This is a genomic window from Bacillus cereus group sp. BfR-BA-01383, from assembly GCF_022663495.1.
GTDB lineage: Bacteria > Bacillota > Bacilli > Bacillales > Bacillaceae_G > Bacillus_A > Bacillus_A cereus_AU.
The window spans coordinates 115,344-173,014 of record NZ_JAKUFP010000004.1 but is presented as its reverse complement, the minus strand read 5'-3'; the positions used below and the strand labels follow the sequence as shown (position 1 = coordinate 173,014).

The window sequence follows — 57,671 nt, the reverse complement described above, 5'->3', positions numbered from 1 at the left end:
AGCCAGACATTCCGGATGCGTTTAATAACCAAATGTATACAACGCCGTCACCGAATAAAGAAGCAATGAAAGCGACACTACCGACAATCGATGTTACGATTAATGCGTTAACAGGTACGCCACGGCTATCCAATTTACCTAAGAACTTTGGTGCTTTTCCTTGGCGAGCTAAATCCCAAAGCATACGAGTTGATGCATACATACCAGAGTTACCAGCAGATAAAACGGCCGTTAAAATAACAGCGTTCATAACAGAAGCAGCGAAGGCAACGCCCGCTTTTTCAAAAATAAGTGTAAATGGACTTACTGTTACATCACTTGCGGCAAGGCTTTCAGTTGTGTAAGGAATTAATAAACCGATAACGAGAATCGCAAGGATATAGAATAAAAGAATACGCCAAAAGATCGAACGAATTGCTTTTGGAATATTACGCTCTGGATCAGCAGTTTCACCAGCAGCTACTCCTAATAATTCAGTTCCTTGGAATGAGAAACCAGCGGCCATAAATACACCGATAATTGCCATAATACCGCCGTTAAATGGTGCATCTGCAACAGTGAAATTTTTAAATCCAACAAATTCGCCGCCCATAATACCGAAAATCATCATAAAACCGACAATTAAAAAGATAATAATAGTAACTACTTTAATAAGTGCGAACCAATATTCAGATTCACCAAAACCTTTAACAGATAAATAGTTTAAGAGAAAAATAATAGCTAAACAAAGGCCACTCCAAACGAGTGAAGGTGTATCTGGAAACCAAAATTTCATAATTAACGATACAGCTGCGAGTTCAGCCGCTATCGTAATTGCCCAGTTATACCAATAGTTCCATCCAAGTGCGAAACCAAGTGATGGATCAACAAATTTTGTTGCATACGTGCTAAAAGAGCCAGTAACAGGCATGTATGCTGCGAGTTCAGCTAAGCTTGTCATTAAGAAATAAACCATAATACCAATTGCGGCGTATGCAACTAGTGCACCACCGGGTCCAGCTGAGTGGATGACGCCACCGCTGGCAAGAAATAATCCGGTACCAATTGTACCACCGAGAGAAATCATTGTAAGGTGTCTTGATTTTAAACTACGTTTTAATTCACCTTTTCCTTGTGTAGTTTGCGTTTTAGAGGTAGTTTGATTCGTTGCGCTATTCATGTTCAACACTCCTTTTCTTGTAAGATAGGAAGGAGCGGGGGGAGAAAAGTACAAAAAACCGCCAAAGGAATTTGGCGGAACGTTTCACAAATAACCACCCCATCATACCCTTCCGTTAAGATAGCACCCCACGTTTACACGGTAATTTTGTAAACGTGACAGTTCTGTTCCTTTCGGAGACAGCCCCAGCTTATAGTTCCAGAGAAGAAATATAAACTTCGGCAACTTTTCCTTTCAAACGGAGTCGGTGACATTCTCTGTGTCTCGTCCATTTTACTTTTAAAAGTCGCAACCTCTACCTCATCGGACTGATGAGGATTTATATATTGCTAAGATTTTTAATATATCGCAATTGTAATCACTTTCTGAATATATTGCAAGGAATTTTGTTAGGAAAAGTCAAAAAATATCGGTTATTGTTTAGGAAACGCTTGCAAAACTCCACCCGAACCTACTGTTATGTAACAAAAAAATAAATAAAGAAATTGTTATACAAATGTTTCGCAAAAAATAATGAAAAATCCTCTAAAATTAAAAGAAAATTCGGAAAATATAATTCGACATTCATAATGTGGTCATATTTTTTGTTATAATGAGATAAACGTTTAAAGGAAAAGGGGAAATCATTGTGAAATTAGAAACGGAAAGGCTCTATATAGTACCATGTACAGAAGAGATGTTTCGTGTTGCTGAAAAACAATGGTATAACAGTGGTCCGCATATTATAGGCCATGTAGAACATGTAAAAGAAGATACGGCTTTATTACCTTGGGGCGCATGGTATGTCATTCGAAAAGAAGATGACATCGTACTAGGGGATATAGGGTTTAAAGGGAAACCAAGCGAGAATAGTACAGTAGAAGTTGGTTACGGTTTTATTGAGAAATATTGGAATAAAGGATATGCTACAGAATCTGTAGCTGAATTAATAAAGTGGGCTTTTCAGACAGGAAAAGTAGAAACGGTTATTGCAGAGACACTTCTAGATAATTATGGTTCAATCCGTGTATTAGAAAAATTACATATGAAGAGAGTAGAAGCTACAGAAACGATGATCAATTGGAAAATAGAAAAATACCGCTCGAAATAAATCGGGCGGTATTTTTGTAATTAAGGTAGTATTTGTTTTTGATCTGTCGGGTATCCAATTGTCGAATGTTTCGAATGATTACGGACAGCAATAAAAATAGATATAATAACGACAAGACCAACTGCCACGTAAGAAAGTGAAATAATAGTTGGATCCACTTTAAATGTTGTAAGTAGTGTACGTATATTCGTAAAAATAATAAGGCCACCAACTAATACGCCAAGTAAATGAGATGGAACGATGCGTACTAACCATGCTGCAATTGGAGCTGCGACAATACCGCCAAGCATTAAGGAGAATACCCAAACCCAGCTTACTTGTTCCCAGCCAAGTGAGATGAAGAAGCCGATTGTTGCAGCGAGTGAAACAGGAAATTCACTCGTATCTACAGATCCAATCACTTTTCTAGCTTCATTTCCTCTTGCAAGTAGCACAGGTGTCGTAATTGGACCCCAGCCACCACCGCCAGTTGAATCGACGAATCCAGCGAATAAACCGAGCGGTACAAGTTGTTTGGCAGACATGCGTTTTTTTGAAGTGGCAATTTGCTTTTGAATAAGAAATCGTAATAAAATATAAACCCCTAAAGTGAATAAAAATATTGAAATGTACGGTTTAATCACATTGCCAGGTAAATTACTTAAAAAACATGCCCCAATAAATGCACCAATTGCTCCTGGTAATGTAAGCCTGGAAACGGTATATTTATCCACGTTTCCAAATTTAATGTGAGATGCACCAGAAGCAGCAGTTGTAACGACTTCAGCTAAGTGAACAGAAGCGGAAGCTACAGCCGGTGCGATACCAAACATTAATAATAGAGAAGTAGAGGTTACCCCATACGCCATTCCGAGTGCTCCATCAATCAATTGAGCGAAAAATCCAATAATAGCAAATACAATTAATTTCTGCATAAATATTCCCCCTGTAATAAATAAATGAAAAAGGCACTTTTCCCATATGAGAAAAGTGCCTTTGGTTTTTCCAATCAGCAATATTGAAATTTGTTTTATTATAATACATATTAATCGTATAAAACAACTGGGTTTTAAAGTTTTTTGAATTGAATGAAAGAAAAATAAAATATACAATAAAAGGATGGAGAGAAAGGGGAGAAGGACATGTTAGTATTTGATCATCTCGTTCACGCAGTGCATTGCACACCGGAGGAAGCAGCAAAACAAATGCAGGAGCGTGGATTTCATACTGCATTAGGCGGACGACATACAAACTGGGGTACTTGGAATAGTTTATGTTATTTTGACTTATCATATATAGAATTTTTAGCAGTTCAGCATGGAGAAAAAGCGAAAGAAGCAGAAAATCCATTAGTGCAGGAAACGGTCGTGAAATTACAAACTGGAGAAGGAATGCTACAAATCGCAATTCGAACAGATGCAATTGAAGAATTAACAGTTAAGTTCAGAAAGCATGGCATACAAACGATTGGACCATTTGAAGGGAAACGCATGAGAAAAGATGGCCGTCTTTTAGAATGGAAAATGTTATTTGTAAAGCAGGAAGAGAACGGACCGAAATTACCCTTCTTTATACAGTGGAATGAAACGGACGAAGAAAGAAGAATCGATTTACATAAAACAGGGACGATTGCTGAACATAAAAACAAAGTACAACAAATTGAAACGATTCATTATGCGGTGAAAAATGTTCGAGAAACGGTGCGGAAATGGAAAGAAGTAATGGGGTTAGCTGCAAGTTCAGTCGTAAAAAATGAAGAGTGGAATGCTGAGTGTCAAAGTGTATCGTTTGGTGATATTCATGTACAGTTTTGTGAACCGCTTGGAGAAGGGTTAGTGCAAGAACGCCTGAAGAACCAGGGCGAAAATCCATTTGCAGTAGAGTTTAAAGGGGAAAGTAAACAAGTGCATGAAGTGTTAGGGAGTTTGTACATATATTAATAGAGAGATTGAACCGAATTATAGAAGATCATAATCATTCTTCATCCTATATTCCAAGCTGGTATCAATCACATCATATGGATATGATAAACAATAGATAATGGAGGGATTCATTTGGATAAAATAGCGGTAATTTCAGATATTCATGGTAATATTCCGGCATTAGAATCTGTGCTGAAAGATATTAAATTAAGAGGGATAGAGCGTATTATTTGTCTTGGCGATTTAGTAGGAAAAGGCCCTCATTCAAGCGAAGTAATTGAAATCGTTCGTAAAGAATGTGAGGAAGTCGTAATGGGGAACTGGGATGATTTCATTACAAAACCGACTGAATTTGAAGCGTTAAAATGGCATCAAAAACAACTGTCAGAAGAACAAAATGAGTACTTAAGAAGTTTACCATTTTCAATCGAGTTTTATATGAGCGGGAAACTCATTCGTATGTTCCACGCTTCACCGAGAAGTTTATATGAAAGAATTCAACCACATGCCGCAATAGAAGAACGTGTTAGTATGTTCGAAAATAGTGACCTCACAGAGAATAAAGAAGGAGAAAGAAAACCAGATGTCGTTTGCTACGGTGACGTTCACCAAGCATTCGTTCAAAATTTCAGAGGCAAAACGTTATGTAATGCTGGTAGTGTAGGAAATCCTCTTGAAATTACACAAGCATCCTATTTAATTTTTGAAGGAACTTACAATGAAAAAGAAGCAACGAGTTTTTCCATCCAGCTCGTACGTGTACCGTACGATATTGAATTAGCCATCCGATTAGCAGAAGAACTCGATATGCCAGAAATTGAGGAATATAAGCAAGAGTTACGAACTGCTTTGTATCGGGGGTTTAAGGGGAAGTAAGGAAGATATCTATCGTAACTAAAAATATATCAACGATTCGACAAAGGATATCGACTTACCGACAAATAGTGACACGTTTTGTTACTTGTAATTATATTATGTAAACTAATTACAGGAGGAGATATCATGAACCGAAAACAAATCATTAAAGAAATTACAGATCATATTTTAACGTTAAACTTAACGCATCCAATAAGAGTTGGAGTAAGTGGTATTACAGCATCAGGAAAGACAACATTTGCAAACGAACTTGCAGAAGAAATAAAGAAACGAGGAGTACCAGTAACACGCGCCAGCATTGATGATTTTCATAACCCGAGAGCGATTCGCTATACGCAAGGAAAAGAATCTGCAAGAGGATATTATGAAGATGCACACGATTATATAGCTTTTAAAGAAAGGTTATTAAAGCCTTTAGGACCTAACGGGAATTTACATTATGAAACGATTTCTCATAACTTAATAACGGACATCCCTGTACATAATGAACCACTAGTGGCCTCGCCAAATATGGTGCTAATAGTAGATGGAACATTTCTATTGAAAAAAGACGTAGAGTATTTATTTGATTACAAAATTTTTGTAGATACAGATTTTGAGATTGCGAGAAAACGTGGTGCGAAGCGGGAGACTGAAGCTTTTGGAAGTTATGAAGAAGCAGAGAAAATGTTTTTGAACAGATATCATGCAGCTTGTAAGATGTATATAGACGAGCATAATCCGAAAGAATGTGCGAATGTTGTATTTCAGAATAGTGATTTAGAAAATCCAGAAGTTATATTTCATGAAAGAGAGTAAATGCGTAATCATAAATATATGTATAACCTTATATTTATTGTTATAATTCTCGTATAATGAAATTCATTTTACGAAGTAATTTCCAGGGGATAAGGAAAAAAGGCAAGTTAAAAACATAAAAAGGGGACAAGACATATAATGAATGAAGTAATAGAACTAAAAGAAGAATTACAGCAAATTAAAAATAATAATTATGCTGTACCAGAAGATGTAGACGCATATCCATATGCACAGTGGATGCTAGATTATATCGGATCACCTGATGCTGAACTGCGTGATGATTTAATATATAGTACGCTTCACAAATGGATTACAAATGATGTATTTAGACAAAAAGAATTACGAGGATTAATGTTACAAGCGATTAGTCCTGATTATTTATTTTATAAAATTGGAGAAAAGGGAACGGACTCTGTTTTCAAACGTGCATTCTCTGTTTTAATCCCACCACTTATTTTATCTGTTCATGAAAGAGAACCGTTGTTATCGGAAGAACAACTGTACAGTGTAGCAGAACAAATTCTGGAATATGTATATTTAGAAGAAGACGTAAGAGGTTACGTAGAAGGAAAAGGCTGGGCACATTCTACTGCACATGCTGCAGATGCGCTAGATGCTTTAGCTCGTACAATCCAAAATCGTGAGTTTTCATATGCAATACTAGCTGCAGTCCGTCAAAAGGTTCGTTTAAATGACTACGTATACATACACTTTGAGGATGAGAGATTAGTAACGCCAATTATGTCGTTACGTAACCAAAATCTTTTAACTGAAGAAGAGTGGAGCAACTGGTTACATAGTATAGCAATCGTTGAAGACATCCCGCACCCTCAGTATGATATTTTAGTTCAAAATATTAGAGCTTTCTTACGAAGTTTATATTTCAGAGTTTTAGAGACAGAGGGTAGTACAGCCTTTACAGATGATATATTGGAAACTTTGAAGAAATTGCGTAGGTATTAAAAAAGGCCTTTGAATTGGAAATTTTAAAAGAAATCCATACTTAGAAATAAAGAGAAAATATTAATTTTGAAAAATTTATTAGAAATTTATTTTTACATTGTACCCTTTCAGTATAGGCTGAAAGGGGTGTCACATGAAAAAATTATTGAAGATAGTAAAGATTATATTTTTTGTGTGTAGTAGCATTGTTTTTCTTGGAACAGGCGCTGTATTTATATATCATAACTATCAATTAAGAATGGAATCGAAATTAATAAATAATGAAGGTGAACTTATTAATTTCAATAATAAAAAAATACATGTTTATAATGAGGGGAGCGGGAAGGATACGTTTGTATTTATGGCCGGATCTGGAATTGCCGCTCCTGTTTATGAATTGAAAGGGTTGTATAGTAAATTTTCGAAAGAAAACAAGATTTCTGTAATTGAGAGAGCTGGTTATGGGTACAGTGATGTTTTTCAAGATGATAGAGACATTGATACGATATTAGAACAAACGAGAGAAGCGCTTATTCGAAGTGGAAATAAATCACCATATGTTTTAGTACCACACTCTCTATCGGGTATAGAGGCTATTTATTGGGCACAAAAATATCCAAGTGAAGTAAAAGGGATTATTGCGTTAGATATTGGTTTACCTAAACAGTATGTAACTCATAAAATAGGTGTAGTTGATTCATTAAGAATAAAAGGGATGAATATTTTAACGAAAATTGGTTTTCAGAGATTAGTTCCTTCTTTCACTTATAATCCCGAAGTCATTCGGCAATCCTTTTTAAACGAACAGGAAAAAGATATTTATCGAGCGCTTTCATATAAACAAGCTTTTAACGATGATATGAAGCAAGAACTTTTACAAAGCTACGATAACGGTAAAAAATCAAATTCCTTATCAATCCCAAAAGAAACACCGATTTTATTTATAGATGCGATTGCTAGGCAAAATAAAAATTCGAAGTATACAAAGCAAAAAAACAAAGATTATAAGGAGTTTGCTAGCAAGCTATTAATAGCTGATGTGAAAATAATTGAAGGTACACATAGTATTTATTTATACGCTCCGGATGAAATATACAAATTTGCTATGGATTTTATTAATAATAAAGTAGTGAAGAACTAAGCTATTGTTAATTTGGCGATGGAAGGTCTGTATAATGAAAAAATATAATATATTAATTGTTGAAGACGATTTGATGATAGGATATTTATTACAAAAAATTTTGCAGCGCGAGAAGTATAAGGTGTATTGGGAGAAAGAAGGAAAGAAAGTTCTTGATGTAATTCATGAAATAGATTTAGTCATAATGGATGTTATGTTACCGGGTGAAGATGGTTATCAAATTACAAAGAAAATAAAAAATTTAGGATTAAATATCCCAATTATATTTCTATCAGCTCTGAATGATATTGATAGTAAACTAAAAGGTTTAACTATTGGAGAAGAATACATGATAAAACCTTTTGATCCTAGAGAATTATTGTTAAGAATTCAGAAAATGTTAGATAATCAATATGGTACTTTCACGCAAATTAAACATCTATTTATAGATGCAGAATATAAAAGGGTTCTAATGAATGGTTTGCGTGATGAAGTTGCTTTTACTGCGATTGAGCGTAAAATATTCTTCTATTTATATGAAAATAGAGATAGAATTCTAACAAAAGAGCACTTCTTTGATTACTTATGGCAACTTGAAGATAGAAATCAAAATATCATGAACGTACATATAAAAAAAATCAGGACCAAAATCAATGATAAAACAGGTGATATTATTCAAAATATTTATGGAGAAGGGTATAGACTAAATACCTTTATGAAGAAATGAACTTAAAGAAAAAATATCAGTTACTACTATTCTCCGCTATTGTTAGCGTACCACTGTTATTGTTGTCAATTAGTATCTTTGTATCAGTAATTTATAATGCTGTCTTTAAAACTAAAAACAAAAACATTCCATTTCACGAATCCTTTGCATATCCTACTATGTTAATTATATTTTTATTGTCACTATTAGTATTAGCTTTTGTATTTTCAAAATCGATTAACACAGTATTAAATAAAATTAATGTATTAAATCAAACGATTCGAGATTTAGCTAGTGATAAAAAAATCCCTAATATAATCGATGTCAAAAGCGATGACGAGATGGGGCAACTGATTAAATCAGTAAACTTGCTTATAGAAAGAACGACTTATCGAGAATTAGAACTACAACAACAGGAACAAATAAAAAAAGAGCTATTAAATAAATTAAGGCATGATATTAATACACCCTTAACTGCGGTTAGATTACAATTATATTATTTAGAAGGCGAATACGAAGAACAAGCACCAGTACTTGAATCAATGTATGAGCAGATACAATATATAAGTCATTTAACTAACGAATTTAATATTCAATCTACAGAGACATTAGAGAATACTTATATTGTGAATGATGAAGTGAATATACATAATTTAATCGAAAATATGATTAAAAAATGGAGCTATTTGTATAGCATTCATAAAATTGAATTAGTATATAATCCACAAGATAAAGAGTTGATATGGAATAGTAATGAGTTATGGATTCAAAGGCTATTCGATAATATTTTTCAAAATGTGCTTAAACATTCAAAAGCTAACAAACTTGAGATCCTCATAGGCGATGATATTGTTTCCTTTAGAGATAACGGGATTGGGTTTGATATAAATAGTAAAGGAACGGGACTAGGTTTAAAAAATATTGAAGATATATCAAAGATGTTCGATGTAAAATATACTTTACAATCAAATAGTGAGGGGACTATGTTTTCATTTGAAAACACTCAAGTTTAGAGTAAAGTACATAAAACCAATACCTTCCAAACATACTAATAAAATGTGTTGGAGGTGAGTTTTATGGATAAAAAAGACTTTGAAAAAGTTTATAATGACTACTTACATCAAGGAGAAGAACAAGCTCAATTTGAAATAGCTCAGGAAGTTACTTCAGGTGCAGAACAAATTGTTGCTGTTCGTAAAAATGATGAAGGTGATTTAATTGCTTTTAAAACAAGTAGCGGGAGAGAGTTAGATTATATTACTGCTCTTGATGAAGCGAAATCAGGGAAGTTAGCACATGTGGACGTGTTTCATAAGTATGGTAGAGATATTATACGTAGTGAAGCGGATGGTATAAAGGAAAATAATTTAGATAATTTGCCGTCTTTTTAAACGGGTAAACCTCAAGAAGAGAATGTTCATTTGGATATTCTCTTCTTTTTTGCTAAGCTTTCCCTACAAATAGAAGGTTTATTTCTGAAGTGTAATCACACTTTTAAAGAGCTCTCTAAATTTCTCTTTATCTTCTGCTGTAAATGGTTTTGGTCCTTTGGTACGCTTACCGCTTTTTCGAACCATTGCACTTAAATATCGTGTTTGTAATAGTTGGTCAATGTTTTCATTCGTATACTTATAGCCTTTATGGTGTAGAACGATACAGCCTTTTGCTAAAGCGAGCGAAGCAAGACCATAATCTTGCGTTACGATTAAATCTTCTTTTTTTGCTAACTGCATAATCCGGTAATCCGCAGCATCTGCTCCAGAATCAACATAAATGGTTTCCACACCTGCTGGCTGCTTAGCATTAGAATAATGAGAAAAGCTAGTAACGAGGGTAACAGGGATTTCTGCATTCGTAGCTTCAAAAATAATCACATCTTTTACAGGGCAAGCATCTGCATCAACGTAAATTTTCATATTTATCACTCCTAAAACTAGGTTCGTGTTGATAATAATGGTAGATTTTTCTTTTGTCAAACGAGAAAGCTTTATATAATGTTATTTTTCACATACCAAAATAGCCTCACGCAAACGAGAAATACCTTCCTCAATTTGATCTATATTTACCTTTCCATAAGATAAACGTATATAACCATCTTTTGCGCCGAAAATACTGCCCGGCATAAAGGCGATTTCTTGTTTTAAGCTTTGCATAATGAGTTGCTTTTCGTTTATCGGTTCGTTTAATTTTCCCCATATGTAAATACCACCAGTAGGCTTTGAAAAAGAGATTTTATCGTGAAGTTGCTCGTTTAGGGCACGGACGATAATGTCTCTTTTTTCTGCTAGCTGCTTTCGTAACGGTACGATATGCGACTGGAATGGTACAGTTTCGAAAAATTGCTGCATAAGCCACTGCGGGAATATACTCATTCCTAATTCCATTTGGTGCCGCGCATCTGATAATCGCTCTACGACAGACTGCGGAGCGACAAGCCAGCCAACTCGTAAACCTGGTGCAATCATTTTTGATAAGGAATGTACATAAATGACTGTTCCGTTTTCATCAATCGATTTTAAAGTAGGGCAAGGTTGTTTATTTTCTAACGTAAGTAGACTAGACGGATCATCTTCAACGATCGCAATTCGTAAGTCTGCGCAAAGTGACAACAGTTTTTTTCTACGGTTTGGATGCAGCATCGTTCCCGTAGGATTTTGGAAATTTGGATTTAAAAAGATCATTTTAATACGATGCTTTCTATATAATTCTTGCACATCATCTGGATTAATACCGTGTTCATCGACAGGTAATGGGAAAATACGAATACCTGCTGATTGGAATAACGGTAAGGAATAACAGTGCGATGGACTTTCGAAAGCGACTGCATCACCTGGATTTAATAAACATTGTACGATAAGGTGAAGTGCTTGTTGGGCGCCAGATGTAATCATAATCGATTGTTCGGTCGCTTCAATTTTTAAATAATCTTTCATATATTTTACTACCGCTTGTCTGAGCGGGAGATAGCCCTGGGGATGATCATAACTTAATGACTGCGTTAACGGTTGTTCTCGTAAAATCGTTTGTAGTTGATCGTGAGGATAGAGATTACAACCGAGCTCCCCATTAGCGAAATCTATAATATTTTCATTTTGTTGTACTTCTGCCCGAATGTGGCGAAGTAATGGTAAGTTTGGCAAAAAAGTACCACCTTCTACGAAACCTCTCCAGTTCGGCGTTAATGTCGGAGAAACGCCCCACATATGTGTACTCACACGTGTTCCTTTACCGGTCGTACTTTCTACAATTCCCATAGCGCGAAGTTCATTATAAGCAGTCGTTACTGTACTTCTGTTTACATTTAACTGCGTAGCTAATTTCCGTTCTGAAGGGAGGAAGCTACCTGGAGGAAGCTCTCCGTATGTAATACGTCTTTCAATAAAGTCAACAACTTGCTGATAAATAGGTATTTTACTGTCATTATCTAGCTTCCATTCCATATAAACGCCTCCGCATCTCTTATATACATCAAGTATAACAAATTGGCTGGGTAAAAAAACAGCCAATTGGACGGTGTTATATCCAGCCAATTTTACTATGCTAAATAGGGAAGGGGAGATTCGGATGAAAAGATGGCAAATGGAGTGGCTCCTAGTATCAGTTGCATTAGTATGGGGAGCAAATTATACAATTGGAAAGTATGGCGTGGCATTTATGTCATCCATTCAATTTAATAGTTTACGATTTTTAGTAGCATCACCGGTATTATTACTTATTACTTTTATAATGGAACGCTCATTACGTATTGAAAGAAAAGATTGGTTACGATTATTAGCAGTAGGGATCGTTGGTACGACGATGTATCAAACGATGTTTATGTTATCTGTAAAATATACTTCAGCAACGAACGCCTCATTATTAATTGCAATGTCACCTATATTTACAGGGATATTAGCAGTATTACACAAACAAGAACGCTTTTCGATGAAAGTACAAATTGGTTCAATAGTAGCGTTTATTGGTGCAGCATTCGTTTTATTAACAGGGCATACAGGAGGAGCAACTTATGAGTATGCATGGCTCGGAAATGTAATCGGATTAGTCGCAGCAATTGCGTGGGGATGGTATCCAATTTTAGCGCAACCTCTCATTACAAAATACTCTGCAATGAGAGTAACATCATGGTCTACTTTAATTGGAATTGTACCTCTCGTTGTATATTGTCTATTCAATGTAAATACATTAACGTGGCCAGTAGATATGCCAAGCTGGGGTTCTCTAGCATATTCAATCGTCTTTGCGACAATCTTCGGACTTGCCATGTGGTATGTCGGTATTAGTAAAATCGGCTCAACGAAAGTAATGGTTTATATGTATCTTGTACCATTGTTCGCAGTTATCTTTGCAGCTGTAACAATCGGAGAGGAAATCAATATGATGCAATTAGTTGGCGGTCTTATTATCTTCATTGGTTTATATGTAGTCAAAAAAGGCGGAATCAAAAAGCCTGCTCTCAATTTGAAAAAAGTAAGCTAAAGGTAAAAATGATCTCTTTCATATAGAAGGAGATCATTTTTGTTTTTGTAATAAAAGCGCTTGTTCAACAGCCCATTTTTGATGATCATGAATTAAAAGCTCTATAGCACGTAATGGAGGCATCCATCTTAAAACATGATCCTCCTCACAGTTTTCAGTTTCCTGATGTACCATGTTTGCAATGTAAAAGAACCCATCGTTTAAATAATATGTATCTTCCTTTTCCGCATAAAAATATCGCGCTGCATTACCGATATATTGATCAATTTCAATTACCCATCCTAATTCCTCTAGTAGTTCACGATGCAAACATTCATCTTTTGTTTCGTTATCTTCCATACCGCCACCAGGTAAAAAGTAACGATCTCCTTTTTGGATAACAGCCACTTTTGAGCAAGTATCGTTAAAAATAACCGCATAGCAACTAGGTCGTAATACATACTGTTCAGTGGTTTTTTTATAACCAAAAGTAAGTTTAGACATCATAAAACACCTCATTTCTCTATAAAATACATAAAAGGAATATTAAGGTAAATATAGAATTATATAAGTATAATCTTATGGGATAGGAGTGATACCAAAATGATAAATCGAAGGTGTTCACGATGTAAAGAAATAACAGGTACATTGCATGGTGGTAAAAAAATTAAGGAAGAATTTTTGTGTGAGGATTGTTTACAAAAAGGAATTGCGAGTGGAGAAATCGAATTATCACAAGTGGAAGAAGAACAAACTTCGTATCTTTCTATAAAAATATTAAAAATAATGAGTGTGATTTATTTAATAGTATCTATTATAACTGCTTTTTCTGCTGGAGCACTTATACAGGATCCAGGGTTTGGTGGAATATCATTTTCAATAACAGGTGCAGTTGGTGTTATGATAATTGGATCGATATCCCAGTCTGTTCTTGTATTTTGTGGGATATGGGTACTCATTCTTTTAGTAGAAACGGTCATTAAAATTCATGAAAAAATGAAGTAAGTGAGAGGGAGAAATACATGCGAGTAAGAAACATGCAAGGGGAAGATTATGTAAAGATTCATTCTGTTTTAAATGATTGGTGGGGCGGAAGGAATATGGCTGACATGTTGCCGAAGTTGTTTTTCGTCCACTTTCAAGAAACGAGTTTTATCATTGAAGAAGAGGGAGAAACGTTAGGCTTTTTATGCGGATTCTTTTCACAAACACATAAAGAAGAAGCGTACGTTCACTTTATCGGTGTAAATCCGGAGTATAGAAGAAAAGGAATCGCATCGACGTTATATTCTTATTTCTTTGATGTCGCTCGTGCAAATAATCGTAAAGTTGTAAAAGCAATCACGTCACCCATTAATAAAAAGTCGATACAGTTTCATCAAGAAATTGGCTTTCAAATTGAGGCTGGGGATGACGAGGTAGAAGGTGTATCCGTACATACAAATTATGATGGGAACGGTGGGAGTCGAGTTTTATTTTTGAAAAATGTGTAAAGAAAAGAGCTGTTACCCAAGTCCATTAAATTAAGTTCATATCAAAACGCCATCCTTTCTTATGTTTTTGTAGAAAGAATGGCGTACTTTTTTATTTTGTTGGCGTGATTATTAAAAAAGGAGGGATTTATATGGATTTTGAGAGAGATAGATATTTTTTAGAGATGGCATTGGAAGAGGCAGAAAAGGCATTAAAAGAAAATACATATCCAGTAGGAGCAGTTATTGTTGATGGAAATTATAATGTTATTGCAAGGGGAAGAAATAGGGTGCATCCTCAAAAAGACATAACAGCTCACGCAGAGATAGACGCTATTCGCAATGCAGGACCAGCAATGTTTGATGCAAAAATAAAAAATGAGAAGTTTACTATTTATAGCACGTTGGAACCGTGCCCAATGTGTACAGGTGGTATTTTATTCGCAAAAATACAGAGAGTGGTCTGGTTGCTAAATGATGACTTAGGTTTTGGTGGATATAAAAAGATAAAAAACGCTTCAGTTTTTGAGGGGAAATTTAATAAAATCGAAATGGTGGAAGAACCATTTGGAGACTTAAAAGCTAGACAAAAAGAACTTATGAGACAATGGGAGCTAAATCCAAACAATGTTATTAACTTACGTAGGGCTATAAAAAAATAGTTATTTCTTTAAATCAGGGTAACGCCACATTACCATCAACTTAAAAAATAGATTGTTCCCTAAAAAGAAAGAAACGAGCCGAATTCTTATAAAAAACAGTGAAAAGTTAAAAAATTCTTAGCTTGATGGGAAAGGGAACTATACACATCAAACTAAGATTTATTTTTTCTTCTGTTTGGTAGATTGAAAAAGTAAATGAAATTATATCGAACACAACTCGCATTATATCGACGCAAAATCAAATATATCGAACACAACTTGAAATATATCGACGTTTCGACAAGGAATATCGATTTAACAACAATATACGACAAAATTTGTTACTGACAGAAAGCTGCCCTAAAATCCTTTTGGACGGTTTGTTTTGTTATAGGGAGGAAAAAGTTGAAGAGTTCTCAAAGTAGAAACGAGTATTTACAGCGCATATACAAAGTTCAAGATTATATAGAATCCCACATAAATGATTCACTTTCAATTGAAGAGTTAGCCGATGTAGCAGGATTTTCAAAGTATCATTTTCATAGAATTTTTAAAGGGATGATGAATGAGCCGTTATCACGGTATGTGAATCGCCTAAAGCTAGAAAGAGCAACACATCTACTTACATACCGTGCAGATATGACGATTACAGATATTGCTTATCACTTCGGATTCACAGATTCAGCAGTTTTCTCCCGTACATTTAAAAACTATTACGGAGTAAGTCCGTCTCAATATAGAAATCACAATAGCAAGAATTGCAAAGACGTAAGCAGAACTTCTCAATACAATGAATGTAAGAAGGTTCGAGGAAATGTTGAAATTGTAACAGCGGACAATATAAACGTCGCATACATAAGACATGTAGGTACATATAAAGAGTTAGCTATAGCTTTTCCAAAAATGATAGAGAAACTATTTCATTATGCAGCGGAGAAAAACTATCATGTATTCGAAGATACGAAAGTACTAACAATTTATCATGATCATCATGAGTTTACAGAAGACTATCATTTAAGAACAAGTTTATGTATAACAATTCCAGATGAGCACGCAGTAGGAACGAGCGACATTGGAATTATGGTAATACCTTCAGGAAGGTATGCAGTAGGTCATTTTGAAATACGCCAAGATGAATATAAAGGGGCATGGGATTTTTTATACGGTGAATGGTTGCCAAATAGCGGATATAAACCGAGAGATTCGTATCCCTTTGAAGTATATAAAAATGACCCAAGGCAGCACCCAGAAAAGAAACATATAGTTGATATATATGTACCTATCGAACCTTTTTAATGATAGATTAAGGGGGAAGAACAATGAAAACTGCTGAAAAGTTAGATTACATTATAAAAGAAGAATACAAAAATATTAATGGTATGTTAGTAATGCAGAAAGGTAATGTTATTTTTGAAAAATATTATAACGGTTACGGTTCAGATGATGCGTTTCATGTAGCGTCTGTCACAAAAACAATAATCTCTGCGCTAATTGGAATATGTATAGATAAAGGCTATATAAAAAGCGTTGATCAAAAAGTAATAGAATTTTTCCCTAAAGATAACGTTAATTCATCTGAAATAACAGTACGCCACCTTCTAACAATGACAGCTCCATATCCTTATGCAGATTGGCAGGAACCGTTAGAAGAACTATGTACACAACAAGACTGGGTGCAGTATACACTTAATAGAATGGGGAACGGCGGAGAAATCGGATCTTTTAAATATTCATCCGCAGGCGCACATTTACTATCAGCAATTATTACGAGTGTAACAGGAAAAAGTGCGCGTGAATTTGCGAATGGACACTTATTTCAGCAACTCAGTATGAGAGAAATTCCAAACTACAATATGAAAGCATTTGGATTCGATGACTTATTCGGAAAAGACGTGAAAGGATGGGTTCACGATCCAAACGGTATTTCAACGGGTGGCTGGGGACTTACGTTAACGGTTAAAGATATGGTGAAGTTTGGACGTTTGTATTTAAACGAAGGTACTCATAATGGAAAACAAATTCTATCACAATCATGGATAAAAGAATCGACAGAAATGAACCAAAATCAATATGGTTATTTATGGTGGTTACGAGAAGAGGATGGAATCTTTTCATACTGTGCCATGGGCGATGGTGGGAACATGATTTGCTGTGTACCGGAGAGGGAGTTGGTCGTGGTGATCGCGTCTGAAGTTATACCGGAAGCTAAGGATAGATGGGAGTTAATTAAAGAATGCATCCTTCCTTATTTAAAAGATTAAGATGTGTATTTTTATGAAAATGAGAATAAAAGGTTTAGTTATACTTGTTTTGCTCTCCATTATAGAAATCCGTGTTGTGAGAACAAAGTTGCTCAACTAAGATGATAAAACTTCAACACCTATACGATTATTGAATAATTGCAAGGTGTTGAAGTACTGATGAGTTAATTAAGGTACATTCAATTGCAAGCTGAAACACCTTTTTCTGTTATTGTAAATTATTCTTTAACTTTTCGATGTATAAGGTATATCATGCCAAACACAATTGCCAGCAAGATAAATTTAGTTAATTCCATTATGCTAATATTGCACTTGGTTGCCACTCCATCTGTTAAATAAAATACATTAAACATACCATGTAAAATTGCAGGTGTTATTACAGAACGGCTATACTCTCTCGTATAGGTCAAAATTATAGATAATATAAATAATAAAGAGAGATAGCTAAAAATTCCTACAAACCATAACTCATAGTTTTTATAAAAGATTGCTACTGGTAAATGCCATAAAGACCAAAGTGATGCAGTAATGATTGCTGTTTGCGTTAATGAATATTTTTTTCGTAAATGGTAATGAAAATTTCCACGCCATATGATTTCCTCTAATAATGCAGAAAAAGATCCAACTGTAAGACCAACAAGTAAGAGAAATCCTAATTCATTCCAATGATTATATAAGAACTTTATATCATAAATATAAAAATAAAAATGGAGACATTGTCCTAGAAGTAGTGGAAATAATATGGAGAAAAGAAGTGTTTTTATTTTGGGACGTGAAATTCCAAATGTATGAACTATTTTTTGTTTCTTATATAATTTCTGATATAAAATAACAGCTAAAAGCGGAACAACCATCGTAAACCCTAAATAGTTACGACCATTTTCTATGTTCAGTAAGATAATATATACAAGCGATGTGAGACAATAAATACATAATGTAGAATGATAAACTATGTTTCTATTAATATTTTTCACCTACCTACCTAAGTATATATAAGTTGTTAATCGAATATCCGAGATTTTAACGGATTTACCGAAAGAATTCTCCTTCCTGCAACCTTCTATATGAAGTTCTTTGATAACTTGATATAGAAGGTTGCAGGAAGAAAATAGAATGCCAAAACCAAGCCACTCGGTTCCTGCGTAAAATATCAACCGTACCAAAAGAGCGTCCAACGCTCAGGGAGACGAAAGGTTACTTTCGTCGTGGAACTGGGAAGCTCCCACTTCAAGCTTTGCTAAGTGGCGAGTAGTTCACATTAACCGTCTACTCCCATATTTAAAAATTGAACAAGTTGATCATTTAAATAACTTGTACTATAAGAAAAATCATTTTGATACCATTCAATAATGATGCCAATAATCGCATTCGCTTGGTAGGAACAATAAAGTGAATGGTTCACGCCTTCTTTAAGCAAAGCCTCTTTATCTTGAAGTAACAAATGCTTTATTTCCTCAAAAAATAAATAATAGTACATTAAAGGAACCTTTTTGGAAAAAACAATTCTGTAGAATGATTTATATTTTTCGATATGATGAAAAATCCGAATTGTAGAAGGATCTAATTTACTAGTTTTCAATACTGATACGTAGCGATAAGGTTCTTGATAAGAACGTGACAAATCTGCTGTAATTTCTTTAAAATACTCCTCAAATAAATCTTCTACTTGTTTATAATGCAAGTAAAATGTTCCACGATTTATTTTTGCTTTTCTGCAAATTTCCGAGATGGAGATGACTTCTAAAGTTTTTTCGTTTAATAATTCTAACAATGCGTTATGTAACGCCTCTTTTGTTTTCACAATACGCATATCTGTATGCATCATTTTTTTCACCTCTGATTGAACACATTTCTTGCGATGTGTTAATTATTGAACATTTATCACTTTTTTGCTCATTGTAAGCGCTCTTTTATATTATTATAATTTTTATTGAACAACTGTGCAATAAAAGACAAAGGGGGACGTTTCAGATGAGATTAAAAGGTAAAGTAGCAATTGTCACTGGTGCTGCGTCAGGCATGGGGAAAGCAATTGCAGAAGGTTATGCAAAAGAAGGAGCAAAAGTCGTTGTATCAGACTTAAACTTAGAAGGGGCTCAACATGTAGTACAAGGAATTAAAGCTACAGGTGCAGAGGCCATTGCTGTTCAAACAAACGTTACCTCTGATGAAGATATTCAACGCCTTTTCGATGAAACAAAACAAGCTTACGGGAAATTAGATATTCTTGTTAATAATGCAGGTATCATGGATGGAATGGAGCCTGTTGGTGAAGTTTCAGACGAACGCTGGGAAAAGGTTTTCTCTGTGAATACAGTATCTGTAATGAAAACAATGCGTATTGCAGTGAATCTATTCTTGGAACAAGGACACGGTACGATCGTCAATAATATTTCTGCAGGTGGATTATACGGTGCACGTGCTGGTGCTGTTTACACAGCATCTAAACATGCAGTCGTTGGCCTAACAAAAAACACGGCCTTTATGTATGCGAACAACAACATCCGTTGTAACGGTATCGCCCCTGGAGCAGTCATAACAAACATTGCTTCTACAATGACGAATGTGAGCGAATTTGGTGCGAGCCGTCAAGCATTAGGTATGGCAATTAATCCACGTGCTGGACAACCAGAAGAAGTTGCACAACTGGCTATCTTCTTAGGCTCTGACGAAGCTAGTTTCGTAAACGGACAAGTGATTTCTGTAGACGGCGGCTGGACTTCATATTAATTTTAATTCAAGTATATAAAAGTAAATAAGTTTTGAAAAAGCAATGCTCCTGTCAATTTGGCAGGGGCATTGTCCGTATAATACATATAAAAATAAGTACTATTTATTTAAGAAACCGTATTGATTAATTTTTCAAAATGGTTTCTTTTTTGCTTATAGAATTAAAATTGTAGTAAAAAAGCAAATCACGCGTAACTTTTCACCACAAAAAATCGTTAAACAAAAGAGAGGATTTTTAATCACGAATGGGGGAGAACCATGAAAATTCTAATACTAGGTGGTACACGTTTTTTAGGAAGAGCTTTTGTAGAAGAGGCTTTGAACAGAGGTCATGAAGTTACATTATTTAATCGCGGAACGAATAAAGAAATTTTTCCTGAAGTGGAGCAGTTAATCGGCGACAGAAATGACGATGTATCAAGTTTAGAAAATCGAAAATGGGATGTTGTCGTAGACACGTGCGGATTTTCTCCGCATCACATTAGAAACGTTGGAGAAGTATTAAAAGATAATGTAAAGCATTATATATTCATCTCCAGTCTTTCCGTATATAAAGACTGGATTCCACTTCACATAAAAGAAGGCTATATATTACAACCTGAACCAACGGGTGAGCAAATAAAGGCTGTAGAGAATGGTGAAATATCTCCTTATGAGCATTATGGTGCGCTGAAAGTATTATGTGAAAAAGAAGCAGAGAAGTATTGGCCAGGTCGTGTTTTACATGTCAGAGCAGGACTGCTTTCGGGAATGTTTGATTATACAGATCGGCTTCCATACTGGGTTCAGCGTGTAGCAAAGGGTGGAAAAGTGTTAGTACCAGGAAGGAAAGACCGCCCAGTGCAGTTCGTTGATATAAAAGATGTCGCAAGCTTTGGACTAGACATGGCAGAAAATAATAAAGCAGGCACATTCAATATAACAGGTCCGAATTATGAATTAACGATGGAAGAGCTATTAAATACGTGTAAAAAGATTACGAATAGTGATGCTGAATTTGTTTGGATAGATGAATTATTTATGAATGAACATAAAGTGCAGCCATGGACAGAGATGCCTTTATGGCTTCCCGAAACTTTTTCATTAGAAGGTGAAACGAAGCCGTGGGCAGGTGGATTTTCTATTAGTGTCGAGAGTGCTGTTAAAGAAGGGCTTACTTTTAGAAGTTTAGAAGATACAGTTACAGACGTGTATGGGTGGATGAAGGAAATGGAAAATAGGGAATTAAAAGCAGGTATTTCAAAGGAAAGAGAAAAGGTGCTGTTAGAAAAGTGGCATGAAATAAAGAGAGTTTAAATAAGAGCCCAATGAAAAAGGACTCTGTCTATTTGCTAAACAGAGTCCTAATATTCATCTACCATTCAATCGGTTCTTCCCCGTACATTTCCCACAGCTTAGGAAACATTTTTTTCAATCCTTCTTCGTCATCTTCATCCCAATCGAATTCAATGTCGTCATTATAAGTTCTTTCATTAGTTAGTACGTGATAAAGTGTAAAGTAAGTATCATCTTCATCCCCGGTTTTTTCTGCATATACAGTGTAACCGAAGTATAAAGAAAGTTCTTCAATATTTGGTACATCATACTCACTTAAATTTTCTAATACAGGAATTACCCGTTCTGGATCTTCAATACACGCTTCGTAAGTTTCTTTTCCTTGATATAATAACCATCCACGGAAGTAATCAAAACAATCATCCGAACAACCGCCTAAAATAATATAGGCTGCTGCCCATAAACGAGAAGTATAGGAAGCTTTTAATATGCGATGCATATGCGTATCAAAAGCTACAATTTCATGTACTGTACGTTTAGCGAGGTGAGAAGTAAGCCATTCTATTTGTTCTTCTTGATCTTCGCCTTTCGTTTTTGCACGAACGAGTAGTTCCCAAAATGCTTCTTCTGTTATCGTTTTTTCTTTTATGTAATCTTCCCCAAGACATGGGTCTGTATATCCTTTTTTACGTTTGGAAGCAACTAATTTGTTAGCTTCTTTCATACATTCTTCTTCTGTTTCAAACTCTTTCGCTTTTACACTCCCAGCTGTGCCGATTTTTCCATAAAACACAACGTAGTCTTTTTCTTTCACAACGATTTTCCAAAACTTATTTGATTTCTCAGTTTGCTGGATTAATAACGTTTCCATTCGTACCCCCATCATGTTTTTCTAGTGTGCAATGTGATTGTAACATATGTATATACACTTGTAATGATGAAAGTTAAGTGTAATTATTGGAAAGTTCAAAACTCATTGAACGAAATAGAAAAATTTAGTAATCTTATTTGTACAGCACATACATAATAGTTTTGTAATGATACATAGGAGGGGTTCGTTGTGGATCTTACGTTTAAAGTTGAGGAAACATGTTTTAATTACCGAGTCGGAGCAATTTGTAAACACGATAATAAAATACTCATTCTGCAAGGTGACGGTGAAGATTATTGGTACGTACCGGGCGGACGAGTGAAAATGCTAGAAAATAGTGAAGACGCGTTAAAACGAGAGCTTGCAGAAGAATTAGGTGTTCCTATTAAAGGGAAGAGATTAATATGGTCAGTAGAAAATTTCTTCACACTTTCTGAGCGAAAGTTTCATGAGATTAGTTTTTATTACGAAGTAGATTTACATGAGTTACCTGCAAATGGAGCAGATCAATATATTTTGGAAGAAGAGGGAAGAACGTATTTATTTAAGTGGGTGCCGGTAGAAGAGCTAGAGGCATATAACTTACAGCCCGCGTTTATCAAAGAGAAAGTAAAGGATATAGCAGCTCATACAGAACATATCGTCTTACAAGATTAAATGTATTCGGAGGGGAAAACGGTGAAGGGAACTAAAAAAGAGGTACATATAAATGACAAAGTAATGCATTATACACATATCGAAAAAGGTTCTAGTACGGTTTGCTTTATGTTCTCAGGTTCAGGATACAATTACGATAAACCGTTATTTTATTATGCAACGATGTTAATGTTAGAACATAAAATTGATGTTGTACATATTCATTATTCCTATGATGGACAATTAATGAATAAGCCAATGGAAGAAGTAACGAAAGTGATGATGGAGGATATTCATCCTATAATGAAAGAAGTATTAAAAGATGAGCAATACAACGAGACTTTGTGTTTAGGGAAATCACTCGGAACAATTCCAATTGCGAATGATTTGATGAAGAGAGAAGAGTTTTTACAGTCAAAAATGATATTAATGACACCGTTACTGACGTTTGATACGATTTTTGATTCAATCTTACATAGTCGTCACGAAGGGCTTTTAGTAATTGGAGATAAAGATCATCAATACAATGCAGATCAAATTGATCAGTTACATAAAACGAATTTACAGATTGAAGTTGTCAAAAACGCTAATCATTCTGTAAATGTTGGAGAATATGAAACAGAAAATTCAATTGAGGCTATAGCGAAAATAATAGAAAAACTTAAAGAAATTGTTAGGGAAAACTAACTTATTAAAGTAAAAGAGGTGCGAATTGCACCTCTTTTACTTTAATAAGCCTTCAACACATGAAGCAAATAATCTTTCCGGTTCAACGGATTATAATCAACACGTTTTCGAGTAGGGAAGGGAGGTTTCAGTTTTATGAAACCAGCTGGCGTCGTTGTAAATATACCTTCTCCTTCAGTAAATGAATGGAGCATGCGTTTAAAATTCTCTGTTTTCGCAACAGGTAATGAACCTGTTAATTGATAAGAATCATTATTTAATATAGGCTCTGCAAAAGTTGCTGGAATAGCAGCAAGCTTATACATCGCGGTACTAATTGCCTGCTCCGGTACAGTTAATTCAAATTCGTTTACTGGTTCATACACATATGTTTCAGCTTGCTTTAAAGCATCCATTAAAACGAGCGGTGTTAAGTTTCTAAAGTCACTCGCTGTTGTAACAGGACTAGCATAACCGGTATGTGTAAGTGTGACGGAAATGTCCGTAACTTCCCATCCATACAAACCTTGTTTTAACGTTTGAAATACTGTATCTTCAATTGCTTTATGAAATGCTAAAGGCAATGAACCAAGCTCAACACCTAATTTATACGTTATGCCAGAGTTAAATTCGCCACGTTCAATTTTAAAACCAATTGTTGCGTAAAATGGATTCGCTTTTTCACCCATTACTTCCATGCTATTACCTACGCCAATTGGTTTCTCAATACATACAACTCGTGTATTTGAAAAAGTAACCTGCAAATTATATTTCTCATAAAGTGTAGTTTCAATGACTTCTTTTTGTACTTCACCGAAAAGGCGAATGTATAGTTCATTATGAACGTCATCTTTCCACACTTTAATGAGCGGATCTTCTTCACATAGCTCCATAAGTGCAGCGTGTAAATCATGAATTCGTTCTTTTGGTAATGCTGAAATAGCAGCTTCCATTTGTGGTTCGGCAAAGTGAATATCTTTTATATAATCAGTCAGTTCACCAATAATATCACCAATTTTAATATCACTCAGTCCCCACACTTTACAAAAATCACCGCTATGAACGGTAGAAGTTTGAACGGCATCTCCATTATGAAACATGCACATTTTTTTAATCTTTTCCTTATGCGATAGAGACCCATTTCGCTGTATATCAACATATTTTCTAACGTGTAAACTACCTGAAAAAACTCTTACATAAGCAATCTTTTCTCCAGAATGTTCACGTTCAATTTTAAAAACTACACCGGACAATTCTTCATCTTGAGACGAATTATTAGCTGGAAATAAGGCTGAAATATTTTCAAGTAGTTCAGGTACGCCCATGCCTGTCATTGCTGATCCGAAAAAGATTGAATACACATTTGCTTGCTGTATTTGTTGTTCTAGCTCTTTTCTTAATAATGCATCCGGTACGATTTCGTTATTTACATAGGATGCAAGCAATGATTCGTTATATGGCGCTAATCGTTCAATACAGTCGTCATATGATTTATATTCAATAATACGAGCTGCCTTTGTTCCTTCGTTATGGACAGAGTAGAAGGGGAATACTTCATTTGAAAGCATCTCTTTTATTTGTTTCATAACTTTTTCACTATTTGCGCCACTACGATCAATTTTATTAATAAATAAAATAGTTGGTATGTTTAGTTTCTGTAATGTTCGCATTAAAATTTTTGTTTGTGCTTGCACACCTTCAACGGCAGAAATAACTAAAATCGCACCGTCTAAAACGCGGAATGATCGCTCCACTTCAGCGATAAAATCAGCGTGTCCAGGTGTATCAATGACATTTACTTTTATATCATCAATAAAAAAAGAAACGACAGATGCTTTAATCGTAATTCCGCGCTGTCTTTCTAATTCCATTGAGTCCGTTTGCGTGCTTCCGCTATCAACTCGGCCAACTTCTTTAATTACATTCGTTTCATATAGAATACGCTCAGTCAAACTCGTCTTGCCAGCGTCTACGTGCGCAACAATCCCTATATTTATTGTTGTCATATATTGAAATCCTCATTTCATTTTCCATTTTCATTTCCTCATTTCTATTTGTGTATTGCCGCATTACAATCACTCTCCAGTCATTTGAATTGTTACTATTATAATGTAATTTACATTTTTTGTAACGCTACAAAGCGCCTTAATTTGGAAAAAATAAAATGAAAACAAAATGCTTGCATTCTAAATCGATATAGATTATATTAATTGACATATCAACTATTGATACATCAAATGTTTTTATTTTGATTGTGAAGGAGGGTTAATTTGACAAGTTCATGCTCAAAAGAAGCGATTATTTTATATAAATTACACTTTCTAAATAAAGAAGTAAGTTCGAAGTTTGAAGGGTGTACGGGTATGAGTCAGTCTCGATTAGAGCTTATACTTCAGTTATATGAAGTAGGTGAAATTAGTCAAAAAGCACTTCAGCAAGAAGTGAATATTGATAATGCTGCGATTACGAGGCATTTAAAGCAGCTTGAGGCAAATGAAATGATTGTAAGACGTAAAAATCCAGATGATAACAGAATTACGTTAGTTTCTCTTACTGAAGAGGGACGAAATAAAATTCAAGCGTTTCAAGAGGAAAAAGAACGTTTTGCAGCATCTGCATTTAAAGGATTAAGTGAGGAAGAACGCGATAATCTTTTAAATATGCTAAATCACATTCAAGAAAATATAAAAGAATTATAAAAAAGGGAGAATACAACTATGACTAACTCAGTAAAAACAAATGATTTTAACGAAATTTTAACAGGACGCCGTTCAATTCGTAAATACGATTCTTCAGTGAAAATTAGCAAAGATGAAATGACAGAAATTCTTACAGAAGCAACACTTGCACCATCTTCAGTAAACATGCAACCATGGAGATTTTTAGTAATTGAAAGTGACGAAGCAAAAGCAACACTTGCGCCACTTGCGAAATTCAATCAATCACAAGTAGAAACGTCTTCAGCAATGATCGCTTTATTTGGTGATTTAAACAACTTTGATAACGCAGAAGAAATTTACGGTACATCAGTAGAGCGTGGTTTAATGCCAGCTGAAGTAAAAGAAGATCAAATGAACAAACTTTCAGGTTACTTCTCAATGGTTACACCAGAAGTAATGAAAGATACTGTTTTAATTGACGGTGGTCTTGTAGCGATGCAATTTATGCTAGCAGCTCGTGCTCACGGCTATGACACTTGCCCAATTGGCGGATTTGAAAAAGACCAAATCGCAGAAGCATTCGGATTAGATAAAGAACGTTACGTACCAGTTATGTTAATTTCAATCGGAAAAGCTGCTGACAGTGGTTATCAATCAGTACGTCTTCCAGTTGAAAAAGTTGCTGAGTGGAAGTAATTTTAAAAGAAATAAGTGGAATATGAGAGGAGAAACACCATGATTATTATTCACGCAATATTTCAAGTAGATCCAGCAAAACAACAATCATTTTTAGAAGAAATTCAGCCACTTCTTCATGGTTCAAGAGAAGAAAGTGGAAATATCTCTTATGACTTATATAAGGACACAGAAAAAGAAAGTGTTTATACAATGGTAGAAGTATGGAAAGATGAAGCAGCAGTTGCGAGTCATAATACGAGTGAACACTTCACATCTTTCGTTAGTAAAGCACAACAATTTTTAACTGCTCCGCTTAATATAAAAGTTTATAATGGAGAGTTAGTAAAATAATAAGATAGAAAAAGATGACTTTAGCGTATGGCTGAGGTCATCTTTTTTTATATAAGTAGAATTTACTTTCGATACAGTTATGTTGAAATAGAAGACTTGCTCGTATCTTCAATGACAGTGGTGAATTGTATGCTAAATTCGAACATTCGGTTTATTGGAATATTTTCCCGTGGTATAATTTTTGTAAATAAAAGGTAGAGGGGAGTAAGTGATGGGAGAATTTCAAAGTAATTTGCATAGGGCAACGCAACTTGCAACGAAAATGAGAAATGCTTCAGATAGAATGCAAAGTGCTACTAGTCGCTCTATAAATAAGGCAACGCGTACTACACTATCTGTGAACTTCAAAGCACAAGAAGCAAATCAGCAAAATTTACACATCACGAAACAATTTTGCGCTGCTTTTCAACAGATGATTGATAATATCCATTCCGTAGCAAATGAATTTGAGAAAATGGATACCGGACTTCAAAAGACTTTTCAATAATGTAACAGCCTACGTAAAGGGGAAAAGGTAGGGAGAAAAGATGAGTCAAGAAATTGAAACGAGAATAAATCAATGTAATCAAAAATTACGAAGTATATTTGAAGAACAAAATGAAAACCGAATTGCGCTGCAAAATCAAGAACGAGCTGAGGCTAGTTTTCATGAATGGAAAAATCGAAGTAATCGTTTATTCAGCAGAATACTAGAAACTTGGCATGGTGACAAAGAAGTATTTCACCTATTTACGAATATGCGGCAAGAGATTGGACAGTATGAAAGAAAACTTACATTCGAATTAGAAAACGAAAAAGAGACGTTGCTTAAAGAAAAACGGCATCTCAGCGAGAAAGAAAACGACCTTTCCTATGAACAGCAGCAACTACAAAGGGAGGTCAATACATGAGTTTAAACATGTATTTGGGAGAAGTACAAAGTCAAACTCAAAGTATGAACGCTATATGTAACGCTACGATTCAAAGTATGGAACAAGCCATTCAATCTATTGACGCCTTTGCGATAGATACAGTATTACAAGGACAAACATACAGTAGTGCAAAAGCCTACCTTGTCCAAACATTTCGGCCATTAGCGCAAGGAATTATATGCTTATGTGAAGAATTAATTCGCCAAAACGAAGCATTCCCAAATGAGTTCCAAGCAAAAGTTGCTTCAACAGATGTGATCGAACATGAAATAAGACAACAAATACAGGAAATCAATCAATCGATTGCAAGTATAGAAGCAATAGAAGTACTTACACCGATGCCTGGAGTAGACGCAATTGTTGCGGTCTTAGTTGCGATGAGGAGAAAATTGGAAGAAAAACTAGAGCGTCTATATGAATTCAATCATTCGTCCAGCAACAATTACAGCACCGCCCTCCAATTAGCCGCTAGCATCACAGCCGGACTCGCTGAAGTGCAAAGCGGGAAAGGGTTTAGTCCTGTGAGTGGTACGTTTAGTACACAAGGTTTGAATATGGATTGGGTGAGTTCTATTCAGGGGATTATAGAAGAAACAGCCCGAAAAACCGATCAGTCAATTAAGGATATAGAAACAAACAATATAATTGAGGAGAAATCTCCGGTTAGAAATGCTTGGGACAATGCAGCAGACAGTATAGTTGGCACGTTTGAAACAGTGAAAAAGATGTGGGAAGCTGTTCAAAGAGGCTCGGGGAAAGCTATTGGAGATGAAATCGAGTCCGCAGAAGCTTTAAGTAATATGGATATAGGAACTTTTATTAATGTAACCTATGCACTTTTCCATTTAGATGAAACTGCAAAAAATATGTGGCATGCATTTTCAAATAAAATAAAACGAGATATGATAGAGGGAGATGCAGAGAGTCGTACAGAATTGACTACCTATGGATTAACACAAATAGCTACCACAATATTAGGTGATAAGGCACTAAATAAAGTAGGCCATATCGCAAAAGGAGCAAAAGCATCAAGTGGAGTAAGTACATTTGTTAATGCAGTAAAACTAGCAAAAGAATTGAAGCCTACGCTTGAAATGTTACAATCATTTAAGAGAGAGGCTTCCTATGCATTCTCTAGTGTTGGTGGAACTATTGTAACCAAAATACCTCAAGGCGAATTAATAGAAGCTTATTATAAGTTTGCGAAGTCTAAAGGTGGTGGTAATGGTAAACCTAGCAGTAGCAAAAATACAAATGTAGATAATTTTGATGCGAAAACAGCTACAAATAAGCAAAAAGGTAATTATGGTGAAATAAAATCTAGTGACAATTTATTGAATAATCAAAGTTTAAAAGATGCTGGATTTGATTTGAAACCAGTCGGCAAAAGTACACCATCAAGCATAAATGATAAAATAGTAAAAGGGATTGATGGATTATACGAAAATGCAAATCCAAATTCAAATATTAAATATGTTATTGATGAAGCAAAGTTTGGTAGTTCACAATTAGGAAAAACTAAAGATGGACGACAAATGTCAAATGATTGGTTGAACGGTTCTGAAACTGGAAAAAGTAGAATATTGAAAGCTGTTGATGGAGATGAAGTATTAGCAGAAAAGATTGCGAATGCATTGGAAGATAGTGAAGTTGAAAGAGTATTATCAAAAGTCGATAGTAGTGGAAGCGTAAAAACATATAGGTTAGATGAAGAAGGAAACAACATTGGAGAATGGCCATAATTTAGAAGCTAGGAGGAATTAAATAGAATGAGAGATCAATTGTGCATAGAAGAAAAATGTAAAAAAGGAATAGAATTCCATAAAAAGTTTATTGAAGATAATAGAGAGGAGATTAGAAGTTTAGAAGAAGATGAAAAGAATGGTATACAAAGAAAGCCTAAAGATAATATAAGTATTATAGAAGGAAGATATTTAAGGAATTTTATACATGAGATGAACGACATTAGAGCAATGTATTCTTTAGGAGAAGACATTAGCACAATGGAAGTATATTTTTATAATGCAATGGATGATTTAGAGCATACAGGGACTAGCAAAGTGGGTTATATATATATGCTTTGGATAATTTCTTTAGGAATTTTGTTAGAAACGGATAAAAAGAATATAGAAAGATTAAAAAAGATAGTTGATAAAAAAAATGTGAATGATGCAGTAATCGATTTCCTCTTATGCGCTAGTGATATCGGATACACAAAAATGACGAATGTTTATTTTAAAGAAAATCCATATGCAAAAACGAGAGAATTTATAGAACTTGCACAAACAGATAAAAAAGAAGCGTCTAAAAGATTACAAACGTATATGGAGAAAGAATGGTTTAAAGGCCATTATGATTATGAATGGAAAAATGCGCATAAAGAACCTGGATATGTAGGGTACTGGAGCTTTGAGACAGCTGCACTAGTAAAGATACTCGAACTTGATGATACAAGTTTAAAAGATAATAACCATTATCCATATGATTTGGCACATTATAAAAATGAAATGAAATTTAAGCATATAGACCTAATTGAATATCACTATGAAGATGAGACAGAAGAAATCGAGGATATAGTAGAAGGAATTGAAAATAATCCTGCATTGGAAAACATTATTCCTCCAAAATGGCATTCATTGGTCAATGAATTAATACATGATTATGAGAATATGAATGATAGTAGTTTTTATGAAAAATACAAAAAAACGATAGGAATAGGTCAAGTATGGTTTTTACCACAAGAGTATGAAGAAGAAAACGAGCAAAAAAATCTATTAGGAAGTTTAATTGTGTTTGCCCTGACGGTAAGAGATTACATATTACAATTGGACTATAAAGAAGATTTAGAGGACTACATTGATAATCTTAAAAATTTCTGGAATGTTTCAGAAACAAAGTTAGTTCAATTTATTTTAGAAAATGATCAAATTTATTATGCATGGGTACCAAAAGAAGTAAATATCCCAAATATGTATGAAGTGAAGATAGAGAGTGTCGATGTAGAGGAAGTTCTATAACAAGCAAATTAAAACATTGTGCATCATGAGTAACGCTGAAAAACTAAATTATACGTAATTTAATGAATTAAGAGATTGAAAATAGTGGTAGTTTGGAGAATCCAACTGCCACTATTTTTGTGTTTACGAATGGTTCTGTAAATTAAGTAGCTTGTTTAATGAATTCAATCATTCGTCCAGCAACAACTACAGCATCGCCCTCCAATTAGCAGCTAGCATCACAGCCGGACTCGCTGAAGTGCAAAGCGGGAAAGGATTTAGTCCTGTAAGTGGGAAGTTGCATAGTGAAAAGTTAAATATGGAATGGGCAAAGCAAATTCAAATAATTATAGGAGAGAAAATACGGAAATCTGACTATGGTATTGGAACGAGCGTAGACTTAGAGCACAATGTGTATAACGACATTGAAGGAATAAGCAGCGAAAATATATCTATCAATAATAGATTTACAAAAGAAGAGATACAAGCGACACAAAAATATCTTGAAGAGATTAAAAATGGTGCAATAAAAGGGAATATAATTAAGGATTTCCAAGTTGAAACCGATGATTATGAAATGGAGCATAACATCTTTGGCCAGCCAGTCGGTGGTAGAAGGCCAGTACTCGATCCTTTTATAATAGGTGCGGCGAAGTTCGGATTCGATTTTCTCTTTGGTGATCTTTTCACACTCTTTGACTGAGAAGCTACCTATGGTGAAAAACTCCTAGCAGTTGGGATGATGTCCCCATATGGGAAGGGTGTAAAAGTAGTTGATAAACTACATGATTTAAAAAAGGTTGGAGATGTGAAGAAAGCAACGTCTGGGAGTGCGGGGGTTACTAAGGGTACGGGTGAAACTATAAAAACAAAATTACATGAGAGTGAAAAATCTTTGGATCATGCAAACATTGGTGACTTTACTAGAAACCCTAAAACCGGAGAAACTTCAAAAATGAAGATTGGTGGGCATGGTCAAGATAATATAGATTTTCTTAAACAGAACGGTATCGAATACAATATTGAAAAAAGTTATCCTAATGGGGTAAGGGTAGGAAATGTACCTGGTCATAAATCTCCGGGGAAAAGAATGGGAAATGGTCAAGCATGGTTTCCTGAAAATTGGTCTAAGGAAGATATAAGGGAAGCTGGAGAATATGTGACAAATAATATGCCTGAATACAAGGATATTGCGGATGGTGTAACGATATTTGGCGATTATAATGGTGTTAGGATAGGGATAATCAAAACTAATGGAGAGATAGGAACTGTTTTTCCAGATAATATGTTACAACCATAATTATTACAGGGAGGTTTTAATTAATGTTTGAGGAAAAAGTAAGGATTGTCTTAGGGTCGCGAGCATTACTTGATGATAATGATCCAAGAATTGAGCAGAAATGGGAAGAACTTATAGCCTTACTGAGTGAAAGCGAAAACTTAACTTTGAATTTTTTACAAATATGTACAAAAAATGAGCTCTTATTATTAAGTGAGGTTTTCGAAGAAGTTGCTTATAATTTGCAAAGTAAAAAATATATTGAAATACTATACTCGTTAGATCAAAGATATCCAGACCTAAATTTAAAAAAACATATACAAATTGCTGAGAGCTATATGGACTAAAATTAGGTGATTAATATCATTGAATTCCACAACTCATAAGAAAAACAGTGTAGGAGATAAGAAAGTGTACACAGTTGAATTAATCATAAAAAGCGGATTTGACTTTAGTTGTACTACATTGTTTATTGGTGGATAGTATAAATTAATTTCCTTTTAGCCAATAAAATAGAAAGGTGAGATTATTATGAATGTTTTAGAAGGATTTTTGCAGGCAGAAATTAATACACAGGAATGATATGAAGATATAAGGTCTTTTATAACTTCATATCATATCAGATATGGTGAATTTGAAGGAAATGAATATATAATAAAAAAATGGATTAAACCAATTTTATTTTATTTATGGAATATATAGATGCGGGTGGTGAAAGAGAAATATACGGAGCGGTATCAGTTTATAGAAACAATTTAATCAAAGAGATTAATGACTGTGCTCAGGTTAAAGGAATACAAGTAATTGATGTAAATTAGTAGTTACTAAGAAATGGTCACAGTTCGAAAACGTAGTCTCATTGAAAAGAGTAACAATTTTACTCAAGCTGATGAAAAATTGGCTGAGCAATTGAATAATTCTCCTGAATTAGCACGTAAGTTTGGGATGGAATCTGGTGAAGTCAATGCAGGAGCGTTTATGCCAAACGGATTTGCTAGTAAACAATAAAGGAGATAGATAATGAAAATAGATGATGCAGTTTTTGGTGAACTTGAGTTTAATAATTATGATTGGATTGGCTATAAAAACATTGAGTTTTTTGGGAACGAAGTTAAGGTGGCGTTAATAGTTAGGGGAGAAGATGATGGTCAGTTTGAGGAAGAACAATATATGGCATATAATTTTTTAATAGAAAGATGGCAACAATTACAACAAAGTATTTTGGAGCCTATATTAGATTATTATAAACAAAAAAGATATGAACTTGGTTACGATGTTGAATCTAACGAAAATTATCCTTTAATAGAAACAGTTACTCAAATCCTCGAAAAAATAACATTATCTGGAATTTTCGTTCCGGATAATGACCTTATCGACTTTCTTGATATCGGACTTACGTTTGACTGTACATGGGATATGGAAAATGGATTAGGCCTTTGTCTTGTGAAAGGTGAAGTAACTGAGGTAGGTTATCAGGACGTTGTACTTTAAAATTTGAAGCCTATTTTTATAGAGACAATAAAATTGTTTTTTTAGTCATTCGGAATATATGGGCTGATTGAATTAAGGTGTAGTTGAAGTGTACAAAAATAGAAAAGGTCATTTTGAAGTACGCACTCCATGATGGTTGTACCATCATAGAGTACTACGTGCAATAATAGAATAGAAAAAGAAGTACGAGCTTAGAAGAGGTGACATTTTACATGTCAGTGAATATAAACGCATGAAATGGGCATGAAACGAATGAACTCGTACAAACTCGTAAGTTTTAACGTGTTACTTGTCATGATATATGAAACTTAAAATACTTGATTGTCTACTTTAGGCAACAAGTATCTTTTAATAAATCGACATGCTATAAATTTGTAAAAAGTATTCTTTATGAATGAAGGTTAATACGAATTTTTAGTATTATATTATTGAAATTATATTAGAAAAAAGCACATGATGTCTCGATGGAATCCGTGGTTACGAACCTGCAACTGATGAGGCTACTTTACTTATGGGGATTAATGACAAAAAAATAGAGAAAATATTTTCTTAATTTATGAGCCTTAAGGTAATGACCTTAAGGATTTTTTATTTCTCTCGAATAAATATTTTATTTATTCGAAATCTATAGACATGTTATTGTATTTGTATAAAATGGAAAATTAAAAATGAATGCTTTACTGTACTGCAAGATAAGGAAGCAAGCGTTGCTAAGGATATTAAGATACAATATTTATAGGAGGATAAAATGAATAGTAATTATGAATTTATTGAAGATAAAGAGAAAAACGATGAATTGATGTCAATATATTTTAACTTTATAAACGGTAAGTACTTGGAAAGAGCTTTGAGTTTTTTTATAAAAAAGGAGGGGTTTGGACAAGAAATAGTATTCGTTCATTTTCAGTCTGATTTAGATGAATTTGATATGTCACAGCTACCTACACCTTTAGATGATAAACATGTGTTAGTTGAATTAGATTCTCCAGCTGTTGAGTCTGAACAACAAGTGTATTTGGACTTTGAAACTTTTTGTAATTATTTGGAAGAACATGTGAAAAAGGAAGTGGAAAAAAATCCAGAAAGAAATGGATTAATAGACTTATTAGTGCAGGTTAAGCGCAGCTTAAATTTGTAATAGCTTATAGCTATTTTGCTAAATTCTGAGGGCAGAAAAGAACTTTTTCAAGAATATGTTTTCATTAGTATTGTAGTATATTTTAATAAGGCAAATTGTCTGGTATTGAATTAGTAAAGAGGAAGTTATAGATGAAGAAGAGTCAACAAAAGAGACCTCATATTTGATGTCTCTTTTGTTGAGTGTATTGAAAAAATCCCCAATTAAACATTAGCATGAGATAACAACTATAAGGATACGGATAAAACACTACCTAAAAAGAAATCAATACCCGACTTTGTGAAAAAGCAATGGGAAGCAGGGAATAGATTTAATAAGGAAAAGCGCTCTCGATATCTTTATAATGAAGTAGAGTTAGAGGGAAAGGAAATCAATGGGAAGAAATATGTTGTGGATTCTTATATTCCGAGTGGAAAAATTGTCTCGAGGAAATTTCCCCAATTGGCTGAAGTAAAAGAAAAGACGGCATTAAGTTATTTAAGTGAGTTTACTAAAAAGTATTCTTCCGGTTCAGAAATTTCTTCAGGTGAATTTAATCCTAATGCTTTAAAAGGTGGTCGACTAGAAGGAATATCTATATAAAAGAAGGACTTCTGATTGATAGATTTACAACTAAAAAGGGAGTACATAAAACTTGGGGGAATCTCTAGACTTAAGAATTCTAAAGCAAAAGACTAGTTTTAGAAAAAATAATCCAATGGGTTCATTTGAGTTAGAAAAAATGAAATAGAAAGAAGTGCTATAGCTATGGAAAAGTTTTACGTTGATAAAGATATATATGTATATCCTGAATCTTACCAAAAATTAGTGGGATTGAATTTAGTTGATTTTGATGTATGGTATTTAATTGAATCTGGGCAAGCTACTAGAAGGTATCATGAGTTAAAGGAAAGGTATCCAAAAAGAAATTTAATTCCTTTTGCTAGAAGAGATGACAACGATGATATTGCGTGTTTTGAAATTGGCAAAGGAAGTAAAGTGCAACTTATTCATGATTTTGCTTCTGAAGGTTTTGAACAAAGAAAAGAATTTGATGACTTTTGGGATTGGGTTGAATGTGCTATGAAAGAAATGATTGATTACAATCGGAGTGAAGAAATTGAATAAACAAAAATTCTATTCAAATTTAAGTAAAGAAGTATCTTATGCTTTACGTCATGCTCCGTGGGAATACGAATTGGAGTTAGATGAGAATGGCTGAATGTCTGTTGAGCAACTTTTACACGCACTTCATCAATCCATTGAATGGAGAGATGTGAAGATAGAGTATATACTAATCATATTTTAGAAAGGCATGGAAGTAATACCAATAATTCAGCTTTTGCAAACAAATCAAAATTCAATTCTGACTTTGATATTAGGGCCGGAATAGATAGTACATTAAAAGGAAATGGTGTGTTAGTTAAGCCAAATACTTCTGGGAGAGAAGGATATATATTCGAACAAACATTTTATTAGAAGATGTACCTGGTACGGGAAAAACAACATTAGCAAAAAGTTTAGCAAAAAGCGTGGATGCTAAGTTCCAAAGAATTCAATTCACAGCTGATACTTTGCCTGGAGATGTTATTGGTCTCGAATATTTTGATGTGAAGGAATCGGATTTTAAAACGAGGTTAGGGCCTATTTTTGCAAATATAGTACTAGTGGATGAAATTAATCGAGCCGTACCGAGAACACAGTCTTCGTTATTGGAAGTTATGGAAGAACGTACTGTTACAATTGCGAAACAGACACATTTATTACCAGAACCTTTTTTAGTTATTGCAACGCAAAATCCACTTGAGTCAGCGGGCACATTTCCGTTACCAGATGCTCAGTTAGACCGTTTTTTACTTACTATACGTCAAGGATATCCTACGAGGGAAGCAGAAAAGGAAATGATGAATCGGTTTCAAATGAATGATCCGTTAGAAACGTTACATTCTATTATTTCAAGTGAAGAAATTATTATGATGCAAAAGCGTGCAAGAGAAGTATTAGTAGGGAACGATGTACAAGATTATCTTCTTGAAATGATTGAAGCAACCCGTAAGCATGAGTTAATTGAAATCGGTGTAAGCCCGCGAGGTACGTTGGCATTTATGAGAGCGATTCAAGCACGGGCGATATTAAATGAAAGAGATTATTGTACGCCAGATGATATAAAGACACTTGCCGCATCAGTTTGTGCTCATCGGTTAACGTTAACAATTGAAGGGGAGATGAAAACGACGAAAGAACAAATTATTAAAGAAATTCTTCATACGATTCATGTGCCAGTGGAGAATGTATGATGAAGCAAAAACTTGTGTATACACCTTTAGCTGAGCCTTTCATAATAGGAGTTATGTCAGTTGTAGCTGTTATTTTATGTATATTTTCAAGTAATCTACTCATTTTATCTCTCGTATTTTTATATTTAATGTTAATAGGGACCACGCATGGATACATACGTAGAGTGTCTCGTGTTGAATGGGAATTCAATCAAGGGAATTCGAATGTTTTTATAGGTGAAACAAATATGTGCAAAATAAAAATTTCAAACAACTCGATATTTCCTATTTTCAATATCGTATTTCGATTTAAATGTGAAAATAAGTTAGCTTGGGAGCATGATGAACTAAATAAAAATCATAGTACAGGTTCAAATGATTATTTGAATTTCAATATAAAAGGAGGAGAGACGGTTTCATTTGATTTGCAAGCTGTAGCTTTAAAAAGAGGCATTGCGAAATGGGAAGAGATTGAAATTGTTATTACGGATCCTTTTGGATTTATAACGAACCATATAACATATAGTCAAGTTGATACACCGTCCTATTTAGTTTTACCTGCTGTTCCGAAAATACTAGTACCTGAATTACAAGAATGGTCACGTGGATTTCGAAAAGCAATGTCGTCTCCGCTGTATGATGAAACGAAAGTAATGGGAGTGAAATCTTATGAAAATGAAGATTTTCGTTCCATCCATTGGAGTGCAACAGCAAAAACAGGAACGATAACGGCGAAAAAATATGAACGAAAACAGTCAGATAAATACGCGGTTTATCTCAACTTACAAAATAAAAGTGGCGTTTCTTTACGAAATGATATTGAAGAACTAATTGAATTAACAGCAGGCATATGCAAACAACTACTTATGCAAGATTGCTCATTTGAATTATGGATTAATAGCGTGAAAGATAACGGTTTGTTACATATAAAGAACGGCGATAATCGGAAACATTTGCAAAATGTATTAAAGGTACTTGCCTCGATATCAGACCAAGATACTCCTGTTTCTTCTTCTTATTTTTACACAGCAGGCTTTCGCCTTAAGGAACTGGATGCGGTTCCTTTAATTCTTGGTACTTCACCAAAGAAATATAGTAGAACGAATAAATGGATTGTAATTAAAGAATAAGAAAGGGCTTATGTCATGTTGAATAAAAAGCGGCACATGAAAGTGAAGTTTTGGAGTGTAAGAGCTTTAATCATACTTTTCTTTGCGATTAGTGCAATATCGTTATCACAAGGTGTTGTGCATGTACAAGGCATAGTAAAGGAGCGTTTTTTTAGTGAAAAGAAATCTGAAAAAATTTATAAAGAAACAATAAACTACGAAAATATTGAAGAGTATGGGACACCTATTGAAGATAAAAAAGTAGAAGATAAAGGGATAAGAACAACAACGGGTAAAAAAATGAAAGAGTTCGAAAGGGGAAGTTCATGGGGAGCCATATTTTCTGTACTTTCAAATTCATGGATTACTATAGCGTTTTATGTGCTTATCGCAGTCACAATTATATATTTTCTCTACAAATCTATTAGGAAAAAGTTGATGGAAATAGAAATAGAGCAGGAGAAACAATCGGTAACAAAAGAAAATTCGGTAAGAGCCGTAAAAAATGAAAAAGTCATTCATCAGTCAGAGCAGCCGCTACCTACAGATACGATAAGGAAAACGTTAGTTGAATGGGAAAGAACTTTACCATTTCACGAGCAGCGAAGGTCTTATGAAACGATGCAACAGTGGTTGAAAAGAATTTGTAGAACGAGAGACATTATTCCGATATATGAGTCTGTTCGATATGGTGAAAAGACTTATACGGAATTAGATGTGGAAAAAACAATGAAGTGGATAGAGGGGGATGGGAAATTGGATTAAGTTAAAATAATTGAAAGAAAGAGATTTAGGAATTACAAGGTGTAATGTTTCATGTATTATCCACCTTAATTCAATATTCATAGTATGAAAGGTGGAAGACAAAAATATCTGCAGGGGTGAGGTGAATAAAGAATGTTTCGCAATTGTTTTTACAATGAAACGAAAATGCGTCCTTTAGGGGGGCAGGGGCCTGCACAAAGTACTATTCAAGCTGTTCATCATGCTATACAAGCGCAGCAACAAGCATTTCAAACACAGCAAATGCAGGAAATCCATAATCCATCACAATCATGTTATTCATTACAGCCTTATTACCCATCACAATCGTGTTATTCATTACAACCTTATTATTCATTACAGTCTTATTATCCAATGTAGGTTAAAAAGGATGGTACGACTTTTTAATCGATTTCGTATGAAACTGTATATGCTTGATAGCGAATGAAAGTAAAACGGAAATATCCTTTTTGTTGGAATTCATTCAAAAATAATTTGAAGAAAGCATTTTTTATTAAGTTTCAGGTTAACAAAAGAGGATTTGCTACGAATAGCAGGTCCTCTTTTTTAATGACAAAGAGTAACTGTGAATTCTTGGAGAAAGGGAGATGAAATTTTGGACGGACTTCAAAATCTTAATTTTATGGGCATAGGGTACCGCCTTATAGCCATCAAATTAATCCCACTACAACAAAAATGCTATTCTTTTTCATTGCGGATATTGTATTTCTTTAACCGACGGATCAGTGAAGTTTGGGTAATGCCAAGAACTTTTGCAGTTTTACGTGTAGTCTTATTTTTCTTAATTGCCTGTTCAATAATTGTTTTTTCCATACTTTCGATAATCTCGCTTAAGTTGTTGCCTTTTTTCAGAGATCCTAAAGCTTTTTCTTCCATACTTACTGAGTGAAAGCGATCTGGTAAATCATGAATCGAGATCTCTTCTTTTTTTGCCATAATAACGAGCTGCTCAACAGTGTTTTCCAACTCGCGTATATTTCCCGGCCACTGGTAACGTTGAAAAACATCTATCGTTTGCTTCGAGAAGGTACGTGTCTGGTTAAATATCTGATTATATTTTTGTAAATAGAAATGGATTAGCGGAAAAATATCTTCACGTCGCTCGCGTAACGGCGGAATGTTTACTGGTAAAACATGAAGGCGATAATATAGGTCGGCCCGGAATTTTCCCTCTTTTACCATTTCCTCGATTTTGCGGTTTGTTGCTGCAATCATGCGAATATCGGCCTTGACTAAATGTGAACCGCCAATAGGCATATAAGTTTTGTCTTGCAATTATTGAAGGAGTTTGGGCTGTAGATGTAGCGGAAGTGGTTGGGCTTATTCCAAAGGTGCGGCTGCATATTATGTGCCCGCGTATATATTTCTAGCATATATAATATCTTATTGGATTGCACCTGAAATTTGGAGATACGGTAAGGAACATGGTATTATTTCACAACCTGACTATTTTGCATCTAAATACGATAGTCGTGCAATGGGGGTTATAGTAGCTATTGTAGGAAGTTTAGCACTTATACCATATATTTGTATACAAATGAAAGGATTAGGAATCATTGTTTCAGAGGCTTCTTTTGGAGCAAAGAGGTACGATTTAAATTCCGAAAATTGTTATTTTTAAAACTATTACATATAATAAAGGTTATAGGGTTTTATACAGGGGAGTTATGAATAGGGAATACTTTAGTTGATTAACTATTTCTCGTTTCAACCAATATAACAGTTAATAGATTTGGAGTTGAGTACATTGGGACAAAATCATTTTAAGTGGAGTAATAAACAATTACGAGAGCATGTTGAAGTAGTAGATGGCAAGAGAAGTCCGCACATTTTATTAAAGAATGCAACGTATTTAAATTCTTACTTACGTAATTGGACAGTAGCAAATATTTGGATTTATGATGACCGAATTGTATATGTAGGGGAGAAGTTACCAGAGCAATTAACAGATTGTGAAGTGATTGATTGCGAAGGAAAGTATGTGGTACCTGGCTACATAGAACCGCATGCACATCCATATCAATTATATAACCCAGAGACGTTAGCGAATCATGCGATACAATTTGGGACAACAACTTTTATTAATGATAATTTAACTCTATTTTTCACATTAAAGCGAGAAGAAGCATTTCGTTTATTAGATGAATTTAAAAAAATTCCAGCAAGTATGTATTGGTGGTGTCGCTTTGATGGACAGACTGAATTGCAAAACGGAGAATCTTTGTTTAATAGTGAAGAAATAATAGAGTGGCTGCAGCATGAAGATGTTCTTCAAGGCGGGGAGTTAACAGCATGGCCAAAACTATTACATGGCGATGATGAAATGTTAAATTGGGTTCAGGAAACGAAGCGATTACAGAAAAAAGTAGAAGGACATTTCCCAGGTGCATCTGAAACAACGTTAGCAAAGTTAAAGTTGTTAGGTACAGATTGCGATCATGAAGCGATGACAGGGCAGGAAGCGTTAACTCGCCTAATGCAAGGTTACACTGTATCTCTTAGAAATTCTTCGATTAGACCGGATTTGGAGGTTTTATTAAAAGAATTACTGGAACTAGGAGTTAAGCAGTTCGATAGATTCATTTTCACAACAGACGGTTCACATCCATCATTTTATGAAAACGGAATGACGAATAGGCTGATAGAAATAGCGATCAAGCAAGGGGTACCAGTAATAGATGCTTATCATATGGCAAGCTATAATATTGCTCGCTATTATAATATGGAGCATTTACATGGTTCAATTGCGACAGGTAGAATTGCCAATATTAATATTTTAGAAAGTAAAGAAAACCCGGTGCCAATTAGTGTCATTGCAAAGGGACAATGGGTGAAGCGTGACGGAGTAAACAAAAATGAATCATTACTTATAGAGTGGAGTAACTTCAAAGTAACTCCATTATCATTAGACTGGACCATAGAAAAAGAGGATATGATTTTTTCTAACAAAACAGGTATACACTTATTGAATAACGTTATAACAAAACCATATGTAAGTGAAATTGACTTAAATAGTGATGAACTTTCTATTGATCATGATGAAAGTTTCCTTATGATGATTGCACGTGATGGTACTTGGCTAGTGAATACAGTTGTGAAAGGTTTTGCGAAAGAATTAGGTGGTCTTGCTAGCTCTTATTCCGGCACAGGTGATATGATTCTGATTGGAAAAAGTAAAATTGATATGCTTACAGCTTTTCATAGAGTAAAAGAGCTCGGCGGCGGAATGGTAATAGTTGAAAAGAATGAAGTGTTACATGAAATTGCATTACCGTTGCTCGGGATTATGTCGGATGTAAATATGAGTGATTTAATACAGGAAGAGAAAAAGATGGTGAACTTACTGCAAGAGCGAGGATATACTTATAACGATCCAGCATTTACGATTTTATTCTTTTCTGCAACGCACTTACCATTTATACGAGTAACACCTATAGGGTTATATGATGTGAAAAGTAGTAAGGTAGTTGCTGCGCCGGTGAATTTGATAAAGCAATATTAAGTTGATGATACGTATTATAATTCGTTAACTAAAGCTTTTGAAAGTGGTGGATATAGAGGAGAGCCTAGGTTGTTTGTAAAGCCGCTTGAAGCATTTTTACTTTATAAAGAAATAGATGATACAAATGTGATAAAATATCTTGAACTTGAAAAAGGGGAATGGATCGTTACCGAAACGAAAAAGAAGCAAGGAAAAATAGTGGAATACAAACCGTTACAATGTGAAAAAGAGAAATGAACATAATATGAACTGATGTAACAAAATGCTAATTAATGTTGTTTTTATCAACGATAGCTTGTTATCTATATAAAATAGGAAAAGGTAAGTAAACATATTATCCTTTTGTAATATGTTTACTTACCTTTTTGAATGGATTTAAAATTCGGAATGGTGTTAGTTGAAAATTATTTGCTGGCTAATGCAAAAATAATTTTCAACGAATCCTTTCGTCGTAAAAAGAGGAATTTGTGTCGAAAGATTTATACATTGCAGAACCAACTATGTATATTTTATTCTACAGTATTAATAAAAGAATGCTAGCTATGCATAAGAAAAATAATTGGCACAGTTTTTGCTTGTATTAAATTTAAGGAAGGGGAATTGTATGTAAGGAATCTGTATTCGTAATAGTATAAAACAAGCTACTATTGCATCATTGATCATACTTGTATTTATAGCGGAACTGTAAATACATACAAATAAGTATGTTCTAATATTAAAATTCAGAATTTTCTTTAAATTATTAGGAGGCAATGTTATGGTTAAATATTCGAAAATCTCTAAGTTGATTCTTGGTGTTGGACTAGTGACAATATCATGTAATGGATTGCAAATTCAAGCAGAGACAAAAGAGAAAAATGTGAAGAACGTGAAGAGCGTATTACAAATGGAGCCGGTAGGAATACAGAAATCCGTTGATGAGTTGGCGCACTCTTCAGCAGTACAAGAAAATGCATCTTTTACAAAACGGTTAAAGTTAGCGGATTTATCGCAGCGTCCGCTAGCACCAACCGATAATGTTAAAACGTTGGCTGAAGAAAAAAAGTATTCGATGGCCGAACTAAATCAATTAAGTAACAAACAATTAACTGATCTTTTAGTGACGATTAAATGGTATCAAATCCCGGATTTATTTCAGTTTAATAGTGATAGTCTCAAGTTCTATCAAGATGATAGTCGAATGCAAGCGATCATTGATAAACTAGCAGAACAAGGTCAAACTTATACGAAAGATGATTCAAAAGGGATTGAAACATTAGTAGAAGCTCTACGTGCAGCATTTTATTTAGGTTTTTACCATGATGAATTAAGCAAACTAAATGAGCGTAGCTACCATGATAAATGTTTACCGGCTTTAAAAACAATTGCAAAAAATCCGAATTTCAAACTTGGTACATCAGAACAAAATAAAGTTATTTCATCATATGGAAAATTAATTGGAAATGCATCGGCTGATGTTGAAACGGTTTTATATGCAGGTGAAATTTTCAAACAATATAACGATAATCTTGCAACTTTCATTGAAGACTCGACGAAAGGAGACGCTATTTATGAGTTGATGAAGGGAATTGACTTTGATATTCAGACGGATATGTACACGACTGGAAAAGAGCCAAAAGATACGATGTGGTATCGAAATATTGATAACTTTATAAATGAAGTAAATCGTTTTGCACTAATTGGTACAGTAACAAATAAAAACGGCTGGTTAATTAATAATGGAATTTATTATGCTGGTCGATTAGGCAAGCTTTATAGTACACCAACAAAAGGCCAGCAAGTTGTTACAGATGCAATGCGAATTTATCCATATTTAGGGGAGCAATATTTTGTTGCGGCAGAACAAATTACTACAAATTATGGTGGAGTAGATGCGAACGGAAAAACAATAAGTTTAGATCAAATTCGAGAAGATGGTAAAAAGAAATATTTACCGAAAACGTATACGTTTGATGATGGAGCAATTGTCTTTAAAGCTGGGGATAAAGTTAGTGAAGAGAAAATTAAGCGTCTATACTGGGCGGCAAAAGAAGTACGTTCTCAATATTATCGTACAGTTGGTAGCGATAAACCACTTGAAAGTGGACATGCTGATGATGTACTAACGATGGTTATTTATAATAGTCCAGATGAGTATCAATTTAATCGCCAACTGTACGGATATGAAACGAATAATGGTGGAATTTATATTGAAGGGACAGGAACGTTCTTTACATATGAACGTACACCAGAGCAAAGTATTTATAGTTTGGAAGAATTGTTCCGCCATGAATTTACACACTATTTACAGGGAAGATACGAGGTTCAGGGATTATGGGGCCAAGGGGAAATGTATCAAGATGAACGTTTAACATGGTTTGAAGAAGGGAATGCAGAGTTCTTTGCAGGTTCAACGCGATTAGATAGTGTAGTACCGCGAAAAAGTATAATTGGTGGATTATCTTATGATCCTGCAAAACGTTATACAGCATCACAAACATTAAATGCGAGATATGGAACGTGGGATTTTTATAACTATTCGTTTGCATTGCAATCATATATGTATAATAACCGTCCTGAAATGTTCGATAAAGTGCATGATTTAATTCGTGCAAATGATGTTTCAAGTTACGATGCATACCGTTCTACATTAAGCAAAGATAATAAATTAAATGAAGAATATCAATCTTATATGCAAATGCTTATTGATAATCGTGATAAGTATACAATTCCACAAGTATCAGATGATTACTTAGCGCAGCATGATCCAAAATCGCTTTCGGACGTTACTTCGGATATCACTAATGAAGCAAAGTTAAAAGATGTGAAAGTAACAAAAAATAAATCACAATTCTTTAATACATTTACACTACAGGGGACATATACAGGAAGTGCGGCAAAAGGAGAAATTGAGGACTGGAAAGTGATGAATCAAGCAACGAATGATATGTTGAAACGTCTTTCAGGAAAAGAGTGGACGGGGTATAAAACATTGACTGCTTATTTTGTAAATTACCGTGTAAATAATGCTGGACAATTTGAATATGATGTTGTATTTAGCGGACTGAATACGGAAGAAGGTACGGCTGTAGAAAAAGAACCGAATAATTCATTTGAAACAGCGAATCCACTATCTTTAAATATGTTACTAAGAGGAAACATAAGCGATCAAGATCAGGTTGACCGATTTGTTATTGATGTAAAAGACCCAAAAGATTTACAAATTACTATTACGAACGAACAAAATATTGGATTGAACTGGGTACTATATTCTGAATCAGACTTAAATAATTATGTAACTTATGCAACAAAACGTGATGGAAACAAATTGCTTGGCAATTATAATGCGAAGCCAGGAAAATATTACTTAAGTGTATATAAATATGGTGGTGGAACAGGGAATTATACAGTGCAAGTAAAATAATTTACTATAGTTTGTTTTGAAAGGCTACTCATTGCATTTTTTAGCTAAGTAAAGTATTTAATGTTAAACATTAAACTACTTCAATATACCCCTGTTCTAATTATAGAACAGGGGTATATTGGCTTTATATTTTTAAATTAAATAAACTCATTGGATTTTGACAAGAAAATAATTAATATAGATTTGAATTCTCATTCGTAAAGCATGTTTTAATCTTCTTAATGCTCTTTCATTTTTGTCTCAATGCTTGTTTTCAAATCAGCTGACACTTGATCGAAATACCCCATAACTACCTTTCTAATATCATCGGATATAACTTTCAAATCACTAGCTAAGTTTTCAGCAAGATGTTCTTTTTCTATCGGTTTTAACTTCGCATAAAATTCACCAGCCTGCTTAAAGTCATCCTGTTTAGTTATAGAAGACCTTTCAAGTTTGCCTTCAACGTACCTTCCGTCACCGCTAGTTATTTGATTAGCAGGTGTCCAATCTTGCTGTTGGTTAATCGTTAATTTACGAAATTCAGGACCAATTCTTCTTCTTTGTGAATCACTATAAATGTTAGCACGTCCTTGTAGCATTTTATCATCTGATAGTTCTGCACCGTCTAGTAAATTAGAAGGGGAGAAGGCTACTTTTTCTACTTGCTCCATATAATTTTCAGGATTTTTATTTAATACCATTTTACCAACTGGTATTAGAGGATAAGCCTTTTCATCCCATACTTTTGTATCATCTAAAGGGTCATAAGAAAGATGTGCTTCATCTTTCGGATCCATGAGCTGAACATATAAACCATATTCCGCTGGTTTACCATTTGCAATTGCATCATATAAATCTTTCCCGCTATAATCAGGATTTTCGGCAGCTAGTTTATTTGCTTCCGCACTATTAATGTATTGTACACCTTCAAATGGATACCAATGATACTTTACGTACTTTCGATTACCTTCAGCATTTCTCCAAACGTACGTATTTACACTATGCCCTGGGATGTGGCGAAAGCTTTTTGCCGTACCAGCATCAGAGTATAAATGGACAACAAAATGAATGGATTCGGGTGCTCTAGCGACAAAACTCCAAAATCTATCAGGGTCTATTAAATTATTTTTAGGTGAAGGTAAGAGTGCTTTAATAGTTTCAGGGAAACGCATCGGATCACGAACAGAAAAGACAGGAATGTGATTACATAAAAGATCAAAAACGCCATCATTTGTATAAAATTTTGTAGCAAAACCGCGAACATTTCTAGAAGTATCAGGAGTTCCTTTCGTACTAACAGCGAATGAGAACCGTACCATAACAGGAACTTTCTCATTAGAATTTTGTAAAAAGTGCAACTTTGTATGTTCAGACATCGGATAAATCGTTTGAAAATAACCGAATGCACCATATCCCTTTACATGAACAGGTCTTTCTAAAATTTTTTCATGAATAAATTCTTGTAACGCCTCGTGCAGTACACTATCTTGCTTTAGAACAGGTCCACGTGAACCAACTGTTTGAGAGTGAAGTTTAGCTGGCTCATTAAGTTCTCGATTTTTATTAAAGTCTTCTTCTAATAAAGATTGCCTCTGTTTATCATGTTTTTCATTCATTAATATAGCCTCCAAATTTTTTTCGTCGATTGTTACTAAATATGATTTTTTAGCCATGATTATGTATTACATACAAAGTTCAAATTAGTAACATACCGCTAGATGAAAAAAACACACATGCAGTGGACCTGTTGAAATAGAAGAAATTATGAAAAAATGAATATCGGGAAGAGAAATGACACGTTTTATTAATGAGGGGGGAAACAAAGTACTATTAAACTTTCAATCTTAAAAATTAATTTGTAAATGATTATATAGATAATGAACATTAGAAAAGGGAAAAAAACTAGGAGGAATTTATCATGTCGGATTGGTTTCAATTAGATAAAGAGTATATGATGCCTACGTATTGTCGTACGAAGGTTGCGATAGAAAGAGGAGAAGGTTGTAAATTGTATGATGTGGAGGGTAAAGAGTATTTAGATTTATTTTCTGGAGTGGGAGTAAATGTATTAGGATACAATCACCCTAAAATCGTGCAAACGACAATGGAGCAAGTTACGAAATCATTGCATCTACCGTTTCATTTTTCAAACCCAGTTGCGATTGAGTATGCAAAGAAATTAGTTGATAATACTTTAGGAAATGGTAAGGTCTTCTACACAAACTCAGGTACGGAAGCGACAGAAACGACTTTAAAATTAATTGATAAGTATAGATCTATTACGAATGAAGAACGTGATGGAGTTGTTGTGCTGAAAGATAGTTTCCACGGACGAACATTAGGTGCACTTCATTTTACGAGACAAGAAAGTGTGTATCAAAATTTCCCTAAAACATCTATTCCTGTATATGAAGTAGAGCGCGAGAATATAGAGCAATTAGAAGAAACAATCATAAATGAAAAGCCTATTGCAATTATGCTTGAGCCTGTTTTAGGAAGTGGGGGGATTTATCCTTTATCAAGTGAATATTTGCATAGTGTTCAACATCTTTGTGATACATACAATGTACTTCTAATAGTCGATGAAGTACAAAGTGGTATGGGCAGAACCGGAAAACTATTTGCTTATCAAAATTTCAATATTACACCGGATATTATTCAAATTGGTAAAGGAGCAGGAGGCGGGATACCGCTTGGAGGAATCATTGTAGGTGAAAAGTTATGTGATGTATTTTCACCAGGAGATCATGGGACAACGTTTGCTCATTCATCAATGGGGACGGCTTTAGGTTTAACGGTATTAAATACATTACTCGATGATGGATTAATGCAAGAAGCTTATGAAACGTCACTATATTTAAATGACAAACTGCAAGAAATTCAGAAAGAAAACTCTTATTATATTAAGGAGGTACGCCATGCTGGTATGATGTTTGGTATTAGTGTGAACGATACGAATGAAAATGTGAAGAAATTACAGCTCGAATTAATGGAGAAAGGGATGTTAGTGGATGTTACACAAGGGAATATCGTTCGTTTACTCCCTCCGTATATAATTACAAAAGAGGAAATTGATGCATTTATTAATGAATTTATATTCGCTATTCATAGTGTGGCAGCGATAGCAAATGTTTAAAAATCTTTATGAAACTACAAATATAAAATGCACCTCATTTTTAATTCGCGCAGGAAGAAAATAGGGGTGAAAAAAATAAATTTACGTATTAAAATAAAAAGCTGAAAAAGGCACTCATACAGCGCCTTTTTCAGCTTTTTAAAATACTTAATTACTTGACAAAGGAAGCATCTCATTGGACAAATAATTAATTATGTGAAACAATAATAACAGATAAGGAGACGTTGCTTTTCCTTAAGTGCTTCGTATTGAATTTATTCTAGTAAGAGAAGGTGTGCTTAAAGAAGTTAAATTAAATAGGGAGCTGTTATACTATATGCAACAAAATAATGATTTAAATTTTGAACCTCAAGATGTTAATATTGTCAATCCTAAACAAGCCAGGAAAGCAGTGGTTGCTACCGGCATTGGGAATGCAATGGAGTGGTTTGACTTTGGATTATACGCGTATTTAGCGGTTATTTTAAGTCAAATATTCTTCTCAGGTGTGGATAATAGTGGTTTGCAACTTGTACTTACATTTGGTACATTTGCAGCGGCCTTTCTCGTTCGACCAATCGGAGGTATTTTCTTTGGTAGAATAGGAGATAAGTATGGCCGAAAAATCGTTTTAAGTACAACTATTATTTTAATGGCACTGTCTACATTATTCATCGCATTACTACCAACCTATGAACAAATTGGTGTATGGGCACCAATACTACTTTTAGTTGCTCGAATGATTCAAGGCTTCTCTACAGGCGGCGAATATTCAGGAGCAATGGTTTATATCGCAGAATCTTCTCCAGATAAAAAGCGTGGTATACTCGGTAGTGGTCTTGAAATTGGAACACTCTCAGGTTACATTGCTGCTTCGGTAATTGTTACCATTTTGACGTTATTGTTAACAGATGAGCAAATGCTCAGCTGGGGATGGCGTATTCCTTTCTTAATTGCTGCACCAATTGGTTTGGTCGGTTTATATTTACGACGTCATTTAGATGAATCTCCCATTTTTGAAGAGATGGAAAAAGCACAAGAGGAATCTGAAGACAACGAACAATTTTCATTTATGGATATATTAAAATATCACAAAAAAGACTTCTTTTTAAGCACAGTAATTGTTGCCTTCTTTAACATTACAAACTATATGATCCTTTCGTATATTCCTTCTTATCTAACACAAGTATTAAAAGTCAAAGAAACAACTGGCTTATTAATCATTTCAATTACGATGGCACTGATGATTCCACTGGCACTTTATTTCGGTAAATTAAGTGATAAAATTGGTAATAAACGCGTAGTGCAAATTGGTTTATTAGGTTTAACAGTATGTTCCATTCCAGCGTTTTTACTAATAGGTAACGGACATATTGCCGCTATATTTGCAGGTATTTTCGTATTAGGTTTCTTCCTAAGTGTGTATGAAGGAACATTACCTTCGTTATTACCATCGCTCTTTTTCACCGATGTGCGTTATCGAGCACTTTCGATCTCCTTTAATATTTCTGTATCGATATTCGGTGGAACAACGCCGCTCGTATGTTCATACTTAGTTCATGCGACTGGTAATCCGCTGGCACCGGCATTTTATTTAACAGGTGTAAGTATTATTGGATTAATTGCATTTAGTGTACTATTCGTTACAACATCAGGGCGTGCGCTAAAAGGTTCGTATCCTACAGTAGAAACGAAAAAAGAAGCACACCTAATCGCTAAAGAAGACCCTGAAGAAACACTTTGGTGGCATGAAGAATCTTTAGAAATTGAAGCAGTGAAAAATGCTTAAATTTCTAAAGTAACTTAGAAGGAAACAAAAAGACTCCTATATTTAATAGGAGTCTTTTTGTTTTGTTATTTCTTCCGCTTCTTTAAACTCTTCTGATGCGCATAAAGTTTATGAAACTCTTCCTTAAATTCATTTAGAAGTACAGTGTTTTCCTCGTTTGAATAACGTACTGTATTATACGCATCTATAATAATATGCCTCTCTATATTTACACCTTCATCATCATTAATTCTCTCTAGCCAAGCTTCAACTGTTTCTCCTCGTTCACGGTTTAAAGGAGGCGATAGCTTACTCTCCAGTTTGAAAATTTCTTTTCGAATCTCGTTATGTGGTGGTTTATTTCGCTTCATTCGTTTTTGGCTCATACCTTCTTTATCAGTAATGATTGTAGATTCGAAGACTGGTATATTTGCTAAACTTAAATGTTTTCGTTTTTTTACTATTTTCCAAACGACATAAAAAGCAATCGTTGTACAGACTATTATTGTAATGCTATTTATGAGAGTTGGGTCGAAAGAAGGCTGCCCGATTTCCTCTTCAATTCGAGTTTGGTTTAAATTCCCTTTATTTGACCAAAAGTCGTCTGTATCTTTTAAAGTAGCTGCCGAGAACAATGGGTTGATAGCGTATCCGAATCCTAAAGCAACTACTTGAACGATATAAGAAAAAATAAGCCGAATATAAGGAAACACCGGAATAAGTAAAGCACTAATTGTTCCAATAGCAATAATAGAAGTGAAACGTAATAGCTGTTGATTACGATTTGAACCTGTTAGCCAAAATGTAATCATAATGTGTAAAACTAGTAATAACAATTTCCATACTGGTGGAAACGGTGCATGAAATATAGCTGAAATGACAAACCAAACAATACCACCTAGAGATTTTTGAACTGGATGTCCAGGTCCGACCGCGTGTACGATAAAGAAAAATAGTGGTAATATGATTGTGCCAAAAACAGAAAAAGGTAAAAATATTGAGAAAGCAACTATTTGAAGAACTAATAGTATTATAAATCCTGTCATTTTTTTCTTCATAAATTTATGAATAAGAAATACTCCTACATAGCCTGTTGTTAAAAATATTGCAATACCAATTAGTTCATTTCTTTCTGTTAATAATGAAAGCAGGAGGAGCAGAATGAAATCATGAATGTGATATAGCCAAGTTTTCAACTGGTTCCACCATCCCTTCATCATGAATGACAAATGTCGGTTGTGTTAAAAGAGGGAGTTCCTTTTTTTGCAAACCGAGAAAGATCATAGTTGATGATCGCTCTCTTTTTTTCGTTACATAATGGAGGAATCCCTGTTTCGGAAGTAACGTACTATCATCTGAAATACGCGCTAATTCTTCTAAAGCTTTTGCGTATTGCATTTGACCTTCATTTAACGGTACATGTAATGCACCGCCTTCTGCTAATACACTAATAAATAATTCAAACGGTATTTGATGCTTCGTTGCGTATTGGCAAGTGTATGTCGCAAATGAAATAAGTTCTTCTACATTATCTCTCCAACCAAAACCGCGATCGGCAGCTAAAGAAAGACAAATCGTCCAACTATAATTTTTTACGGGCTCATATTGTTTTGCTTGTAATTCTTGCATTTTAGCAGATGCTTTCCAGTGGATAGAGCGGAAAGATTCACGTTCATATCGTTTCACACCGATAATAGATGTTTCATCATTGTAAAAAGAAAAATTCGTTCGATAGGACCCAGTTAAAAGTTGCTGAAGTTCTTGCAAACCGGCTATTTCTTTAGGAGAAGGGTATACAATTATTTCAGTTCGTAATTTATCAAAAACAGGTAAATGTACAGTTAACAAGTGAAAAGGGTCTTTTAATACACATTCGAACTGTTCAATTTGAAACACGCCACGTTTCGTTGCGGTTAATGTTAAATCCCATTTTTGCGCCGAATGTGCAGGTTGTGAAAATGGGAAAGAGAATAACGTTTTTGATATTTGTTCAATTCCTTGATCTTTATGTGGTACAAGGGACGGATTTAAATGAAAATAACAAACACCGTTTACGAGTGGTATATTTGCCCCATTTTTTAAATGAATAAAAAACTGTCCAGATTCATCAGGAAATAGCCGAGTTGTTTGTTTTTCATTTATTACTTGAAATTTTTTCTCTATGAAAGCGACATATTTATAAATGAAAATCGCAAGTAAATAGTAGAAGAAAAAGAGAAACATAATTATTCGTTGCGGCAGAAAAAACGTAAATAGTATAGCGCCTGGCACAGTTAATTGAATAATATGAAGTTGGAAAAATAAAGGTACAGTTACAACGCGCTGTCCATTCATGCTTGCTCAATCTCCACTGGTACGTCAACTTCTTTTAAAATCCTTTGCATGATTTCATTTTTTGTCATGCGTAGGGCACCTTCCATTGATAAGACGATACGGTGATTCCAAACAGAAGGAACTAAAAATTGTATATCTTCAGGCGTGCAGTATTCTCTGCCGCGTAAAAAGGCTAGTGCTTGGACTGCGCGCACTAAAGCTAATGTGGCACGCGGGCTTACACCATTAGCGATGTAATCATGATTTCTTGTAGCTTGCGCAAGTTTAATAATGTAGTGTTCTAGCGTTTCTGATACGAACACTTCTTTTACACGTTTCTGTGCTACTAAAATGTCTTCTAAAGAAATGACAGAAGTAACGCTTTCTAACGGTGCATTGTTACGAAAATGGCGCATCATTTTTAATTCATCTTCCGGAGCCGGATACCCAATTGAAATTGTCATTAAAAAACGGTCAAGCTGTGCATCTGGAAGAGGGAAAGTTCCTTGTGATTCAATCGGATTTTGCGTCGCAATAACAAAGAACGGTTTCGGAAGAGGAGTAGACTGCTTTTCAAGCGTTACTTGTCGTTCTTCCATCGCTTCTAACAAACTAGACTGTGTTCTAGGCATCGCGCGGTTAATTTCATCTGCAAGTAATATGTTTGTCACGACTGGTCCAAGTCTTAACTCGAATTCGCTCGTTTTCGGATTGAAATATTCAATACCTGTTACATCACTCGGAAGTACATCAGGGGTAAATTGAACGCGAGAAAAATTACCACCAATACTTTTTGAAATTGTTTTTGCAAGTAATGTTTTCCCAGTACCAGGCACGTCTTCCAGAAGTACATGTCCGTCAGCAAGTAATGAAACGAGTAATAAATCTATAACATTTTCTTTACCTACAAAAACCGATCCTATGTTTTCTTTCAATTTATTTATCATATGTATCATTCCTTTCAAAATATAAGCGGATATTTCTATATTTTAACAAATTATTCGGAAAATTTATATAATTTTTTAATTCAAAGAAATAGATATTTGATTATTAAATTATAATCTTGCATAATTTGGAATGCGAATATATAATATCGGTATATGATATATCGTGAGTCGATATATCATCAAACGATGTATCGGAGGTAGTTATAATGAATGTGAAAGCGCAAAAATATATTCCGTTAACTGAGGCGACATATTACATATTGTTGTCATTAGTGAAGCCAATGCACGGTTATGGAATTATGCAAATGGTAGAAGAGATGACAAATGGGGAAGTAAAGCTCGGTCCTGGTACTTTATACGGGAATACGACGAAGTTACTAAAAGAGAAGTTAATAATTGAAGTTGCCTCTACAGATAGAAAGAAGTGTTATGAGTTAACACCATTTGGGAGAGAAGTATTGGAATTGGAGTATGAAAGGTTACAACGATCTGTAAGGAATGGGAATAGTATATTAGGGGAGTGAATGGATGATGGAGACAAAGAAGGTATTTAAATTTTTCGCTGGATGGAGTTTAGAAAAAGAGGAAGCCTTTTTAAGAAAAATGCATCAACAAGGTTGGGCATTACAAAAATATAATACAATGTATACGTTTAAGAAAACAGAACCGAAAGATGTAATATATAAAGCGGATTTTAGATTAGATTATAAAGATTCAAAAGAAAAGCAAAAAGAATATCTTGATATATATGAATTGTGTGGGTGGAAACATGTAACGAGTTTTGCAAAATGGAATTATTTTTGTAAAGAAGTAGAAGAGGAAAATGAGTTGCCTGATATATATTCAGATAAGGAAACGAGGATACAAAAACTAAAGGAGTTATCACTATTCTTTGTTATTATGTTAGCAACTATATTACCATCAATGTATAACGTATTTTTAAGTCCGATAGAATCAAGAGTGCCTATTTGGGCGAAAGTTATGGTGGGGGTTGTTAGTTGTATGTGGATGTACCTCTTTATAAGGCTCTCTTGGAAAATTAAGAAATTAAAAAGTGAAATATTATAATAAAGAGCGTATTTTAAAAGAAGATGATTCTGGTGGGGAACTAGGGATCATCTTCTTTTATTTATTCTTACACTCATTTTGTTCACTATTTTTTACATAATAAGAACTATATATTTAAGGTGTAGAACTATGAGAGAAGTACCATTTTAATTTTAAACTGATGTTAATAACATCATGGAAGTTATTAAGGTTTTCACTTAAAGAAATTACAAGGTGAGTAGCATTTGTTGTTAAACCAATTTCCATTTTCTTGCGAATGTAAATGGAAAAAGAACCATATAAAATTATGAAGGGAGGAGGGGCAGAAAATGCAGAGAATGAACAATTATTTTCGTGCGCGTCCGAGTATGGTATACATGATGACTAATAATGAAGTAATGAATCACATTATTGCTTTCCACATGGAAACAAATGGAATGCTCACTTTTATGGGTTCTTACCGAACTTACGGAAGAGGTACTGGTATAAAGGAAGTTTCTACAGAAACGGCAAACGATGGTATAGATCCTCTAGCATCACAAGGTTCTCTGACTTTGTCTCGTGACGGTCGTTTCCTATTTGCAGTTAACGCAGGCAGTCATAGTGTTAGTAGTTTTATCATTGCAGATAACGGGGTACCGATTTTCGTGGATGTAAAGCCATCAGGAGGTGCTCAACCCAATAGCATTGGTGTGTATCGGAATCTTCTTTATGTCTCTAATGTAGGTAATGCTGCAAACAATTTTGCATCAAATATTACTGGATTTCACATAGATGATAGGGGAAACCTTACACCTATTCCAGAATCCACTCATGCTCTCAGTACCTTTAATGCTCAGCCCGCACAAGTTCTCTTCACCCCAGATGGTAGTAAAATCGTTGTCTCCGAGCTTACGTCAAACCATCTCAGTGTCTTCCATGTAAATAAAAATGGTACGGTTACAGGACCAATTGTTAATGATTCTTACGGCAAAGGCCCACTGGGTGCTTACTTTCTATCGTCCGGAATTCTCTTAGTTACAGAAGCAGTTTCAAATGCGTTGTCATCTTATTCATTGAGCAATGACGGTACTCTTCATGTAATTAGCGGCTCTGTACAAAACGGATATAAAACTGCTTGTTGGGTTATAACAACGAAGGATGAACGTTTTGCCTACACTACGAACACTTTAAGTGGCACCATATCCACCTATCAAATTGCCCCCAATGGAGTACTGTCGGTAGTAAGGCATATTACTAGTACACCGCCGGGGACAGCATCAGGTCTTCCGATGGATGTTGGAGTGAGTAAAGATGGACGACATTTTTACACCCTTAACGGAAATCAGGGGACAGTGTCAGCATTTAATATTCAAAGTGATGGTAGTCTAATAAGATTGCAGGTTGTTGCTTCATCCAATATGCCTTACTTTGGGTCGCAAGGCTTAGCTGTTCTTTAATTGTATTGGGTCCACTTTATTTGTGTGAAACAGAAACATATATGACGGTACATGAATAGTAAACATATATATGAAGTAGGAAGCTTTGATTAGAAAGCCATTGTTCACCTTACTTACGTAAAACGGAAATCCCCCTATAAAAAATTGATAGGGGGTAGGGAAAATGTTTAAGAGAAAGACTGATTTTGCGCAGGTTTAATAAATTGTTCTGGGTTTTCAACAAGCCCGCATACAGCACATTGGACGCGGTAAGTAGGTCCTTGATAAGCCATATGAAAAGCGTTCATCGTTTCATTCGTGTATTCTTCTTCTACTTGGCCAGTTTGTGGATTTAATTTTACTGGTTTTACTTGTTGCTCAAGAATATTAAAGCGAGTACGGTTCGTTTTACAGCTTGGACATAGCATTGGTTCCATATGTATACACCTCCATTTGTAGCATTTCTTAAGCGCTTTGATTTTATGCAAGTAAAAAAACTTTCTCAATATAAATAGGTGTTTAATGCATTTAAAATTCAGAAAAAATAAAATATAATAAATGTAAGAACTGGTTATGTCCAAACCAAATCTCCTGTTTTATGCCAATAAGCTGGGGGCCGAGAAATCGGCCTCATTTTTTTGTCCTTATGAAACAAGGTTATTTGAAACATTTGTCGAATTTTTAGGGAGGATAGATAAAGTGAAACTTTAATCAGTGGGGGGCTTCATACCCCACTGATTATTAGCCTTCACCAATCGGGTGTTTACGGGCAGCCCGACTCCCACCTAACTTCTTTGCTCCAGCTGAATTTTGAGGTGGGAGTCTTACTGCCCACAAATAGCGGGATAAAGGGGGATTTAAAATGGATTTGAAAATGAAATACATCATTTTATATGTAGAAAAGTTTGAGGAATGTTTAAAATTCT

At 34.6% G+C, this 57,671-nt stretch carries 58 protein-coding genes, 7 pseudogenes and 1 riboswitch (2 of these 66 cut by a window edge); of the genes and pseudogenes, 50 read left to right on the top strand and 15 right to left on the bottom strand.

Annotated features, from left to right (window positions below; translation table 11 throughout):
* Positions 1 to 1,159, bottom strand: the 5' portion of a protein-coding gene (locus tag MR065_RS06380; RefSeq protein WP_242212928.1) for an amino acid permease. The gene continues 308 nt to the left of window position 1, outside the view; 1,159 of the gene's 1,467 nt are visible here — the first part of the coding sequence; its start codon is at positions 1,157 to 1,159; the stop codon falls past the left edge of the window.
* A 113-nt stretch (positions 1,160 to 1,272) separates the two neighbouring features.
* Positions 1,273 to 1,465: riboswitch (Lysine riboswitch) on the bottom strand.
* A 322-nt stretch (positions 1,466 to 1,787) separates the two neighbouring features.
* Here MR065_RS06380 and MR065_RS06375 point away from each other — a divergent pair.
* Complete coding sequence (locus MR065_RS06375; protein ID WP_242212927.1) at positions 1,788 to 2,249, top strand: GNAT family N-acetyltransferase; 462 nt, start codon at positions 1,788 to 1,790, stop codon at positions 2,247 to 2,249.
* 20 nt (positions 2,250 to 2,269) lie between these two features.
* On the opposite strand, the gene MR065_RS06370 is transcribed toward MR065_RS06375, so the two are convergent.
* Positions 2,270 to 3,163, bottom strand: coding sequence for a sulfite exporter TauE/SafE family protein (locus MR065_RS06370; RefSeq protein ID WP_242212926.1), 894 nt, complete (start codon positions 3,161 to 3,163; stop codon positions 2,270 to 2,272).
* Positions 3,164 to 3,370: 207 nt separating this feature from the next.
* Between MR065_RS06370 and MR065_RS06365 the strand changes: the two genes are divergently transcribed.
* From MR065_RS06365 to MR065_RS06325, 9 genes and pseudogenes are all read left to right on the top strand, one after another.
* Entirely contained in the window at positions 3,371 to 4,168 is a 798-nt protein-coding gene (locus MR065_RS06365) for a VOC family protein (protein WP_242212925.1), read from the top strand.
* Between the two features lie 2 nt (positions 4,169 to 4,170).
* Positions 4,171 to 4,269: pseudogene (locus MR065_RS06360) on the top strand (aminoglycoside phosphotransferase family protein); the annotation flags it as partial.
* 13 nt (positions 4,270 to 4,282) lie between these two features.
* The gene (locus MR065_RS06355) at positions 4,283 to 5,026 is read left to right on the top strand and encodes a metallophosphoesterase family protein (RefSeq protein ID WP_242212924.1); all 744 of its coding nucleotides are present in this window, start codon (positions 4,283 to 4,285) and stop codon (positions 5,024 to 5,026) included.
* Between the two features lie 126 nt (positions 5,027 to 5,152).
* Entirely contained in the window at positions 5,153 to 5,824 is a 672-nt protein-coding gene (locus tag MR065_RS06350) for a nucleoside/nucleotide kinase family protein (RefSeq protein WP_242212923.1), read from the top strand.
* Positions 5,825 to 5,962: 138 nt separating this feature from the next.
* Positions 5,963 to 6,787 carry a DUF2785 domain-containing protein gene (locus MR065_RS06345; RefSeq protein ID WP_242212922.1) on the top strand — a complete coding sequence of 275 codons (825 nt, stop codon included), beginning with the start codon at positions 5,963 to 5,965 and terminating at the stop codon, positions 6,785 to 6,787.
* Between the two features lie 133 nt (positions 6,788 to 6,920).
* The gene (locus MR065_RS06340; RefSeq protein ID WP_242212921.1) at positions 6,921 to 7,907 is read left to right on the top strand and encodes an alpha/beta fold hydrolase; all 987 of its coding nucleotides are present in this window, start codon (positions 6,921 to 6,923) and stop codon (positions 7,905 to 7,907) included.
* A gap of 34 nt (positions 7,908 to 7,941) precedes the next feature.
* Positions 7,942 to 8,613 (top strand): response regulator transcription factor, encoded by a 672-nt coding sequence (locus tag MR065_RS06335; RefSeq protein ID WP_242212920.1) that lies wholly within the window; start codon positions 7,942 to 7,944, stop codon positions 8,611 to 8,613.
* Positions 8,610 to 9,605 carry a sensor histidine kinase gene (locus MR065_RS06330; protein ID WP_242212919.1) on the top strand — a complete coding sequence of 332 codons (996 nt, stop codon included), beginning with the start codon at positions 8,610 to 8,612 and terminating at the stop codon, positions 9,603 to 9,605. Before MR065_RS06335 ends, MR065_RS06330 begins: the two co-directional genes overlap by 4 nt.
* Positions 9,606 to 9,668: 63 nt before the next feature.
* Positions 9,669 to 9,983, top strand: a complete 315-nt coding sequence (locus MR065_RS06325) for a DUF3892 domain-containing protein (protein WP_242212918.1) — start codon at positions 9,669 to 9,671, stop codon at positions 9,981 to 9,983.
* 78 nt (positions 9,984 to 10,061) lie between these two features.
* On the opposite strand, the gene MR065_RS06320 is transcribed toward MR065_RS06325, so the two are convergent.
* Together MR065_RS06320 and pdxR are read right to left on the bottom strand one after the other, a co-directional pair.
* Complete coding sequence (locus tag MR065_RS06320) at positions 10,062 to 10,508, bottom strand: YaiI/YqxD family protein (protein WP_242212917.1); 447 nt, start codon at positions 10,506 to 10,508, stop codon at positions 10,062 to 10,064.
* Positions 10,509 to 10,589: 81 nt separating this feature from the next.
* Positions 10,590 to 12,032 carry a MocR-like pyridoxine biosynthesis transcription factor PdxR gene (gene pdxR / locus MR065_RS06315; RefSeq protein WP_242212916.1) on the bottom strand — a complete coding sequence of 481 codons (1,443 nt, stop codon included), beginning with the start codon at positions 12,030 to 12,032 and terminating at the stop codon, positions 10,590 to 10,592.
* Between the two features lie 124 nt (positions 12,033 to 12,156).
* Between pdxR and MR065_RS06310 the strand changes: the two genes are divergently transcribed.
* On the top strand, positions 12,157 to 13,068 hold the full coding sequence (locus tag MR065_RS06310) for a DMT family transporter (RefSeq protein WP_088229528.1): 912 nt from the start codon (positions 12,157 to 12,159) through the stop codon (positions 13,066 to 13,068).
* Positions 13,069 to 13,101: 33 nt separating this feature from the next.
* On the opposite strand, the gene MR065_RS06305 is transcribed toward MR065_RS06310, so the two are convergent.
* Complete coding sequence (locus tag MR065_RS06305) at positions 13,102 to 13,554, bottom strand: NUDIX hydrolase (protein ID WP_242212915.1); 453 nt, start codon at positions 13,552 to 13,554, stop codon at positions 13,102 to 13,104.
* Between the two features lie 96 nt (positions 13,555 to 13,650).
* On the opposite strand from MR065_RS06305, the gene MR065_RS06300 reads away from it, so the two are divergent.
* The 5 genes from MR065_RS06300 (at position 13,651) to MR065_RS06280 (ending at position 17,421) form a co-directional block, all read left to right on the top strand.
* Positions 13,651 to 14,052, top strand: a complete 402-nt coding sequence (locus MR065_RS06300; protein ID WP_242212914.1) for a DUF3980 domain-containing protein — start codon at positions 13,651 to 13,653, stop codon at positions 14,050 to 14,052.
* Positions 14,053 to 14,069: 17 nt separating this feature from the next.
* Positions 14,070 to 14,540 (top strand): GNAT family N-acetyltransferase, encoded by a 471-nt coding sequence (locus tag MR065_RS06295; RefSeq protein ID WP_242212913.1) that lies wholly within the window; start codon positions 14,070 to 14,072, stop codon positions 14,538 to 14,540.
* A gap of 131 nt (positions 14,541 to 14,671) precedes the next feature.
* Positions 14,672 to 15,181 carry a nucleoside deaminase gene (locus MR065_RS06290; protein ID WP_242212912.1) on the top strand — a complete coding sequence of 170 codons (510 nt, stop codon included), beginning with the start codon at positions 14,672 to 14,674 and terminating at the stop codon, positions 15,179 to 15,181.
* A 384-nt stretch (positions 15,182 to 15,565) separates the two neighbouring features.
* Positions 15,566 to 16,456: an AraC family transcriptional regulator gene (locus tag MR065_RS06285; RefSeq protein WP_242212911.1), complete on the top strand. Its 891-nt coding sequence runs from the start codon at positions 15,566 to 15,568 to the stop codon at positions 16,454 to 16,456.
* A gap of 23 nt (positions 16,457 to 16,479) precedes the next feature.
* Positions 16,480 to 17,421, top strand: coding sequence for a serine hydrolase domain-containing protein (locus MR065_RS06280; RefSeq protein ID WP_242212910.1), 942 nt, complete (start codon positions 16,480 to 16,482; stop codon positions 17,419 to 17,421).
* A gap of 218 nt (positions 17,422 to 17,639) precedes the next feature.
* Here MR065_RS06280 and MR065_RS06275 read toward each other — a convergent pair whose 3' ends face one another.
* Together MR065_RS06275 and MR065_RS06270 are read right to left on the bottom strand one after the other, a co-directional pair.
* Positions 17,640 to 18,395: a CPBP family intramembrane glutamic endopeptidase gene (locus MR065_RS06275; protein ID WP_242212909.1), complete on the bottom strand. Its 756-nt coding sequence runs from the start codon at positions 18,393 to 18,395 to the stop codon at positions 17,640 to 17,642.
* Between the two features lie 284 nt (positions 18,396 to 18,679).
* Positions 18,680 to 19,246 carry a TetR/AcrR family transcriptional regulator gene (locus MR065_RS06270; RefSeq protein WP_242212908.1) on the bottom strand — a complete coding sequence of 189 codons (567 nt, stop codon included), beginning with the start codon at positions 19,244 to 19,246 and terminating at the stop codon, positions 18,680 to 18,682.
* A 146-nt stretch (positions 19,247 to 19,392) separates the two neighbouring features.
* Here MR065_RS06270 and MR065_RS06265 point away from each other — a divergent pair, with 146 nt between their 5' ends.
* Together MR065_RS06265 and MR065_RS06260 are read left to right on the top strand one after the other, a co-directional pair.
* Positions 19,393 to 20,151 carry an SDR family oxidoreductase gene (locus MR065_RS06265; protein ID WP_242212907.1) on the top strand — a complete coding sequence of 253 codons (759 nt, stop codon included), beginning with the start codon at positions 19,393 to 19,395 and terminating at the stop codon, positions 20,149 to 20,151.
* Between the two features lie 258 nt (positions 20,152 to 20,409).
* Complete coding sequence (locus tag MR065_RS06260) at positions 20,410 to 21,447, top strand: SDR family oxidoreductase (RefSeq protein ID WP_242212906.1); 1,038 nt, start codon at positions 20,410 to 20,412, stop codon at positions 21,445 to 21,447.
* A gap of 58 nt (positions 21,448 to 21,505) precedes the next feature.
* On the opposite strand, the gene MR065_RS06255 is transcribed toward MR065_RS06260, so the two are convergent.
* Positions 21,506 to 22,297, bottom strand: coding sequence for a DUF4240 domain-containing protein (locus tag MR065_RS06255; RefSeq protein ID WP_242212905.1), 792 nt, complete (start codon positions 22,295 to 22,297; stop codon positions 21,506 to 21,508).
* A gap of 189 nt (positions 22,298 to 22,486) precedes the next feature.
* On the opposite strand from MR065_RS06255, the gene MR065_RS06250 reads away from it, so the two are divergent.
* Complete coding sequence (locus MR065_RS06250; RefSeq protein WP_242212904.1) at positions 22,487 to 22,954, top strand: NUDIX hydrolase; 468 nt, start codon at positions 22,487 to 22,489, stop codon at positions 22,952 to 22,954.
* Positions 22,955 to 23,620: an alpha/beta hydrolase gene (locus MR065_RS06245; RefSeq protein WP_242212903.1), complete on the top strand. Its 666-nt coding sequence runs from the start codon at positions 22,955 to 22,957 to the stop codon at positions 23,618 to 23,620.
* 41 nt (positions 23,621 to 23,661) lie between these two features.
* On the opposite strand, the gene MR065_RS06240 is transcribed toward MR065_RS06245, so the two are convergent.
* Positions 23,662 to 25,605 (bottom strand): elongation factor G, encoded by a 1,944-nt coding sequence (locus tag MR065_RS06240; protein ID WP_242212902.1) that lies wholly within the window; start codon positions 25,603 to 25,605, stop codon positions 23,662 to 23,664.
* Between the two features lie 264 nt (positions 25,606 to 25,869).
* Here MR065_RS06240 and MR065_RS06235 point away from each other — a divergent pair, with 264 nt between their 5' ends.
* The 20 genes and pseudogenes from MR065_RS06235 (at position 25,870) to MR065_RS06140 (ending at position 39,610) form a co-directional block, all read left to right on the top strand.
* Positions 25,870 to 26,298 carry a MarR family winged helix-turn-helix transcriptional regulator gene (locus MR065_RS06235; protein WP_000204172.1) on the top strand — a complete coding sequence of 143 codons (429 nt, stop codon included), beginning with the start codon at positions 25,870 to 25,872 and terminating at the stop codon, positions 26,296 to 26,298.
* A gap of 18 nt (positions 26,299 to 26,316) precedes the next feature.
* Complete coding sequence (locus tag MR065_RS06230; protein ID WP_242212901.1) at positions 26,317 to 26,955, top strand: nitroreductase family protein; 639 nt, start codon at positions 26,317 to 26,319, stop codon at positions 26,953 to 26,955.
* 39 nt (positions 26,956 to 26,994) lie between these two features.
* Positions 26,995 to 27,288 (top strand): putative quinol monooxygenase, encoded by a 294-nt coding sequence (locus MR065_RS06225; protein WP_242212900.1) that lies wholly within the window; start codon positions 26,995 to 26,997, stop codon positions 27,286 to 27,288.
* Positions 27,289 to 27,499: 211 nt separating this feature from the next.
* Positions 27,500 to 27,775: a TIGR04197 family type VII secretion effector gene (locus tag MR065_RS06220; protein WP_242212899.1), complete on the top strand. Its 276-nt coding sequence runs from the start codon at positions 27,500 to 27,502 to the stop codon at positions 27,773 to 27,775.
* 40 nt (positions 27,776 to 27,815) lie between these two features.
* Complete coding sequence (locus MR065_RS06215; protein WP_242212898.1) at positions 27,816 to 28,178, top strand: DUF3958 family protein; 363 nt, start codon at positions 27,816 to 27,818, stop codon at positions 28,176 to 28,178.
* Positions 28,175 to 29,941 carry a T7SS effector LXG polymorphic toxin gene (locus MR065_RS06210; protein WP_242212897.1) on the top strand — a complete coding sequence of 589 codons (1,767 nt, stop codon included), beginning with the start codon at positions 28,175 to 28,177 and terminating at the stop codon, positions 29,939 to 29,941. The genes MR065_RS06215 and MR065_RS06210 overlap by 4 nt, the downstream gene beginning before the upstream one ends.
* Positions 29,942 to 29,968: 27 nt before the next feature.
* A complete protein-coding gene (locus MR065_RS06205) occupies positions 29,969 to 31,216 on the top strand; it encodes a PoNi-like cognate immunity protein (protein ID WP_242212896.1) in 1,248 nt (415 codons plus the stop codon).
* Between the two features lie 139 nt (positions 31,217 to 31,355).
* Positions 31,356 to 32,057, top strand: a pseudogene (locus MR065_RS27695) (T7SS effector LXG polymorphic toxin); the annotation flags it as partial.
* A 33-nt stretch (positions 32,058 to 32,090) separates the two neighbouring features.
* On the top strand, positions 32,091 to 32,495 hold the full coding sequence (locus MR065_RS06195; protein ID WP_396022361.1) for an EndoU domain-containing protein: 405 nt from the start codon (positions 32,091 to 32,093) through the stop codon (positions 32,493 to 32,495).
* Between the two features lie 23 nt (positions 32,496 to 32,518).
* Positions 32,519 to 32,821 (top strand): hypothetical protein, encoded by a 303-nt coding sequence (locus MR065_RS06190; protein ID WP_242212894.1) that lies wholly within the window; start codon positions 32,519 to 32,521, stop codon positions 32,819 to 32,821.
* A gap of 526 nt (positions 32,822 to 33,347) precedes the next feature.
* Positions 33,348 to 33,482: pseudogene (locus MR065_RS06185) on the top strand (HNH endonuclease); the annotation flags it as partial.
* Positions 33,483 to 33,494: 12 nt separating this feature from the next.
* Entirely contained in the window at positions 33,495 to 33,965 is a 471-nt protein-coding gene (locus MR065_RS06180; RefSeq protein ID WP_242212893.1) for a DUF6985 domain-containing protein, read from the top strand.
* A gap of 748 nt (positions 33,966 to 34,713) precedes the next feature.
* Complete coding sequence (locus MR065_RS06175) at positions 34,714 to 35,103, top strand: hypothetical protein (protein ID WP_242212892.1); 390 nt, start codon at positions 34,714 to 34,716, stop codon at positions 35,101 to 35,103.
* 279 nt (positions 35,104 to 35,382) lie between these two features.
* On the top strand, positions 35,383 to 35,685 hold the full coding sequence (locus MR065_RS06170) for a hypothetical protein (protein WP_242212891.1): 303 nt from the start codon (positions 35,383 to 35,385) through the stop codon (positions 35,683 to 35,685).
* 165 nt (positions 35,686 to 35,850) lie between these two features.
* Positions 35,851 to 36,210 carry a hypothetical protein gene (locus tag MR065_RS06165; RefSeq protein ID WP_242212890.1) on the top strand — a complete coding sequence of 120 codons (360 nt, stop codon included), beginning with the start codon at positions 35,851 to 35,853 and terminating at the stop codon, positions 36,208 to 36,210.
* Positions 36,203 to 36,385 (top strand): annotated as a pseudogene (locus tag MR065_RS27690) (RNA 2'-phosphotransferase); the annotation flags it as partial. The gene MR065_RS06165 and the pseudogene MR065_RS27690, both read left to right, overlap by 8 nt.
* A 157-nt stretch (positions 36,386 to 36,542) precedes the next feature.
* A pseudogene (locus MR065_RS06155) lies at positions 36,543 to 37,379 on the top strand (AAA family ATPase); the annotation flags it as partial.
* Entirely contained in the window at positions 37,379 to 38,488 is a 1,110-nt protein-coding gene (locus tag MR065_RS06150; RefSeq protein ID WP_242212889.1) for a DUF58 domain-containing protein, read from the top strand. The pseudogene MR065_RS06155 and the gene MR065_RS06150, both read left to right, overlap by 1 nt.
* A 15-nt stretch (positions 38,489 to 38,503) precedes the next feature.
* The gene (locus MR065_RS06145) at positions 38,504 to 39,232 is read left to right on the top strand and encodes a signal peptidase II (RefSeq protein ID WP_242212888.1); all 729 of its coding nucleotides are present in this window, start codon (positions 38,504 to 38,506) and stop codon (positions 39,230 to 39,232) included.
* A gap of 132 nt (positions 39,233 to 39,364) precedes the next feature.
* Positions 39,365 to 39,610 (top strand): hypothetical protein, encoded by a 246-nt coding sequence (locus MR065_RS06140; protein WP_242212887.1) that lies wholly within the window; start codon positions 39,365 to 39,367, stop codon positions 39,608 to 39,610.
* A 318-nt stretch (positions 39,611 to 39,928) separates the two neighbouring features.
* Here MR065_RS06140 and MR065_RS06135 read toward each other — a convergent pair whose 3' ends face one another.
* Positions 39,929 to 40,525 carry an AAA-type ATPase lid domain-containing protein gene (locus tag MR065_RS06135; RefSeq protein WP_277927327.1) on the bottom strand — a complete coding sequence of 199 codons (597 nt, stop codon included), beginning with the start codon at positions 40,523 to 40,525 and terminating at the stop codon, positions 39,929 to 39,931.
* A gap of 31 nt (positions 40,526 to 40,556) precedes the next feature.
* On the opposite strand from MR065_RS06135, the pseudogene MR065_RS06130 reads away from it, so the two are divergent.
* The 4 genes and pseudogenes from MR065_RS06130 to colA form a co-directional block, all read left to right on the top strand.
* A pseudogene (locus MR065_RS06130) lies at positions 40,557 to 40,832 on the top strand (sodium:solute symporter family protein); the annotation flags it as partial.
* Positions 40,833 to 40,997: 165 nt separating this feature from the next.
* On the top strand, positions 40,998 to 42,752 hold the full coding sequence (locus tag MR065_RS06125; protein ID WP_242212885.1) for an adenine deaminase C-terminal domain-containing protein: 1,755 nt from the start codon (positions 40,998 to 41,000) through the stop codon (positions 42,750 to 42,752).
* A gap of 3 nt (positions 42,753 to 42,755) precedes the next feature.
* Positions 42,756 to 42,989: pseudogene (locus MR065_RS06120) on the top strand (hypothetical protein); the annotation flags it as partial.
* A 520-nt stretch (positions 42,990 to 43,509) separates the two neighbouring features.
* On the top strand, positions 43,510 to 46,155 hold the full coding sequence (colA, locus tag MR065_RS06115; protein WP_242212884.1) for a collagenase ColA: 2,646 nt from the start codon (positions 43,510 to 43,512) through the stop codon (positions 46,153 to 46,155).
* A 218-nt stretch (positions 46,156 to 46,373) separates the two neighbouring features.
* Here the strand turns inward: colA and MR065_RS06110 are convergent, their stop codons facing one another.
* Positions 46,374 to 47,753, bottom strand: coding sequence for a catalase (locus MR065_RS06110; RefSeq protein WP_242212883.1), 1,380 nt, complete (start codon positions 47,751 to 47,753; stop codon positions 46,374 to 46,376).
* A 302-nt stretch (positions 47,754 to 48,055) separates the two neighbouring features.
* Here MR065_RS06110 and MR065_RS06105 point away from each other — a divergent pair, with 302 nt between their 5' ends.
* Positions 48,056 to 49,273 (top strand): aspartate aminotransferase family protein, encoded by a 1,218-nt coding sequence (locus MR065_RS06105; protein WP_242212882.1) that lies wholly within the window; start codon positions 48,056 to 48,058, stop codon positions 49,271 to 49,273.
* 316 nt (positions 49,274 to 49,589) lie between these two features.
* Positions 49,590 to 51,041 (top strand): MFS transporter, encoded by a 1,452-nt coding sequence (locus MR065_RS06100; protein WP_242212881.1) that lies wholly within the window; start codon positions 49,590 to 49,592, stop codon positions 51,039 to 51,041.
* A 65-nt stretch (positions 51,042 to 51,106) separates the two neighbouring features.
* Here the strand turns inward: MR065_RS06100 and MR065_RS06095 are convergent, their stop codons facing one another.
* Genes MR065_RS06095 through MR065_RS06085 form a run of 3 tightly spaced genes read right to left on the bottom strand, consistent with a single transcriptional unit; the run spans position 51,107 to position 54,280 of the window.
* The gene (locus MR065_RS06095) at positions 51,107 to 52,216 is read right to left on the bottom strand and encodes a DUF4018 domain-containing protein (RefSeq protein WP_242212880.1); all 1,110 of its coding nucleotides are present in this window, start codon (positions 52,214 to 52,216) and stop codon (positions 51,107 to 51,109) included.
* Positions 52,188 to 53,354 carry a DUF58 domain-containing protein gene (locus MR065_RS06090; protein WP_242212879.1) on the bottom strand — a complete coding sequence of 389 codons (1,167 nt, stop codon included), beginning with the start codon at positions 53,352 to 53,354 and terminating at the stop codon, positions 52,188 to 52,190. The genes MR065_RS06095 and MR065_RS06090 overlap by 29 nt, the downstream gene beginning before the upstream one ends.
* Positions 53,351 to 54,280, bottom strand: coding sequence for an AAA family ATPase (locus MR065_RS06085; protein WP_242212878.1), 930 nt, complete (start codon positions 54,278 to 54,280; stop codon positions 53,351 to 53,353). The genes MR065_RS06090 and MR065_RS06085 overlap by 4 nt, the downstream gene beginning before the upstream one ends.
* 206 nt (positions 54,281 to 54,486) lie before the next feature.
* Here MR065_RS06085 and MR065_RS06080 point away from each other — a divergent pair, with 206 nt between their 5' ends.
* From MR065_RS06080 to MR065_RS06070, 3 genes are all read left to right on the top strand, one after another.
* On the top strand, positions 54,487 to 54,804 hold the full coding sequence (locus MR065_RS06080; RefSeq protein WP_242212877.1) for a PadR family transcriptional regulator: 318 nt from the start codon (positions 54,487 to 54,489) through the stop codon (positions 54,802 to 54,804).
* Between the two features lie 7 nt (positions 54,805 to 54,811).
* On the top strand, positions 54,812 to 55,348 hold the full coding sequence (locus MR065_RS06075; RefSeq protein WP_242213035.1) for a DUF2812 domain-containing protein: 537 nt from the start codon (positions 54,812 to 54,814) through the stop codon (positions 55,346 to 55,348).
* 308 nt (positions 55,349 to 55,656) lie between these two features.
* Positions 55,657 to 56,766 (top strand): lactonase family protein, encoded by a 1,110-nt coding sequence (locus tag MR065_RS06070; protein ID WP_242212876.1) that lies wholly within the window; start codon positions 55,657 to 55,659, stop codon positions 56,764 to 56,766.
* Between the two features lie 167 nt (positions 56,767 to 56,933).
* Here the strand turns inward: MR065_RS06070 and MR065_RS06065 are convergent, their stop codons facing one another.
* Complete coding sequence (locus MR065_RS06065; RefSeq protein ID WP_000433610.1) at positions 56,934 to 57,182, bottom strand: hypothetical protein; 249 nt, start codon at positions 57,180 to 57,182, stop codon at positions 56,934 to 56,936.
* A 425-nt stretch (positions 57,183 to 57,607) separates the two neighbouring features.
* Between MR065_RS06065 and MR065_RS06060 the strand changes: the two genes are divergently transcribed.
* Positions 57,608 to 57,671, top strand: partial view of a VOC family protein gene (locus MR065_RS06060; RefSeq protein ID WP_242212875.1) — the 5' portion only. It continues 320 nt past the right edge of the window; 64 of the gene's 384 nt are visible here — the first part of the coding sequence; it begins with the start codon at positions 57,608 to 57,610; the stop codon falls past the right edge of the window.

Bases quoted from the DNA above. Each gene is read 5' to 3' on its own strand.
- MR065_RS06145 (WP_242212888.1), top strand. From the start codon at position 38,504: ATGTTGAATAAAAAGCGGCACATGAAAGTGAAGTTTTGGAGTGTAAGA.
- MR065_RS06330 (WP_242212919.1), top strand. From the start codon at position 8,610: ATGAACTTAAAGAAAAAATATCAGTTACTACTATTCTCCGCTATTGTT.
- MR065_RS06230 (WP_242212901.1), top strand. From the start codon at position 26,317: ATGACTAACTCAGTAAAAACAAATGATTTTAACGAAATTTTAACAGGA.
- MR065_RS06365 (WP_242212925.1), top strand. From the start codon at position 3,371: ATGTTAGTATTTGATCATCTCGTTCACGCAGTGCATTGCACACCGGAG.
- MR065_RS06110 (WP_242212883.1), bottom strand. From the start codon at position 47,753: ATGAATGAAAAACATGATAAACAGAGGCAATCTTTATTAGAAGAAGAC.
- MR065_RS06350 (WP_242212923.1), top strand. From the start codon at position 5,153: ATGAACCGAAAACAAATCATTAAAGAAATTACAGATCATATTTTAACG.
- MR065_RS06340 (WP_242212921.1), top strand. From the start codon at position 6,921: ATGAAAAAATTATTGAAGATAGTAAAGATTATATTTTTTGTGTGTAGT.
- MR065_RS06260 (WP_242212906.1), top strand. From the start codon at position 20,410: ATGAAAATTCTAATACTAGGTGGTACACGTTTTTTAGGAAGAGCTTTT.
- pdxR (WP_242212916.1), bottom strand. From the start codon at position 12,032: ATGGAATGGAAGCTAGATAATGACAGTAAAATACCTATTTATCAGCAA.
- MR065_RS06255 (WP_242212905.1), bottom strand. From the start codon at position 22,297: ATGGAAACGTTATTAATCCAGCAAACTGAGAAATCAAATAAGTTTTGG.
- MR065_RS06310 (WP_088229528.1), top strand. From the start codon at position 12,157: ATGAAAAGATGGCAAATGGAGTGGCTCCTAGTATCAGTTGCATTAGTA.
- MR065_RS06190 (WP_242212894.1), top strand. From the start codon at position 32,519: ATGTTTGAGGAAAAAGTAAGGATTGTCTTAGGGTCGCGAGCATTACTT.
- MR065_RS06335 (WP_242212920.1), top strand. From the start codon at position 7,942: ATGAAAAAATATAATATATTAATTGTTGAAGACGATTTGATGATAGGA.
- MR065_RS06320 (WP_242212917.1), bottom strand. From the start codon at position 10,508: ATGAAAATTTACGTTGATGCAGATGCTTGCCCTGTAAAAGATGTGATT.
- MR065_RS06295 (WP_242212913.1), top strand. From the start codon at position 14,070: ATGCGAGTAAGAAACATGCAAGGGGAAGATTATGTAAAGATTCATTCT.
- MR065_RS06325 (WP_242212918.1), top strand. From the start codon at position 9,669: ATGGATAAAAAAGACTTTGAAAAAGTTTATAATGACTACTTACATCAA.
- MR065_RS06090 (WP_242212879.1), bottom strand. From the start codon at position 53,354: ATGAATGGACAGCGCGTTGTAACTGTACCTTTATTTTTCCAACTTCAT.
- MR065_RS06280 (WP_242212910.1), top strand. From the start codon at position 16,480: ATGAAAACTGCTGAAAAGTTAGATTACATTATAAAAGAAGAATACAAA.
- MR065_RS06150 (WP_242212889.1), top strand. From the start codon at position 37,379: ATGAAGCAAAAACTTGTGTATACACCTTTAGCTGAGCCTTTCATAATA.
- MR065_RS06180 (WP_242212893.1), top strand. From the start codon at position 33,495: ATGAAAATAGATGATGCAGTTTTTGGTGAACTTGAGTTTAATAATTAT.
- MR065_RS06265 (WP_242212907.1), top strand. From the start codon at position 19,393: ATGAGATTAAAAGGTAAAGTAGCAATTGTCACTGGTGCTGCGTCAGGC.
- colA (WP_242212884.1), top strand. From the start codon at position 43,510: ATGGTTAAATATTCGAAAATCTCTAAGTTGATTCTTGGTGTTGGACTA.
- MR065_RS06140 (WP_242212887.1), top strand. From the start codon at position 39,365: ATGTTTCGCAATTGTTTTTACAATGAAACGAAAATGCGTCCTTTAGGG.
- MR065_RS06080 (WP_242212877.1), top strand. From the start codon at position 54,487: ATGAATGTGAAAGCGCAAAAATATATTCCGTTAACTGAGGCGACATAT.
- MR065_RS06085 (WP_242212878.1), bottom strand. From the start codon at position 54,280: ATGATAAATAAATTGAAAGAAAACATAGGATCGGTTTTTGTAGGTAAA.
- MR065_RS06370 (WP_242212926.1), bottom strand. From the start codon at position 3,163: ATGCAGAAATTAATTGTATTTGCTATTATTGGATTTTTCGCTCAATTG.
- MR065_RS06345 (WP_242212922.1), top strand. From the start codon at position 5,963: ATGAATGAAGTAATAGAACTAAAAGAAGAATTACAGCAAATTAAAAAT.
- MR065_RS06220 (WP_242212899.1), top strand. From the start codon at position 27,500: ATGGGAGAATTTCAAAGTAATTTGCATAGGGCAACGCAACTTGCAACG.
- MR065_RS06165 (WP_242212890.1), top strand. From the start codon at position 35,851: ATGGAAAAGTTTTACGTTGATAAAGATATATATGTATATCCTGAATCT.
- MR065_RS06070 (WP_242212876.1), top strand. From the start codon at position 55,657: ATGCAGAGAATGAACAATTATTTTCGTGCGCGTCCGAGTATGGTATAC.
- MR065_RS06215 (WP_242212898.1), top strand. From the start codon at position 27,816: ATGAGTCAAGAAATTGAAACGAGAATAAATCAATGTAATCAAAAATTA.
- MR065_RS06305 (WP_242212915.1), bottom strand. From the start codon at position 13,554: ATGATGTCTAAACTTACTTTTGGTTATAAAAAAACCACTGAACAGTAT.
- MR065_RS06105 (WP_242212882.1), top strand. From the start codon at position 48,056: ATGTCGGATTGGTTTCAATTAGATAAAGAGTATATGATGCCTACGTAT.
- MR065_RS06175 (WP_242212892.1), top strand. From the start codon at position 34,714: ATGAATAGTAATTATGAATTTATTGAAGATAAAGAGAAAAACGATGAA.
- MR065_RS06065 (WP_000433610.1), bottom strand. From the start codon at position 57,182: ATGGAACCAATGCTATGTCCAAGCTGTAAAACGAACCGTACTCGCTTT.
- MR065_RS06205 (WP_242212896.1), top strand. From the start codon at position 29,969: ATGAGAGATCAATTGTGCATAGAAGAAAAATGTAAAAAAGGAATAGAA.
- MR065_RS06240 (WP_242212902.1), bottom strand. From the start codon at position 25,605: ATGACAACAATAAATATAGGGATTGTTGCGCACGTAGACGCTGGCAAG.
- MR065_RS06075 (WP_242213035.1), top strand. From the start codon at position 54,812: ATGGAGACAAAGAAGGTATTTAAATTTTTCGCTGGATGGAGTTTAGAA.
- MR065_RS06210 (WP_242212897.1), top strand. From the start codon at position 28,175: ATGAGTTTAAACATGTATTTGGGAGAAGTACAAAGTCAAACTCAAAGT.
- MR065_RS06100 (WP_242212881.1), top strand. From the start codon at position 49,590: ATGCAACAAAATAATGATTTAAATTTTGAACCTCAAGATGTTAATATT.
- MR065_RS06245 (WP_242212903.1), top strand. From the start codon at position 22,955: ATGTATTCGGAGGGGAAAACGGTGAAGGGAACTAAAAAAGAGGTACAT.
- MR065_RS06270 (WP_242212908.1), bottom strand. From the start codon at position 19,246: ATGATGCATACAGATATGCGTATTGTGAAAACAAAAGAGGCGTTACAT.
- MR065_RS06300 (WP_242212914.1), top strand. From the start codon at position 13,651: ATGATAAATCGAAGGTGTTCACGATGTAAAGAAATAACAGGTACATTG.
- MR065_RS06225 (WP_242212900.1), top strand. From the start codon at position 26,995: ATGATTATTATTCACGCAATATTTCAAGTAGATCCAGCAAAACAACAA.
- MR065_RS06290 (WP_242212912.1), top strand. From the start codon at position 14,672: ATGGATTTTGAGAGAGATAGATATTTTTTAGAGATGGCATTGGAAGAG.